Source organism: Acinetobacter sp. NS-4, assembly GCF_037402435.1.
In the GTDB taxonomy this organism is placed as follows: Bacteria; Pseudomonadota; Gammaproteobacteria; order Pseudomonadales; family Moraxellaceae; genus Acinetobacter.
Window position 1 is genome coordinate 57672 of record NZ_JBBEUE010000012.1, and the last position, 51216, is coordinate 108887.

45 protein-coding genes, 4 tRNA genes and 1 riboswitch (1 of these 50 cut by a window edge) are annotated in these 51216 nt (G+C 43.0%); of the genes, 26 read left to right on the forward strand and 23 right to left on the reverse strand.

Annotation, left to right across the window (positions count from 1 at the left end; genetic code table 11):
- The 4 genes from cpdA to WAE57_RS10715 form a co-directional block, all read right to left on the reverse strand.
- On the reverse strand, positions 1-293 hold the start of the coding sequence (gene cpdA, locus WAE57_RS10700) for a 3',5'-cyclic-AMP phosphodiesterase (protein ID WP_237787470.1). It extends 517 nt beyond the left edge of the window; only the first 293 of its 810 coding nucleotides appear in the window; it begins with the start codon at positions 291-293; its stop codon lies beyond the left edge, outside the window.
- A gap of 10 nt (positions 294-303) precedes the next feature.
- Complete coding sequence (locus WAE57_RS10705) at positions 304-924, reverse strand: NUDIX domain-containing protein (RefSeq protein ID WP_237787471.1); 621 nt, start codon at positions 922-924, stop codon at positions 304-306.
- A 77-nt stretch (positions 925-1001) separates the two neighbouring features.
- Complete coding sequence (gene thiC, locus WAE57_RS10710; protein ID WP_337710614.1) at positions 1002-2897, reverse strand: phosphomethylpyrimidine synthase ThiC; 1896 nt, start codon at positions 2895-2897, stop codon at positions 1002-1004.
- Positions 2898-3007: 110 nt separating this feature from the next.
- Positions 3008-3140, reverse strand: a riboswitch (TPP riboswitch).
- Positions 3141-3229: 89 nt separating this feature from the next.
- Positions 3230-4117, reverse strand: a complete 888-nt coding sequence (locus WAE57_RS10715) for a hypothetical protein (RefSeq protein WP_337710615.1) — start codon at positions 4115-4117, stop codon at positions 3230-3232.
- Between the two features lie 457 nt (positions 4118-4574).
- Between WAE57_RS10715 and WAE57_RS10720 the strand changes: the two genes are divergently transcribed.
- The 4 genes from WAE57_RS10720 to WAE57_RS10735 all read left to right on the forward strand — a co-directional run bounded on the left by WAE57_RS10720 (position 4575) and on the right by WAE57_RS10735 (position 9418).
- Positions 4575-5927, forward strand: coding sequence for a TolC family outer membrane protein (locus WAE57_RS10720; protein WP_337710616.1), 1353 nt, complete (start codon positions 4575-4577; stop codon positions 5925-5927).
- Between the two features lie 94 nt (positions 5928-6021).
- Positions 6022-6738, forward strand: a complete 717-nt coding sequence (gene phoU / locus WAE57_RS10725) for a phosphate signaling complex protein PhoU (RefSeq protein WP_237787475.1) — start codon at positions 6022-6024, stop codon at positions 6736-6738.
- 389 nt (positions 6739-7127) lie between these two features.
- Positions 7128-8465, forward strand: a complete 1338-nt coding sequence (locus WAE57_RS10730) for a glycosyltransferase (protein ID WP_337710617.1) — start codon at positions 7128-7130, stop codon at positions 8463-8465.
- A complete protein-coding gene (locus WAE57_RS10735) occupies positions 8462-9418 on the forward strand; it encodes a hypothetical protein (protein WP_337710618.1) in 957 nt (318 codons plus the stop codon). The genes WAE57_RS10730 and WAE57_RS10735 overlap by 4 nt, the downstream gene beginning before the upstream one ends.
- A gap of 129 nt (positions 9419-9547) precedes the next feature.
- Here the strand turns inward: WAE57_RS10735 and WAE57_RS10740 are convergent, their stop codons facing one another.
- Positions 9548-11350, reverse strand: coding sequence for an ABC transporter ATP-binding protein (locus tag WAE57_RS10740; protein WP_337710619.1), 1803 nt, complete (start codon positions 11348-11350; stop codon positions 9548-9550).
- A gap of 149 nt (positions 11351-11499) precedes the next feature.
- Between WAE57_RS10740 and WAE57_RS10745 the strand changes: the two genes are divergently transcribed.
- The gene (locus tag WAE57_RS10745) at positions 11500-12126 is read left to right on the forward strand and encodes an alpha-ketoglutarate-dependent dioxygenase AlkB (RefSeq protein WP_337710620.1); all 627 of its coding nucleotides are present in this window, start codon (positions 11500-11502) and stop codon (positions 12124-12126) included.
- A gap of 188 nt (positions 12127-12314) precedes the next feature.
- Here the strand turns inward: WAE57_RS10745 and WAE57_RS10750 are convergent, their stop codons facing one another.
- A complete protein-coding gene (locus WAE57_RS10750) occupies positions 12315-13091 on the reverse strand; it encodes an IclR family transcriptional regulator C-terminal domain-containing protein (protein WP_337710621.1) in 777 nt (258 codons plus the stop codon).
- A gap of 475 nt (positions 13092-13566) precedes the next feature.
- Here WAE57_RS10750 and WAE57_RS10755 point away from each other — a divergent pair, with 475 nt between their 5' ends.
- Genes WAE57_RS10755 through WAE57_RS10765 form a run of 3 tightly spaced genes read left to right on the forward strand, consistent with a single transcriptional unit; the run spans position 13567 to position 16903 of the window.
- A complete protein-coding gene (locus WAE57_RS10755; protein WP_337710622.1) occupies positions 13567-15663 on the forward strand; it encodes an FUSC family protein in 2097 nt (698 codons plus the stop codon).
- Positions 15656-15862: a DUF1656 domain-containing protein gene (locus WAE57_RS10760; RefSeq protein ID WP_337710623.1), complete on the forward strand. Its 207-nt coding sequence runs from the start codon at positions 15656-15658 to the stop codon at positions 15860-15862. The genes WAE57_RS10755 and WAE57_RS10760 overlap by 8 nt, the downstream gene beginning before the upstream one ends.
- A 33-nt stretch (positions 15863-15895) precedes the next feature.
- On the forward strand, positions 15896-16903 hold the full coding sequence (locus tag WAE57_RS10765; protein WP_337710624.1) for an HlyD family secretion protein: 1008 nt from the start codon (positions 15896-15898) through the stop codon (positions 16901-16903).
- 427 nt (positions 16904-17330) lie between these two features.
- Here the strand turns inward: WAE57_RS10765 and ruvX are convergent, their stop codons facing one another.
- On the reverse strand, positions 17331-17774 hold the full coding sequence (gene ruvX, locus WAE57_RS10770) for a Holliday junction resolvase RuvX (protein WP_337710625.1): 444 nt from the start codon (positions 17772-17774) through the stop codon (positions 17331-17333).
- Positions 17767-18321, reverse strand: coding sequence for a YqgE/AlgH family protein (locus tag WAE57_RS10775; RefSeq protein ID WP_237787484.1), 555 nt, complete (start codon positions 18319-18321; stop codon positions 17767-17769). The genes ruvX and WAE57_RS10775 overlap by 8 nt, the downstream gene beginning before the upstream one ends.
- A gap of 383 nt (positions 18322-18704) precedes the next feature.
- Between WAE57_RS10775 and WAE57_RS10780 the strand changes: the two genes are divergently transcribed.
- The 4 genes from WAE57_RS10780 to WAE57_RS10795 are packed head-to-tail and all read left to right on the forward strand — an operon-like array spanning position 18705 to position 22133.
- The gene (locus WAE57_RS10780; protein ID WP_337710626.1) at positions 18705-20063 is read left to right on the forward strand and encodes a hypothetical protein; all 1359 of its coding nucleotides are present in this window, start codon (positions 18705-18707) and stop codon (positions 20061-20063) included.
- A gap of 18 nt (positions 20064-20081) precedes the next feature.
- On the forward strand, positions 20082-20486 hold the full coding sequence (locus tag WAE57_RS10785) for a YcfL family protein (RefSeq protein ID WP_330848196.1): 405 nt from the start codon (positions 20082-20084) through the stop codon (positions 20484-20486).
- 13 nt (positions 20487-20499) lie between these two features.
- Positions 20500-21099: a penicillin-binding protein activator LpoB gene (gene lpoB / locus WAE57_RS10790; protein WP_337710627.1), complete on the forward strand. Its 600-nt coding sequence runs from the start codon at positions 20500-20502 to the stop codon at positions 21097-21099.
- A 47-nt stretch (positions 21100-21146) separates the two neighbouring features.
- The gene (locus tag WAE57_RS10795) at positions 21147-22133 is read left to right on the forward strand and encodes a CsgG/HfaB family protein (RefSeq protein WP_337710628.1); all 987 of its coding nucleotides are present in this window, start codon (positions 21147-21149) and stop codon (positions 22131-22133) included.
- 64 nt (positions 22134-22197) lie between these two features.
- Here WAE57_RS10795 and recN read toward each other — a convergent pair whose 3' ends face one another.
- Positions 22198-23859: a DNA repair protein RecN gene (recN, locus tag WAE57_RS10800; protein WP_337710629.1), complete on the reverse strand. Its 1662-nt coding sequence runs from the start codon at positions 23857-23859 to the stop codon at positions 22198-22200.
- Positions 23860-24379: 520 nt separating this feature from the next.
- Here recN and WAE57_RS10805 point away from each other — a divergent pair.
- From WAE57_RS10805 to WAE57_RS10815, 3 genes are all read left to right on the forward strand, one after another.
- On the forward strand, positions 24380-24703 hold the full coding sequence (locus WAE57_RS10805; protein ID WP_086174114.1) for a pyrimidine/purine nucleoside phosphorylase: 324 nt from the start codon (positions 24380-24382) through the stop codon (positions 24701-24703).
- 131 nt (positions 24704-24834) lie between these two features.
- Positions 24835-25584: a 23S rRNA (guanosine(2251)-2'-O)-methyltransferase RlmB gene (rlmB, locus tag WAE57_RS10810; protein WP_337710630.1), complete on the forward strand. Its 750-nt coding sequence runs from the start codon at positions 24835-24837 to the stop codon at positions 25582-25584.
- Positions 25585-25617: 33 nt separating this feature from the next.
- A complete protein-coding gene (locus tag WAE57_RS10815) occupies positions 25618-26535 on the forward strand; it encodes a DMT family transporter (protein WP_337710631.1) in 918 nt (305 codons plus the stop codon).
- 18 nt (positions 26536-26553) lie between these two features.
- Here WAE57_RS10815 and coaE read toward each other — a convergent pair whose 3' ends face one another.
- Genes coaE through pilB form a run of 4 tightly spaced genes read right to left on the reverse strand, consistent with a single transcriptional unit; the run spans position 26554 to position 30983 of the window.
- Positions 26554-27144, reverse strand: coding sequence for a dephospho-CoA kinase (gene coaE / locus WAE57_RS10820; RefSeq protein ID WP_337710632.1), 591 nt, complete (start codon positions 27142-27144; stop codon positions 26554-26556).
- 15 nt (positions 27145-27159) lie between these two features.
- The gene (locus WAE57_RS10825; protein WP_337710633.1) at positions 27160-28020 is read right to left on the reverse strand and encodes an A24 family peptidase; all 861 of its coding nucleotides are present in this window, start codon (positions 28018-28020) and stop codon (positions 27160-27162) included.
- Entirely contained in the window at positions 28020-29246 is a 1227-nt protein-coding gene (locus WAE57_RS10830) for a type II secretion system F family protein (protein WP_337710634.1), read from the reverse strand. The genes WAE57_RS10825 and WAE57_RS10830 overlap by 1 nt, the downstream gene beginning before the upstream one ends.
- Before the next feature lie 27 nt (positions 29247-29273).
- Positions 29274-30983: a type IV-A pilus assembly ATPase PilB gene (gene pilB, locus WAE57_RS10835; RefSeq protein ID WP_337710635.1), complete on the reverse strand. Its 1710-nt coding sequence runs from the start codon at positions 30981-30983 to the stop codon at positions 29274-29276.
- A 270-nt stretch (positions 30984-31253) separates the two neighbouring features.
- Here pilB and tpiA point away from each other — a divergent pair, with 270 nt between their 5' ends.
- The 11 genes from tpiA to WAE57_RS10890 all read left to right on the forward strand — a co-directional run bounded on the left by tpiA (position 31254) and on the right by WAE57_RS10890 (position 39004).
- The gene (gene tpiA, locus WAE57_RS10840) at positions 31254-32045 is read left to right on the forward strand and encodes a triose-phosphate isomerase (protein WP_337710636.1); all 792 of its coding nucleotides are present in this window, start codon (positions 31254-31256) and stop codon (positions 32043-32045) included.
- 13 nt (positions 32046-32058) lie between these two features.
- Entirely contained in the window at positions 32059-32388 is a 330-nt protein-coding gene (gene secG / locus WAE57_RS10845; RefSeq protein WP_086174106.1) for a preprotein translocase subunit SecG, read from the forward strand.
- A gap of 53 nt (positions 32389-32441) precedes the next feature.
- A tRNA-Leu gene (locus WAE57_RS10850) sits at positions 32442-32526 on the forward strand.
- A gap of 47 nt (positions 32527-32573) precedes the next feature.
- Positions 32574-32650: transfer RNA gene (locus WAE57_RS10855), tRNA-Met, on the forward strand.
- A gap of 75 nt (positions 32651-32725) precedes the next feature.
- Positions 32726-32802: transfer RNA gene (locus WAE57_RS10860), tRNA-Met, on the forward strand.
- Between the two features lie 91 nt (positions 32803-32893).
- A tRNA-Met gene (locus WAE57_RS10865) sits at positions 32894-32970 on the forward strand.
- 211 nt (positions 32971-33181) lie between these two features.
- Entirely contained in the window at positions 33182-33706 is a 525-nt protein-coding gene (gene rimP, locus WAE57_RS10870; RefSeq protein ID WP_237787497.1) for a ribosome maturation factor RimP, read from the forward strand.
- A 39-nt stretch (positions 33707-33745) separates the two neighbouring features.
- On the forward strand, positions 33746-35230 hold the full coding sequence (gene nusA, locus WAE57_RS10875; protein WP_086174104.1) for a transcription termination factor NusA: 1485 nt from the start codon (positions 33746-33748) through the stop codon (positions 35228-35230).
- Positions 35231-35240: 10 nt separating this feature from the next.
- Positions 35241-37946, forward strand: coding sequence for a translation initiation factor IF-2 (gene infB / locus WAE57_RS10880; RefSeq protein WP_237787498.1), 2706 nt, complete (start codon positions 35241-35243; stop codon positions 37944-37946).
- Positions 37946-38350 carry a ribosome-binding factor A gene (locus WAE57_RS10885; RefSeq protein WP_237787499.1) on the forward strand — a complete coding sequence of 135 codons (405 nt, stop codon included), beginning with the start codon at positions 37946-37948 and terminating at the stop codon, positions 38348-38350. The genes infB and WAE57_RS10885 overlap by 1 nt, the downstream gene beginning before the upstream one ends.
- Positions 38351-38512: 162 nt before the next feature.
- Positions 38513-39004, forward strand: coding sequence for an SHOCT domain-containing protein (locus WAE57_RS10890; RefSeq protein ID WP_337710637.1), 492 nt, complete (start codon positions 38513-38515; stop codon positions 39002-39004).
- Between the two features lie 83 nt (positions 39005-39087).
- On the opposite strand, the gene WAE57_RS10895 is transcribed toward WAE57_RS10890, so the two are convergent.
- From WAE57_RS10895 to WAE57_RS10940, 10 genes are all read right to left on the reverse strand, one after another.
- Positions 39088-39486, reverse strand: coding sequence for a Na+/H+ antiporter subunit G (locus tag WAE57_RS10895; protein WP_337710638.1), 399 nt, complete (start codon positions 39484-39486; stop codon positions 39088-39090).
- A gap of 11 nt (positions 39487-39497) precedes the next feature.
- A complete protein-coding gene (locus tag WAE57_RS10900) occupies positions 39498-39773 on the reverse strand; it encodes a monovalent cation/H+ antiporter subunit F (RefSeq protein ID WP_086174100.1) in 276 nt (91 codons plus the stop codon).
- Positions 39770-40291, reverse strand: a complete 522-nt coding sequence (locus WAE57_RS10905; RefSeq protein ID WP_337710639.1) for a Na+/H+ antiporter subunit E — start codon at positions 40289-40291, stop codon at positions 39770-39772. The genes WAE57_RS10900 and WAE57_RS10905 overlap by 4 nt, the downstream gene beginning before the upstream one ends.
- A 2-nt stretch (positions 40292-40293) precedes the next feature.
- Positions 40294-42102 (reverse strand): monovalent cation/H+ antiporter subunit D, encoded by a 1809-nt coding sequence (locus WAE57_RS10910; protein ID WP_337710640.1) that lies wholly within the window; start codon positions 42100-42102, stop codon positions 40294-40296.
- Positions 42102-42467: a Na+/H+ antiporter subunit C gene (locus tag WAE57_RS10915; RefSeq protein WP_337710641.1), complete on the reverse strand. Its 366-nt coding sequence runs from the start codon at positions 42465-42467 to the stop codon at positions 42102-42104. The genes WAE57_RS10910 and WAE57_RS10915 overlap by 1 nt, the downstream gene beginning before the upstream one ends.
- Before the next feature lies 1 nt (position 42468).
- Entirely contained in the window at positions 42469-45306 is a 2838-nt protein-coding gene (locus WAE57_RS10920; protein WP_337710642.1) for a monovalent cation/H+ antiporter subunit A, read from the reverse strand.
- A 451-nt stretch (positions 45307-45757) separates the two neighbouring features.
- The gene (locus tag WAE57_RS10925) at positions 45758-47125 is read right to left on the reverse strand and encodes an AAA family ATPase (RefSeq protein WP_337710643.1); all 1368 of its coding nucleotides are present in this window, start codon (positions 47123-47125) and stop codon (positions 45758-45760) included.
- A 30-nt stretch (positions 47126-47155) separates the two neighbouring features.
- Entirely contained in the window at positions 47156-48661 is a 1506-nt protein-coding gene (locus WAE57_RS10930) for a UvrD-helicase domain-containing protein (protein ID WP_337710649.1), read from the reverse strand.
- A gap of 10 nt (positions 48662-48671) precedes the next feature.
- Entirely contained in the window at positions 48672-49454 is a 783-nt protein-coding gene (gene hisIE, locus WAE57_RS10935) for a bifunctional phosphoribosyl-AMP cyclohydrolase/phosphoribosyl-ATP diphosphatase HisIE (RefSeq protein WP_337710644.1), read from the reverse strand.
- A 254-nt stretch (positions 49455-49708) separates the two neighbouring features.
- On the reverse strand, positions 49709-50791 hold the full coding sequence (locus WAE57_RS10940; RefSeq protein WP_337710645.1) for a patatin-like phospholipase family protein: 1083 nt from the start codon (positions 50789-50791) through the stop codon (positions 49709-49711).
- Positions 50792-51216 lie beyond the last annotated feature (425 nt).

The window sequence follows — 51216 nt, forward strand, 5'->3', positions numbered from 1 at the left end:
AGATCCAGGTCGTCATGATTACCCGGAATCTGATAAAACGGGATTCCCAGCGCCTGCATAAAAGATAAGTAACGGCTATAGGTCTCTGCGACCGGGACTTGAGCCAAGTCACCGGTATGAATAATGGCATCGGTATTCGGATAGTGCTGCTGAATTTGCTTGATGATTGCATGAAAACTGTGCTCAGGATTCATATGCACAAATTCTAAATCTTCCTGATTCATGAGGTGTGTGTCTGAAATCTGAATAATGGTCCAGTCTTGCTGGTCTTGATTATTGTTGGATAAAGTCATGTCTGACTCCTTAGACATTCCTTGTTGTTTTAATATGTTGTTGCAACCATTGCAATGCCATAATGACCGGCGCATTCTTTAAGCGACCATTGCTCATTAAAGTAGCTATTTCCCTATAGTCAATAATGTGCAGTTGAATATTTTCCCCTTCATCCGGCATGCCAAAGACTCCGCCTTGTTCAGGAAGATGTGCTTCAGCACTGTATAAATGGAACAGTTCGGAACAGGCGCCTGCCGATGGATAAAAGCTGAATAAATGCTGTAACTGATCAATCTCACAGCCGGATTCCTCTAGACTTTCACGGCGTATACAGCTTTCCGCTGACTCATTGCCATCAAGTACTCCGGCAATCACTTCCAGTTGCCACGGAGAATCTGCATCGTCCATCGCACCGACACGGAATTGTTCAATAAGTGCAAATTTTTGCTGCGCATCATTATAAATCAGCACACCCGCAGCTTCAGGCCGGTGAATCAGTTCACGTTGCATGACTGGGGTGAATTCGCGCTGGTTAAATAAACGATGGCTGAGATTTACTTTTTCAACCTGAATGAAGCCACGAAAAAGATATTCACGGGACTGAATTTTGACTTGGTCGCTGTTATATGTGGCTTGTCTAATAATATTCATATAGCTCAGTCAGGATGAAAAGCATACATTCATCCTAACTGAGAATTTCATGAAAATAAAAGATTTTTTTTTCAGAATTACAGCTTATGGTACAATTTTTGACCATGTTCATGATAGCTGGTTTTCATGGCACTCAAACCTGCTTCAATCTCTGTATCCTGTTCTTGACTTTGCTCCACATTGCTTTGATTTTTCGCATAATCCCTCACATTTTGGGTGATTTTCATGGAACAGAATTTAGGACCACACATAGAACAGAAATGCGCGGACTTATGTGCTTCCTTCGGCATGGTTTCATCATGCATGCTGCGTGCAGTATCCGGATCCAGACTCAAATTGAACTGATCTTCCCAACGGAATTCGAAACGCGCTTTGGATAAGGCATTATCACGTACTTGTGAACCTGGATGTCCCTTGGCCAAATCGGCTGCATGCGCGGCAATTTTATAGGTGATAATGCCGTCTTTGACATCTTTCTTATTCGGCAAGCCTAAATGCTCTTTTGGTGTGACATAGCACAACATGGCGGTACCGTACCAGCCAATCATGGCAGCACCAATCGCTGAAGTAATATGGTCATAGCCCGGAGCAATGTCGGTGGTTAAAGGCCCCAGAGTATAAAAAGGTGCTTCCTTACAGACTTCTAGTTGCAGATCCATATTTTCCTTGATCATGTGCATCGGCACATGGCCCGGACCTTCAATCATCACCTGTACATCATGCTCCCAGGCACGATGGGTCAGCTCGCCCAAAGTACGCAGTTCACTAAATTGGGCTTCATCATTGGCATCCTGAATAGAGCCCGGACGCAAACCATCGCCCAAACTGAAGGACACGTCATAGGCTTTCATGATTTCGCAGATCTCATCGAAATGAGTATAGAGGAAATTCTCTTGATGATGTGCCAGACACCACTGCGCCATAATGGAACCGCCACGTGACACAATTCCGGTAAGTCGATTTGCGGTCAGCGGCACGTATCGTAAAAGCACGCCGGCATGAATGGTGAAATAATCCACGCCTTGTTCGGCCTGTTCAATCAGGGTGTCTTTAAAGATTTCCCAGGTCAGGTCCTCGGCAACACCATCGACTTTTTCCAGCGCCTGATAGATTGGAACGGTACCAATTGGAACAGGGGAGTTACGGATAATCCATTCGCGGGTTTCATGAATATTCTTGCCGGTCGATAAATCCATGATGGTGTCTGCACCCCAGCGAGTCGCCCAGGTCATTTTCGCCACTTCTTCATCGATGCTGGAACCGAGTGCGGAGTTGCCGATATTGGCATTGATCTTGACCAGGAAATTACGTCCGATAATCATCGGCTCAATTTCAGGATGGTTAATATTGGCCGGAATAATGGCACGGCCTTCCGCTACTTCCTGACGCACAAATTCAGGGGTAATTTCAGTCAGATTTTTGGCCCCGAAGTTTTGACCTGCATGCTGGCGTGCATCCACACCTTCCTGCTGGCGCTGGTTTTCACGAATGGCGATATATTCCATTTCCGGGGTAATGATACCCTGACGTGCATAGTGCATCTGAGTGACATTTTTACCTGCTTTGGCACGACGCGGCTTTTGAATATGGGCAAAACGGATGTCCGCGGTGCGAATATCTTTCAGGCGTTCCTGTCCAAAAGCAGAGCTCAGGGTCTCTAAACGTTCAGTATCCTGACGTTCCTCAATCCATGTTTCACGAACATTGGGCAAACCTTTATTCAGGTCAATGGCAACGTTCGGGTCGGTATATACCCCTGAAGTGTCATAGACCATAATGGCAGGATTGTGTTCGCCACCCAGACCGGTTGGGGTTTCGGTCAGGGAAATTTCACGCATAGGCACCTGAATGTCGCTACGTGAACCTTGGACATAGACTTTTTGGGAAGCGGGTAAAATTCGGGTGAGATCTTTAGCATCTTGCTCATGTTGAGCAGAAATATCAGTTGCAGAGAGATTCGTTAATTGGTGCATTGCGGTGATCCTTGTGAATGACATCAACGAATCAAGCACGACCAAAAACGTGGCTGCTTTATCCAGGTAAATTCATTGAAAGAATTAACATGGATAAATTGAGGGCTTAGGTTTTTTGATGGCTTGATTCCTACGCAGGTCTTAACCTGATCAGGTTCAACGGTACTCACCCTCAAATGCCATATCTGCATATAGAATTTAGGTGATCTCAGCGAGTTGTTACTCGCGCTCCGTCAAGCTATGAATCAATACTACCATGTCCATGTACTAAAAAACATTCACATAAAACATCGCTTTTCGGCTGGCGTCCAGATCGGAGACAGACAGGCAGCTTAAAGACAAACGGCATCACTAAAACAGTCACGCGGGTTGGAAAGGCTCAGATTTTGTAAACCCAAATATTCATCTAACTGTCTGAGTGTGAGCTGTTTTTCAGGCATCGACTGTTGTTCTTTGAGGCTAAGCTGAACAGGAATTTCTTGTAAACGCTGCTGTTCGGGTAACTGTAGAAATTGCAGAAATTTGTTCGCTTGAACCGCTAAATGCGAGTTTTTGACCTCGGCCAGTTTTTCAATTTCATCCAGCGAACTGCTTTGTACCGCATACTTGTCAATATAACTGTCCGAAACCGGAGAGTCTTTCATGCCTTTAAATAAAAACAGGGTATACATCTGCAACAGATATTCGGCATCTTTACGATAGCTGCTTTTAGGATATTGATGTAAATAGTCTTCCCAAAATAAGGCCCGAGACGCAATCTCATGCGGTTCGACAATTAAGATATGCTCTGACAATACCGGCAGCATATTCTGTGTGGCTAGGTTTTCAATAAAGACCTGTTCAGCTGGTGGCATATAAGGGGCAAAAATTCGGGCTAAATATTCGGGACTGCGGCGATAATTGACCCGGCCCTTACCGCGATCAAACAGTTCAATATAAGCTTGTCCTTTATGTTTTAATAAATACTGGTCACGTAACGTCAGTTGTTCAAAAAGGTTTTGTTGAATGGTTGGATGCTGGGACAAATCAAAAGCATACTCTTCGAAAGCAGCTTGCTGAGCAGCTGTTCTATCCACGCTAAGGAAGTTATTGTACATTTGATTGGACAGTTTTAATAAATGTTGTTGTTCTGCTAAGGTAGACAGCGGCAAGCATAACTTGAGATCCTGATTAATTTGTTCTAGGGCAAAAGTGGTGCGTTCTGCATTAATAGCCAGCATGTTTTTTTCAAGATTTTTGCATAATAACGATAAATCTACCGTTTCATCTTGTTGTGATTGTTTTTGTACCTGTTCTGGGATAGGTTGAGGCTCGGGTTTTTGGCACCCGGACAGAAGGATAAAAATAAAAAAGGGAAAGCATTGCTTAACAGAAAAATTTGTTTTTAAAGGCACAGTCATTCTATATCGGGGTACATGCGGCAATGATTTGTAGGGTGTCTGGATATTTTATAACTGAAAAAGTTTTTGTCTGTGTAGTATTGTGCAGGGTTTTGGTTACGCGCTGTGATCATTGACGAGTATGATGGAGATGGATCGAAATCGCATGTGCAGATTGTAAAAATTAATAAAAATCATACGGAAAGTTGAGAAGATCGTTTTAATATTACATAGCTTTTATTATAAATATGCGTGTCTATGGATGGTCGCTAGTCTAGTAGGGATTTACTATAAAAAAATGAATATTAAAGTAGTCATTGGTGCATGTGGATTGTTGTTTAGCACATGGGGTCATGCTCTGGATTTGGTGGAAGCCTATCAACGGGCAAAAAACAGCGATCCAAATTGGCAAGCCAATCTTTTACAATATGAAGCAGATCAACTCAATTTAGGCATTGCCAAAGGGAATTTGCTGCCAACAGTCACTATTTCTGGAAATGTGGCACGTAAAAGTCAGCAGACCAGTGACAGCAGTATTCCGGGTTTTCCCTCAGATGCATTTGCAGCTTCATCTTCCACAACTCGACAAATTGCCATCACAGCACGCCAGCCGATCTTCCGTTGGGATGCCTGGGAAGGTTTAAAGCAGGTCAAGACTTCGGTCAGTTTGAGTGAAATCACTTTACAGTTACAGCGCCAAGAACATATTTTAAATGTCTCTGAAAGTTATTTTAATGTATTGCGTCAGCAGAGTTTAACTGTGGCCAATCTGCAAGAAGAAAAAACCCTGTTTGAACAGCTCAATGTCATGAATGCCAAACTGAAAGAAGGTCTGGTGGCAAAAAGCGATGTCAGTGAAGCCAATGCACAATATGAAAGTGCCCGGGCTAACCGGATAGCCACGCATGTGCAATTGGTTTTGGCACAGGAACAGCTGGCCCAGTTAATTGGACCCTATCAAGAGAATCTGGCCGTACTCAGAGATGACTTTCAATTTCAGAAACCCTATCCTACGGATTTGGATGCCTGGACAGCTTTGGCACTGAGCCAGAATCTATCCGTTCAGCAGGCGCGTATACAACAGCATTATGCAGAAGACCAGAAACGGGTAGAAAAAGCGGCCTTATATCCTCAAATTGAGGCGGTCGGTACCTATGGTTATGCCAAACAATCACCGCAAAATGTGGTTTCCAGTGATGGCCAGTTTGACCAGATTGGCGTAGAGATGAACTGGAAGGTCTATACTGGTGGAAGAACGCAAAAGTCCATTCAAAAAGCAGCGGTAAATGTGAAAAAAAGTGAATCTCAGCTGGAGGCTGCAATTCGCAAGGCCAATACCGATGTGAAAAAATCTTATATGCAGGTAGAAACTGATCAAGCCAAATTACAGGCACGAAAAGCCGCAATGGATTCTTCAGAAGTGGTTTCTCGGGCCTCTCAAGCACAGTATCGGGAAGGCTTAAAAACCATGGTCGATGTGCTGTTAGCCCAACGTAATGCTTTTTCTGCCAAACAGGATTATTTAAATGCAAAATATGATTATTTAATTAATGTCCTGCGTTTAAAAGCATCGGTCGGTAAATTGACCGAAAAAGACCTGGAAGAAATGAATGCCTGGTTGATTGACAAGTCGTTCAAGCCAGCCAGCTAATCTTGCGGTTTTTGTCATGAAAGTTTCATATTAGATATGTTTTAATATTGAACAAGATCATTCATTTTAAAATCGCTGTTGTGGAGTATGCCCCTTGCCAAATAATCCGGTGTTAAATCACCATATTTCTTCGCAATTTAATGAAGATTTGCAAGATGTAAATACCAAGTTCATGACCATGGGGGGCTTAGTGGAACAGCAAGTGGCCAATGGTATTCATGCCTTGCTGGATACCGATGCCACTTTAGCGATGGATGTGCAGTTTCAGGATAATGTGGTCAATCGTCTGGAAACTGAAATTGATGAAGCCTTGACTCTGATTCTGGCACGCCGTCATCCTGCCGCGATTGATTTGCGTATGGTGATTGCCATGTCTAAAGCCAATACCGACCTGGAGCGTATTGGTGATGAGGCGGCTAAAATTGCCCGAATTGCCCAGAATTTATGTGAAGAGGGCAGTTCACCGCGCGGCTATATGGAAACCCGTCATATTGGCAATCAGGTGCGGGTCATGATTCATGATGCGCTGGATGCCTTTGCCCGCCTGGATGTCGATCAGGCTTTACGTGTTTTGCTAGCCGATGCCGACATTGACCGTGAATATCAGTCTGCGACCCGTACCTTAATGACTTATATGATTGAAGATCCGCGTCATATTTCACGGGTCATCAATGTCATGTGGGTACTGCGTTCTTTGGAGCGGATTGGTGACCATGCGCGCAATATTTCCGAACAGGTCATCTATATGGTCAAAGGTTTGGATGTACGCCATACCAGTGTGGAAGAGATTGAACAAAAAGTTCAGCGTTAATTACTAAATTAATCACAATAAAAAGCCTGCGATTTGCAGGCTTTTTGTTTCAAAAATTTCTTTATCAGTGGGTTGGCTTAATAGCCCCATTCATTTAAAAACTTCTATGACTAGAATGCATAAAAACAACAACTTGAAATAAGCAATACAAATTATCTCAAAAAAGTGTGACTTATTTATCAAAAAATATACAAAATGATATATTATTATACAAAATGCAGATTGTTTTTAACAAAAAGTAAAGTTTGCTCTTGGCGAAATAATGATTTTCATGGGTTTATAAAAATCTATTTATGTAAATAAAGTCATGATCTGTTGCAACACTCCCAGACTTTACGAAAAATAATTCTGCACAAATTTTTATTATGTGAAATATTTAGAGAACATTCATGATCATTGATGACAGTAAAAGAGAAGTCTCTCAAATTTACTTTTCTGTGCATTTAAAGTTTATTGTCGCTCTCATCGGTGCCTGTTTCTGGACAGTATTTTCCATATGGATTGCCCAGAACTGGATGCATGATCTCAGCAGCTATATCGGTTATTTTTGGGCTGTTTTCCTGATTTATGGGATTGCCATTATTCCGGGATTTATGAATTCATTTGCGGCATTAAGCCTAATGATGGACAGAAGGCCTAAGCGCCAACCATTGCCTTCTTATCCTGGCATTACCATGCTGGTGGCTGCCTATAATGAAGCTGCCTCAATACGAGACACTTTGGTCAGTATCGGTCTGCAAAAATATCCAGGTCCCCTACAAGTCATTGTGATTAATGACGGTTCTCAGGATGAAACTGCAGATATTGTTCGAAAAGCACAAGCAAAATTTCCTTGGCTGACTTTACTGGATTTAAAACAAAATGCAGGTAAGGCGCACGCATTAAATGAAGGGCTGAAACTTGCTCAGCATGATTTGGTGATTACAGTCGATGCAGACTCTTATTTACATCGTGTTGCATTAATCAATATTGTGGAACGCTATGTAGCGGATCCACCCAACACACGTGCGGTTGCGGGTAAGATTCTGGTGCGTAACTCCCGTACCAATTTGCTGACCAAAACTCAGGAATGGGACTATTTTCTGGGGATTTCAGCGACCAAACGTATGCAGTCCCTATATCAGGGAACCTTGGTGGCCCAAGGTGCTTTCTCTATTTATGACCGCAATGCCTTGATTGAGGTAGGTGGATGGCCTGAATGCGTTGGTGAAGATATTGTACTCACTTGGGCATTGTTGAAAGCAGGCTATCGTGTGGGACATTGTGAGGATGCTTGTCTGTTTACCAATGCGCCCACAACGCTTAAAGTGTTTGTTAAACAGCGTCAGCGTTGGGCACGCGGTATGATCGAAGCATTTATCAAACATCCCACTATTTTAATTAAACCGAGATTATCCACGTTTTTTATTTACTGGAACCTGGTTTTCCCTTGGTTAGACATCGCATTCACCTTTGGCTTTATACCAGGAATCATTCTGGCATGTTTTGGACACTACTGGATTGTCGGTATTATGACCCTGGCATTGTTACCTATGGCATTTTTGCTCGGTCTATTAAATTACTCGATTGAACGTAGAATGTTTGATGATCTGGAACTTAAAGTACGAAAAAACTTCAGCGGCTTTTTATTGTATGTTCTTGCGTACAGTTTCTTATTACAGCCTGCCAGTATTTTAGGGTACTTGGATGAATTATTGAGAACACGAAAAACATGGGGAACAAAATGAAAAACAAGAAAACCAGTATGTATGTTGTTGTTCCTTTGCTCATCGGCATGAGTACCAGCAGTTTGGCAAATGCATTACCGGATGATCAAGTTCAAAATGAACGTGCAGCTGGAACGGAATTCTTTTTTAGTGATGATAGCGAAGGCTTCCAAACCCGTAAGTTATCGGCAGAATTTTTGCCTCAATATGAAAATGCTGATCATTACTTAGGGGTACGTGCCAGTGCTTATCAGTATAAAGCTGAAGATTGGCGTCGAGATGGTCAAAAAATTTCATTTATTGGACGCGAGATTGATTCTGCTACAGCGAATGGTTGGTTTGTAGATGCAGGCATTTTCACGCAAGATGATCATAGCTTATTTACCTTTGATGGTAGTTATCGAACTGCATTAGCCAAAAAGACAGCTATAGAGCTGTTTGCCAATCGGGATTGGGTGGAAACCCAACCTGCACTGGATGCAGGAACAAATTTTACCTTTGTTGGTGCGGCAGTGGATCAGGGCTTAGGTGAGCATGTCACCGTGGTAGGGCTTGCAGGATCACAATTTTTTTCAGATGATAATCGCCGTGACCATGGACGCGTTAAAGTGATCTACCAGCCTTCACTAGACTTGGGGCTTACCCTTCAGGCTCGATACAGAACTTATCAAAGTAGCAAAGCTGATGTGGCCGGTTATTATTTTAATCCTCATGACTATGAAGAGGGGATGTTGGCCATGGGTTGGCGTCAGCGTTTTGCGGGCTGGACCACCGGTTTAACCGCAGGCTTTGGGCGTGAAACGATTAACGATGACCCGAGTCAAGGAACTCGACTGTTTGAACTGAATCTGCAAAGTCCCGTTCACGGATCGCAATTTATTCGTATGAATGCTGGCTATAATCGTAGCGCGTCCTACTCTGGTCCAGATTACAATTATCGCTATATCAGGGGTGAATGGATTATCAGTTTTTAATCTATGCCCAATATGTGAAGGTCATCAATCGATCTTCTTCAAATTTTTTGACTAGAGGAAAATTGTTTTGGGATAAGACCTTTCTATATGGATCATGCTTAGGATGAAAATGCTGTTCATTCTAGGCATTTAGCTATGGGTTTCTTCTTCGGCATCTTCTTCAAAGGTCTTGGCAATCTTTTCAATATTCAGGCTTTTGGCCATGGCATCAAAAATTTCCTTATACACTCCGCCCTGATGATAAAGCGCATCGTGTTCGCCATGCTCGGCAATGCGACCTTCTTTCATCACATAGGTGTAATCGGCATCAATAATCTGCGACAAACTGTGTGAAATAATAATCACGGTACGGCCTTGCTTGATTTGGTCCAGACTATGCTTGATTTGCTCCGAGGCAATCGCATCCAGACTGGCGGTCGGTTCATCCAGAAAAATAATCGGTGGATTTTTCAGGAACATTCGGGCAATGGCAATCCGTTGTTGCTGGCCGCCAGAAAGTTGCAGGGCATCGGCATCATAGCCTTGCGGAAGCTGCAAAATTTGCTCGTGAATAGAAGCTTTTTGAGCCGCTTCTATGACTTCTTTCAGGCTGGCATCGGTTTTTCCATAACGGATATTGTCAAAAATTGAACCCTGAAAAATGTGGTTTTTTTGCAATACCAGACCAATGTGATCGCGCAGATATTGGGTATCAATATCTTCAAGATTGATGTCATCGAGTTGCACCTGTCCGGACGCCGGTTGATAGAATTTATCGAGTAAGCTAATCAATGTCGATTTTCCTGCACCTGATAACCCAACCAAGGCAGTGATTTTATTCGGCTGAATCAGCATATTGATATTCTTTAAGGCATGATGACCATTCGGATAATAGAATTCGACATTTTTCAGTTCAAAGCTGCCGCTAATCACCGGTTTTTGGCTGCCACTAGGCTCGATTTCATGATCGGCTTCCAGGATTCTAAAAAAACTTTCCGAATAAATCATGGCATCATTCACTTCATCATAAATGCGGTGCAAGGAACGGATCGGGGCAGAGACGTTATTGAATAACAGCACGTGATACATGATCATGCCGATACTCATCTGCCCATCCAGCACAAAATAAGCGGTCAGGATGATGATCAGTACGATGCCAATCTGTTCAATAAAGGTCTTTAAGCCGTCGAACAAAAAACTGGTTTGCCGGGTCTGCATCTGGTTGTCGGTCAGTTCTTTTTGCAGTTTGAGCTGTTTGTCCGATTCGATCGACTCGCGGTTAAAGGATTTAATCACGGTAATTGAGTTAATAATACTAAGAATACCCTGGCTTTTTTTCTCCCGGCCATCACGTAACTTACGCCGCCATCCTCCCAGTTTTTGTGCCTGGATATAGGTCAGCCAGAAATAGATCGGCACAATACACAGCGCGACCAGACCCACATAGACATTGGCATAGAACATCAGTCCCAGTGCCACAATAGCACTGGTAAATAGCGGCAAAATATCAATAAAAAAGATTTGCACTAGCCGGGTAAGTGAGCCAATGCCACGGTCGATTCGGGTTTGTAATTTACCGGCCTGATTATTGTCTTCATTAAAGAAAGCTAGCCTGTAGGTCAGGAATTTTTCAATGATGCCTTGAGCCAAGTCCTGTGATACAAAAATACGTAACTTTTCACCATAAAATTTTTGTCCAAACTGAACCACGGCATTCAAAACTTCTTTACCCAATAAAATGGCAGAGATGGTGAGCAGAATATGCCAGCCTTGAGCCAGTCCGAGACCAGATTCAATCAACCGGTTAATGCTGTCGACTGCATAGCGCAAGGTCAGTGCATTGACCTGAGCCGTGAGGGAACCAATCAGGGTTAAAATTAGGGTGGCGATGACCAGCAAGCGATATGGCCGTACAAAAGGGCGCAGTTTTTGGAATAAATGCCATAAATTCATATGCAATTTTTTTATTTTCAAGTCTGATTTGAGTCTAAGCCCGATCAGGCCATGTCACAAGCGCATACAATGTTTTCTATTGTGAACAGAAATCATCCGCTAAAATAAAAGTGAATTTTACATTTATTTTAGACGATGCATTTTTGCCGATGAACTTTGAATTGTTTGAGCCGGAAGCCCGAGCCAATCTGTTGCCCTGTGATGGGATAGTAGAAGACTATGGCCTGATTTTAACGCCTCAGCAGAGCGAGCAATATTTGCAGTATTTTTTGGCTCATCTGGCCTGGCAACATGATGAAGTGCTGTTGTATGGAAAACACTATAAAACGGCACGCAAAGTGGCCTGGTATGGCGATGAACATTACCCATATCATTATTCTGGTACATTCAAGCAAGCCCATGTGTGGACACCAGGATTATTTCGTTTAAAACAACATGTTGAAAATTTGGTCGGGCATTCGTTTAATTCTTGCTTAGCCAATTTATATGAAGATGGTCTTCAGGGTGTGGGCTGGCATAGTGATGATGAGCCTGCATTATACTCTGAGGCAGGCCAGGAAACCGTTATTGCCTCTTTAAGCTTTGGCGCTACCCGAAAATTCAGTTTTAAGCATAAATACAAAACAGATAAAGTTGACTTGCTGTTACATAGCGGGCAACTGATTGTGATGCGTGGCAAGACCCAGCAGTACTGGAAGCATACTTTAAGGAAATCGGTGAAAATTATTGAGCCACGGGTGAATCTGACTTTCCGTTATTTTTATCCGCATGAGTAACATTAAAGGTCAATAATGAACGCATAAAAAAGCCCATCCTGTGATGAGCTTTTTTAATTTGAGGAGAGTTTTTAACATGGCATCACGTTATCATGGAACAATGGATGCTGAAGAACAATAATCATATTATGAGAATATATTGTTAAATTCAATATAATTTACATTAAAATAAATCACATTTCCTTAAATTATAATGTGTCTTCCTGATGGGTCAAGGCCATAAATTTCTTTTCAATCAAGCTGGCATTGTCTTGTAAAATTTCAATCAACTTCTGGAAGTTGGTAAATTCAAAGCGGTTTCTAGAACCCAATAAGGTCAAGGCCAAAGGCGGTTCCTTGCTGGAGAATTTCACCGGAATAGAAAGACTGGCCAGATTTGGATCAACTTCTCCACTCGAGAAATAATAGCCCTGCTTTTTAATCTGCTTCATCTGCAACAGAAACTCTTCTTCGTTATGCGCAAATCCAACTTCAGACAGCTCGGTGGCAAAGCGCTGGTAGTAATCCAAAATACGCTGTTTGGGTAAATGTGCCAGAATCACCTTGGCAGAAGAGCCTTTATAGATCGGGCGAGGGCAACCACGGCCATAAATCAGTGTGGTCAGATCTTTATACAGTTCGTGATGAATATCGATACATGAATCGTAATTTAAATGTGTGAGCAGACAGCCGAATTCAGTACGCTTTACAATTTGCTGCATAAATGGACTACTGATTTGCACCAAGGGATCGGTAGTGCGGGAAATATAATCCAAGACTGCAATCTTAGAACCCAGGGTGTAGTCACCTGAGGTACCACTTAAGCGCTGCAATAATTCTGCTGAAACCAATTCTTTTAAATAACGGTAGCTTGTGGGTTTAGAGAGTCCTAATTCCTCACTAATGATATCGACATTAATGATAGGACGAGACACCGAAAAAAGATCTAAAACGGTGAGAATCTTACCAAAACTAGAAAGTGCCATAAGTACCTGCTTGGTCAAAGCATATAAAAAAGAAATCAATGAGTATTACTTTATAACAAATAAATAGGCAAAGCAGGGCTTTTGTTAAGCTAATGCTGGATTTGTTGGCAGCTAAAAATATTTTTCATTTAAGCTGAGAAAATAAGGCAATATCTATTTAATAGATCTTGTTAATTTAAGTCTTATTATCATAATAAGATATTATTATTGACTTAAAATGTTTTATTTGAAAAAATACTCAAGTTAAATATCTAATGATGAATTTTTAATCTTTCTGGTTTGGCTGTTTTCCTGTTTTATTCCACATCAACAGGATGATGTGGAATCTTCTCCATTCATTTTGAATGACACTCATCTCTGATGACATGTTGAAACATGCCTATTTTTACACGATCCATCTTCCAGATAGATCGTGCCTTGTAGTCGTCATTTAAAAATTAGGAAGAAGGTATAAACCCTAATTTGAGATCAATCCATGTTGCTTACCAAACAAGTACTCGCATTTCGTCCCAGCAAGATGGACTGGATTTTTGCGACTAAAACGTTTCTGGCAGGCATGCTCGCCTTATATGTGGCTTTTGCATTGAACTTGGCTTATCCCATTTGGGCGATTGGGACAGTCTTTGTCATCGCCAATCCTTTTTCAGGCATGACTTCTTCCAAAAGTGTGTATCGTGCACTGGGTACCTTATTGGGTGCTGTGGTTTCGGTGGCGGTGACTCCGCTACTCATTAACACGCCGTGGCTGTTTACTTTCTTTTTGGCCGCTTGGGTAGGTGGCTGCTTATATATCTCGATGCTCGACCGAACTCCACGTAGCTATGTATTTATGCTTGCGGGCTATACCACCGTGATTATCAGCTACAACATTATTTATAACATCGGCACGGCATCGATGTTTGATATGGCCGTGGGGCGTTTTTTAGAGATTATGGTCGGGGTGGTCTGTAGTGCCATCGTGACCACGACGATCTTTCCGGTGCACATTGGACCAGCCGTGGCCGCAAAGGTATCTAAAACATTTAAAGACACCAAAGACTTGTTTGACCAGATTTTGCTGAACCCATCCAAACTGGAAAATTACAGTAGCGCACTCAGTCAGATTGCTCGTGATATTGCCGAAATTTATGTCATGGCGGTGCATTTGGCTTATGAAAAATCCACCTTGCAGGGCATGACCAAGCCGTTACAGGAAATGTTGCATCAACTGAGCATGCTGGTGGCAAATCTGGTGGCAATGGCGGAACGGGTCAAACAGCTAGATCAAATGGATCGCCAATATCGTGCTCAGCTTCAGGTGATTCATGATCATAGCGCGGCATTTTTAAAAGATGATCAGGATATTCAGGAACAGACTTTAAATCTGTTACCTGACAATTTTGAGCAAGATTTTGCTGACTTGATGGCTGCTGCACCAGCTAAACAGCAGGTGATTTTGGCCAGCCTGAAAATGGATATTCGTCATTTCATTCAAAATATCAGAGCCATCAAACTGATTTGGCGACGCATTCAGCAAGGCGATGCTTCACTGCCTGAAAGCGTGACGCCACTGACCACGACTTATCCCAATTTACACCGTGACCATGGGGTTGCGGTACGGGGCGGGATTTCCGCTTTTATGGTCGTGATCATTGCTACAGGATTTTGGATTTTAAGTGGCTGGAAAGCCGGATTTATGATGGCTGAAATGGCGGCCATCAGTGCCTGTATTTTGACGGCCATGGATAATCCGGTACCGGCATTGAAGATGTTTGTGCGCGGCAATATTTATGCAGGAGTGCTGGTGTTTATTTATGCTTACGGCATTTTTCCGCATGTGAGCTCATTCTGGGAATTGGCACTGGTACTGGCACCTTTTGTGATTTATTGCCTGATGATGTTTCCGCATCCACCACTGACCGGAATTGCCTTGCCGGCATTGATGGGAACCATCATGGGCTTGAACTTGCAGAACCGTTATACGCTGGATCAGGTGTTTTTCTTTGATGCCACCATCGGTTCTGTGCTGGGGCCGATTATTTCAATTTATATCATTCATCTGGTTCGGGCGATGTCCCCTGAAATCACGGTACAGCGGATTTTGTCACTGCATTACAAGGCAATTCGTCAGGCTTTATATATTCCTTACGGTGTGCAGTTCCGGATTCATCTGCGCAGTATGCTAGACCGGATTGGGGTATTAAATACCAAGATGGTGCAGTCAGAAAAATTAAAGACCCAGATTAATTTGGCGCTGGTGGAAACCAGTGCAGTGATTGATCTGACCCGTCTGCAAGAATTGATGCATCGACTTGATTCGGATCAAGCCATTTTGGCCAGTCTGGAAGATCTGCAACAAGGTCTGGATGATTATTTTCGTGCCAAAGAAAATGTACAAACGCAGCTGATTCCAGATCTTCATCAGCAAGTGATTTTAAAAATCAGCCAATTAAAAAACCAGACACAGCAACTGGAGCATGCTGAAACTGCTCAAAGGATTCAGATGTCTTTAAACAATATTCGCAGCAGTTTGTGTCATGAACCGGCACAGTCTAAGCAACACACAGAACTTGGAGAGGTAGGCCATGGGTGAGTTAAATATCTATGGAGTATATGTCCCGATTCTGCTGATTCAGGCAGTACTGGCCTACGCTTTACTGCGTGTATTGATGCGCTTGCTCGACCGTTTTGTGGAACAGGGCTGGATTCCGCTGCCTCATATTTTTTATCTCTGCATTTATCTGGTACTGCTGTGGTTAGTGCATTGGGGTTTTATTGTCTGCTTGGGCTAAGCAGCTATCTTTTGAAGTGAATGAGGTTTTTCCATGACATCTTTAGACTTGCGTAAAGTCGTCCGACCGGTACTCTTTGCTGTGGTCGCTGTCGTTGCAATTTTGGCAGTAAAACATATTTGGGATTATTACAATTCTGAACCCTGGACCCGTGATGGACGGGTACGTGGCGATGTGATTCAAGTCTCTTCAGATGTTTCCGGTTTGGTCACTAAGGTTTTGGTGCAGGATAACCAGACGGTCAAAAAAGGTCAGGTGCTGTTTAAAATTGATGTTGCCCGTCAAGCTCTGGATGTCGAGCAAGCCCGATCAGACTTGTCTAAAGCTAAAGCCGGTTTGGCTGCTGCAGAAGCAGAATTGGCACAGGCCAAAGCCAATCTGGTGAAGTCTCAAGCCAATAGCAATCTGGCGGATAAAAATGCCAGTCGCTATTCCAATTTAATGGACGGTGCAATTTCAAAACAAGAACAGGATCAGATGTTTGCAACGCGTGATCAGTCGCATGCCGAACATGCGCAAATGCAGGCTGCGATTGAACAGGCCAAAGCCAATATTGTGCAGCAAAAGGCCTTGATTGAAGTCGCGACCAGTAATCTGCACCTGTCCGAACTGAACTTAAACCGTTCCGAAGTCGTGGCACCGGCGGATGGTACCTTGTCTAACTTTGAATTGCAGGAAGGTAATTATGTCAAAGTGGGGCAGGCGGTGGCTGCACTGTTAAACCGTCAGCAGCTGTATGTGGTGGGTTATTTTGAAGAAACCAAACTGGACAAAATTTATGTCGGTGCTCCGGCAACCATCCAGCTCATGGGAGATTCGCAAAAACTAAAAGGTCATGTTCAGGGCATTGCTTCCGGGATTGAAGATCGGGAACGTACTACAACTACCGGCCTGCTTGCAAATGTAAATCCAACCTTTAGCTGGGTGCGTCTGGCACAGCGTGTTCCGGTGAAAATCATGATTGATGAATTGCCGAAAAACCAGTTGGCCTTTGTGGCTGGACGTACTGCAACAGTGCATATTGAGAAAAAAACCCAATAACATCCATTAATAACTTCGAATAGATTCGACTTGGTTCATTTCAATAAAAAAGCATCCGAAAGGGTTAATACCAGTCAGTTAAGCAATTGACTGGTATTTTCTTTTTTAAATTCATGATTGTATTTGATATGTGGAAAAGTCATCCGCAACTGTTTGAGGCCGGACTACATTTAAAAATGATTGTTTCTGCGACAAATTTGCTAGTTGATAGTGGCTGACGAGTTTTGCGGATGACAAATGCCTTTGGTCTTACGAAGCAATGCTTCTCAGGGCGAAACCAAAGTAACAAATGAGCTGCAAAGGGTTTGATTTAAAATGGTAAGATTCCGCCATGAATTACTAAAAAGTTAAAGAGTCTATTTCGAAACCCCTTAACTGATCAGCATTAATCCGAAAGGATGCTTTTTTATTGTTTGTTCATTCGATTTTAAGGGGTTAAGCCTACCGGATTGCGATACCAGCTTTCTATAAACAGCGCTGCTGCAATACTGTCTGCAGCCAGTTTTTTGGCTCGACCTTGAGACTGATATTGGTCCAGTTCATCACGTGCTTCACGGGTGGTCAGGCGTTCATCCACCATCAAGGTTTCAATATTGGTCTGGTGGCGCAAGCGACGGGCAAATTTGCGTGAACGTGTTGAAAGTTCCGATTCGCTATCATCCATATTCAGCGGTAAACCGACGAGAAATAAGGTGGGTTGATACTGTTTGACGATTTTCAGCAAAGCATTCCAATTTGGAATGCCATCTTTCATGGGAAACAGGGTAAGCGGATTGGCACTTTCAATCATGGATTGACCCACCGCCATGCCCATTTTTTTGGTACCAAAATCAAATGCCATAATCATTTGTGGTTGTGATAAATCAGGCATGTCCAATCTCTGATGACAACCAGGTCCGGTCGACGCCCATTTTTTTATAGGCGGCATCCCAGCGGTCGTCATAAGGTAAGTTAAAAATCAAATCCATATCTGAATCGCAGATCAGCCAGTCGCCACGTGCCAATTCTGCTTCCAGTTGATTTTTGCCCCAGCTGGCATAGCCCAAGGCAATCTGATAACGGCCCACACCTTCATTATGTGCAATAGCATCCAGAATGTCTTTGGATGTGGTGATACAGACATTTTCACCCACAGCAATGGATGAATGCCAGGTCGGCTGACCGGTATGCAGCACAAAGCCGGCTTCAGGGCGCAGCGGTCCACCTTGCAAGACTGCATGGGGATTGACATTATCTGCTTCAATTTCCAGGTCATTCAATAATTCTTTGATTGAAAGACCCGACGGACGGTTAATGATAATGCCTTGAGCACCGTCTTCATCATGGCGTGCCAAATAAATCACCGTATTGGCAAAAAAATCATTGGCTAAATCAGGAGGTGCAATGAGACAGCGATGTGTCAGATATTGTTTAGTCATCTAAGCATCTCCGAGTTTTAGTCTATCATTTGAAAAAATATTTTTAAATTTGGTGTAGCTGTCACTCTATCTAGAGCTTTCTTGACTATAACATTGACCTTACAAATTTCTATAAAGAATTATAAGCTGAATATATAAATTTATGTTTTTCTCACGCTTAAGATTTTATTTTGAGATTAAAGTCACATTAAAATAGTTGTCTTGATTTATTAAAACTTAAATATTTTTTTGATTTATTGTGTATTTTTACTTTTTTTGTGACCAATATTTAAAATATCTTAATTTAGTCAAAATAATTATATGTTTTATAGAAAAATATTGATTTGATCCATATTGTTTTGATTTGTATGATGTATGTAATAAAAAGTAAGTTGAATATTATTATGTCGGTTCAAATAAACAAGAAAGTTATCATTTTATGCTTTACTTCATTGTTTGCTGTACAAACACATGCAGCGGTATTTGAAACTTATGAAGAAGAGGGATCACTTTTTAGAAGTTCTTTAAATGCGGAACTCAATTCATCCGTGGCGGCAAAGTTTGACAGCAAGAAAAATTCTAAAGATGCAGTTTTATATTATTTAGAACAGGCACGAATTTTACAGGTCAATCAACAGTATCAAGAAAGCCTGGATATTTATAAAAAGGCATTTGAGCTGATCGATCAGCAAAACAACAGAAGTAAAGTGAGTGTAACCCGGATGGGGTTCAAAGCCCTTTCGATGGTTAGCAATGAGTCCGTTGTACCTTATTTGGTTCCTCCCTATGAGCAGGTTTTAGCGCATATTTCTCAGGCAAAAAATTATATTCTGCTGAATAATGCTGAAGCCGCAGCGGTGGAAATGCGTGTTGCACAGCAAATTCAGCGAGAAATTGAACTGGCTCATGAGAAAGAGTTTGCTAAGAAAAAAGATAAGCAGAAGAATGCAGATAAACAAATTGATTATTCAACTTTAGATGAAGCTTTTGCCGGTTTGGATCCAATTGCAGGCCGAATTAAAAATACCTATCAAAATGGTTATGCTTTTTACATGGCGGCTAATTTGTGGGAAGCCACAGGTGACTATAACAATGCTTTGGTAGACTTTAAAAAAGCTTATGAATTGCAAGGTGATTCCAATGTTGCCCAAGATGTAACCCGGGTTGATAAAGTATCAAGTAACAATGCGAAAACAGTACCTGTCATTGTATTTATTGAACAGGGCACAGTACCGAAAAAGATTGAAAATAAACTTGCTTTTCCCATGCCCAATGGACTGATTAATATTGCATTTGCCACCTATGAGCCGAGTACTTACGTGCCACCGAAAAGCTTGAAAATTAAGCTAGGTGATCGCCAAGTACAGCAAAGTGCTCTGGTCAGTGATATTGGTGCACTGGCAGTAAAAAACCTGAAAGAACAAACCATCAGTAACGTTACCAGTCAGATTGTACGGGCAACGACAAAATACGTGATGCAACAGCAATTGGGCCAGCAATTGGGATCCTTAGGGCAGCTGGCTGGAAACTTAATGAATGTTGCCACTGAACGTGCCGATTTAAGAGCATGGTCGACACTGCCAAGTAATACACAGGTGGCACGTTTTGAGGTGAGTCCAGGAAAACATAATTTGAAAATTATTGGACCACAATCCTCTAGCCCAACACTTAATGTTGAAGCAAATCCAAACCAAACCGTTTTTGTTTATGTCAGTGATATAAATAATAAAATTTCAGCCAGTGTAAGTGCTGTAACTCGTTAATTTTAAAAGAGTGTAATGATGAAAATATTTTTAAAGCTGGGGATGGCAGGCCTTTTGGCTACTGCACTTATTGGTTGCACCGCACCCAACTCACTCTCTACCCAAACTGCAGCCGATGGCAACTATAGCGTAAAAACCGTTAGCAATAACCCAAAACTGGTCACGCAAATTGCTGTTGATCGGATCAGTATGGGATACGCTGGCGATTTGAAAAAAGCTTCGATTGCAATTAAGGACCGCTGGTTTGTGAGCCGTAATTTTGAATACAAAATTGTTTGGGTAGATGCAAATGGCTTTGAAGTGAATCCAGAAGGTTCACGCTGGAAGCCTATTCAGTTAACAGGCCGCGAAATAAAGACCGTTCAATCCATTGCGCCTAACCCATCTGCTGTTGATGTTGTTGTCTATTTGAGAAAAGATTAAGGATAAGTTTTCCATGAAATTGAAATTAACTTTGGCTACTACTATTTTGGCTACTTTGGTCTTGGGCGGCTGTGCGTCGAATAACGTGAGTTATGGAGATGCCCAGTCAGTTGAAACCCTGACTAAAGATTTCGGTTCTACCGATTTGCAGATGATTGCGGACAAAATGGTGGATGACATGTTGACCTTTCCGGTGATTGTTCAATTGACCCAAAACCGCCGCCCAGTGCTGTTTGTAGACCGCATCCGCAATAAAACGCAAGAACATATTGATACCGAGTCAATCACTGACACCATTCAAAACAAACTCATCAATTCAGGCAAATTCCGTTTTGTAGATATGACTTCTGCCAACGCATTAGCTCAACAGTTGGCATACCAAAAGCAAAGTGGATTGGTGAACCAGGCGACTTCGGTAAAAGCCGGTGGTCATATTGGTGCTGAATATATGTTAAACGGTAACCTGTCGAGCATTGTTAAAAATGCAGGGGGTAAAAGTGATGTGTATTACAAGTTCACTTTAAAACTTCAAAATGTACAAACCGGCATTGTGGAATGGACCAGCGAGAAAGAAATTCGTAAATCGTCGAAACGTTCGACCTTCGGTTTATAATTCAAATATGCAACTGTGCGATTGCACAGTTGCTTAAGAAGATAATAATGATGAATAAAATATTTTTAGCTTTATTGCTTGCTGGTTGTGCGACCACCTCTGCATTTGCAGCATTAAAGGAAATGGTTAAAGAAGCGTCGGGTAGTGGAGCTACCCAGCATCAAGCTATTTCAGAAGCCTTGTTGGTTGCGGTTCAATCGGTGAATGGTGCGACTGTTTCCTCACGTGTAGATTATGAAACAACTGTCAATATGTCAGTTTCGAATAATAAATGGAGTTATTCTGGTAAAGTTTCTCCAGTATTTAGCGTAGATAATACTGGCTCAGGATCTGTCACTAAATTCCAGGTGCTCAGCGTGACCGGATCAAAAAACAACTATCGTGCGAAAGTGCGTGCGTATGTTGTGCAGTACCAGTCATCTGTTCAGGATCAGCATTTACGCCGCATTGCTGTGCTGCCATTTCAGTTTTATGAAAAAAATAACCGTTCTGCCAAAGTGGATTCTGCGGAAGATTTTGCATCAGAATTGTCTGATCAATTAGGTATCTATTTGGCTCAAACGGGTCAATTGAGTTTGGTGGATCGTCATTATTTAAGCGAAATGCAGTCTGAAAATGAGTTTTTATACTGGGATGGTGCGCCGCAAGAATTGGCACGTATAGGTCAGAAAGTGGGTGCAGACTATTTGTTGGTGGGCCGTATCAATAATGTCTCGGTTGCCAATGGTCAACAGATGTATGGTCTGAATCAAGGTTCAGATCAAGTACGTTTAACCTGGCGTGTGATTGAGGCGAATACCAGCAAAGTTGTTGCAGCAGGCACCTTCAACCGTGTCATTGCAGATAATGCAATTCAAAACATGCTGAATAATTCATTGAATGATTCAAGCACAGATAAAATTGCGCAAAGTTTGAGTCGAGAAGTGTTGGTAGGGATGAAACTACAACCCGCCTCCTATCAGAATCAAGAGACAGGTTTTACTCCAACCTATGACATGACCCCAGGATCGAGTGAAAAACCGATCAAATGGTAAGTCGTCCTCAAAGCAACGTTATTTGCATTGAAGTTCAAAACCAGTACATGCTGTACTGGTTTTTTTATACCTGTTGAAACTTAAGTTGACGTAATTGCTTGGCATGTTGCAGGGTCGTATCATTAATCTCGACTCCACCGGTCATACGCGCCAGTTCATCAATACGCTGTTCTTCGGAAAGATTGAGAATGGTACTGCTGGCTGGATCAGTCTGACGTTTCTTCACCAGCAGATGCTGATCCGATTGGGCTGCAACCTGGGCCTGATGGGTAATACATAAAATCTGTACATGCTGGGCTAGGTCTGCCAGTAAGCGGCCGACCATTTCTGCCGTACCGCCACTAATACCGACGTCAATTTCGTCAAACACCAAAACTTCCGATTCGGTTTTTTCCGCATTCATGACTTGCATCACCAGGGCAATACGTGAGAGTTCGCCACCGGATGCCACGCGGGCCAAAGGCTGCGGTGGAATGCCTTTATTCGCAGTAAACAGCAATTGAATAAAACTGAGACCTTCAGCACCGGCTTGTTCCAGAGGCTCAAATTTGAACTCAAAATAGGCTTCCGGTAAAGCCAGCTGTTTTACCTGTTCAGTCAGATGTTTGGCTAAAGGAACCGCTGCAGTACGACGAATCTCATCTAAATGTTGTGCTTTGGCTAAAAAGTCCTGATGCGACAATTCTACCTGTTCGGCTAAAGTTTCAGGGTCTTCAAGCTGATGCAACTGCTCAAGTTCAGCCTGCCAAGCCTGATATTCTTCTTTCAAGGTTTCTGGCTGGCTGCGATATTTACGGGCCAAACGGTGGAAAACTTCCAGTTGTGTATTCAGTTCTTCCATCCGTTCCGGATCGAAGCTTTGACGATCTATAAATTGACGCAAATTTGCCGTTGCATCCTCAATTTCACTTTGTGCATTGATGAGTGAATTATAGATTTCGGCAAGCTGTTCACTACGTCCAGAATGTGATTCCAGACGGCGAATAATAGAAGACAGTTCCTGGGTAATATTCTGTTCCGCTTCATCCAGTACATTTAAACTGCTGCCACAGTCCAGCATGATATGTTCATGATGGCTTAAGCGGTCAAATTCCTGTTCAATCTCTTTATAGTCAATCTGGGTAATCTCTTCGAGTTCTTCCAGTTGCAACTCTAAAGTTTCAATACGCTGTTTGCGGGTGGCTTGCGCATCTAAAGCTACCTGATGCTGGCGAATATCTTTTTGCCATGTGCTGTAGGCATCACGTACCTCTTGAGCCGGCTGATAAAAATTGCTGTAACGGTCGAGCCAGTGTTTCGGATAAGGCGGTTCGAGCAGTTGTTGCTGGCTATGCTGACTATAAAGCTGCACCAGTAAACGGCCAATTTCTTTTAGTTCAGACAGGCTGCTTGGACGGCCATTAATCCATGCCTTACTGCGACCAGTGGCAAAAATCACCCGACGTAAATGAATTTCACCCGATTCATCATCCAACTCATGTGCTTTTAGCCACTCGGCTTCAGGACTCTGTTCCTGATAGCTAAAAATAGCAGTCACATCGGCTTTATCTGAACCGAAACGTACATAATTGGTGTCGGTACGTTCACCCAAACAGGCCGAAAGTGCATCCAGCAATAGCGATTTACCGGCACCTGTTTCACCGGTCAAGACATTGAAACCTTGTTCAATATCAATGGCTAGATGATCGGCTAAAGCAAAATTGATCAGAGTTAAATGTGTCAGCATAAACGCATCCAAGCTGCGAAAAGTTTTAGTCTAAGATAGTGAAATTTTGTTTTGGTCACAAGACAGCTTTTATTTTAAAAGGACTTAAAACATCAATATCTTACCCTATATTGGCTGTGAACATGAAACTCGCCGTTCAAGATAGCCGATCATTTTTCTGCTCTGCCAATTCATGTTATTAAAAAAGATAGATGTTTGAGTCAACAATTTATCTAAATCAGCAAAACTGGAAACTGTTTGAAACTTCAATCGGGCGACATTTGAAAATTTAAGACAGAATTACAACCACACTATTAGCCTTTGGTCGGGGAAACATTATCCACCATTTGGGCTTATAATTTCATGGTTATCGCTATTCATGCACCAAGCATTCATTTTTCACTGATACAGAAATAAAAATATTTGTAAAAATTTGAAAAATATTAATTTAGCTGGATGAAACAGCGATTGATTAGTTGAATGCTCAGCTTTAAACTAGCTCGAGCAAAAATTATAAATGCGCATTATCTGGAGAATACGCATGTCAAATCAGTTTGATCACGTTTCGGTTGTCAAAAAGTCGAATGTTTATTTCGATGGCTTATGTATCAGTCATACCGTGCAGTTTGAAGATGGCACTAAAAAAACCTTAGGGGTGATTTTGCCAACAGAACAGGCATTGACCTTTCAAACTCATGTGCCTGAACGTATGGAAATTATTTCAGGTGAGTGTCGTGTACAAATTGGCGACAAAATCGAAAGTGAATTGTTCCGTGCCGGTCAATCTTTTTATGTACCAGGCAATAGCCGCTTTAAAATCGAGACTGATGAAGTCCTCGATTATGTCTGTCATTTTGAAGGCTAAGCATTAGCCCCAGATAAGACAAAGAAATTTTAACTTGAATCGGTTAAACTAGATTCAAGCGTCAATCCTGTAAAGCCTGCTTTGCAGGATTTTCTTTTTTGTATTGTTACCATAGATTTTAGAGGCCGTTCATGGCAAAACCAGAATATTATTATGGCGTTCACTCAGTGGAGTCATTATTAGAACTCGAGCCTGAGCGCGTATTGACTCTATTTACGTTAAAAGGTCGTGATGACCAGCGTTTGAAAAACGTCTTGGCTTTGGCTCAACCTTTTGGCATTAGTGTGCAGCAAGCCAGCCGTGACAAACTGGAAAAACTGGCAGGTCAGCCTTTTCATCAGGGCGTGGTTGCCGCAGTACGTCCACATCCAGTGCTGAATGAACAGGACCTGGATGAAGTGCTCAAGCAAAATCCTCAGGCACTTTTGCTGGCACTTGACCAGGTCACCGATCCTCATAATTTGGGCGCATGTATTCGTACAGCCGCTGCCATGGGTGTTGAAGCGGTGGTGGTTTCGCGTGATCGTTCTGCCAGCTTGACGCCAACTGCACGTAAGGTTGCTGCCGGCGGCGCAGAAAAGGTCAAGTTTATTCAGGTGACCAATCTGGCGCGTACTTTGGCTAACATCAAAGATGAATTTAATGTACGTGTAGTCGGAACCATGCTGGATGAAAAAGCCTTACCAGTGGATAAATTTGATTTTACCGGTACAGCAGTTTGTGTGGTGATGGGGGCTGAAGATACAGGTTTACGCCCGATTACCCAGTCGCAATGTGATCAGACGGTATACATTCCAATGGCAGGAAACTTGCAGAGTTTAAATGTCAGTGTTGCCACAGGGATGGCACTGTATGAAGCTTGTCGTCAACGTAACGTGTAATTTTTTCTCTTTCAAATTTAAAAGTTGTTTGCTATGTCTCCCCGGTCTCAAGGTTATCTTTATGTCGCCATTACCATGTGTATTTGGGGGGGATTTACCATTACTTCCCGTCTGAATGCCCAGTGGGGGATTAGTGCCTGGGACATCACCGCCTTACGTTTTGCCTTGGCATTTTGTATTTTGATGCCCATTTTGCTCTATAAAAAAGACACCGCTTTTTTATGGAAAAAACAGCCTTTTATTTTGGCGATGATTGGCGGGGTAGCATATTGCCTGACCTCATATACTGCATTCCATTATGTGCCGGCAGCACATGCAGCCATTTTTCTCAATGGCTGTATTCCGCTGTGCACAGCCATAGCTGCATTTGTGCTATTTAAGCAGCCTTTGGATAAACACATCTGGATCAGCCTGTTGATTATGCTGAGCGCGATCACTGCCATGAGTTTCTTAATGTATCTGGAAACCGGTGTGGCTTTTGGCTTTGGCGACATGCTATTTTTCCTGAGTGCGATCTGGTGGGGTGTGTTTACCGTACTGTTACGGCAATGGAAACTCTCTGCATGGCATTCCATGGCAGGGGTCGCCATCTGGTCGGCGATTGTTTATGTCCCGATTTATCTGCTGTTTTTACCGAAAAATTTAACCGCACCTGAACCTATGCATTTACTGTTACAGGTGGTTTTTCACGGCATCTTTGTGGTGATTGTAGCTACACTGACTTATGTAGAAGCTATTAAACGTTTAGGGGCATTCAAGGCGGGAAGTATCGTGACTTTGGCACCGTTTATGGCTGCAATTTTAGCAGTACCGCTATTGGGTGAACCTTTAAGTCTGGCCATTATTTGTGGCTTGATTGGTATGGCGATTGGTGCTTTGCAGCCATGGCGCTGGATCAGTCATCAAGACAGTTTGCAGCGGCAACTTGATCAGCAAAAAAAGCAGTCCTGATCGACTGCTTTTTTAATTTCAGCGTTTTAAATAAGCTTCATGTAATGGCTTTAAATGACTGTAGAGATGATCAAGATGACCATCATTCAGCACAATATCATCCGCCAAACTACGCTTTTGCTCACGTGACATCTGAGCCTGAATAATCTTTTTAATTTGCTCGATCGACTGATGATCACGCATGGCAGCCCGCTGAATCTGTAAATCAATCGATGCATCGATGAGCAAGGTGTGATCGGTCAGTTCATGCTGGTTAGTTTCAAACAGCAGGGGAGAAACCAATATCACATAGGGACTGGTTGCGGCTTGCAGCTGTTGAATAATGGATTGGCGAATCGCAGGATGGGTAATGCTTTCTAGGACTTTGCGCGCATCTGAATCTTTAAAAATATGTTCGCGTAATGCCCGACGATTCAGTTCGTCATTCGCTAAAAGTACCCAATCTCCAAATGCAGCGTGAATTTGCTGTAAAGCAGGTTGTCCTTTTTCAACGATCTCTCGCGCGACAATATCGGCATCTACTACAATAATGCCCTGGGTTTCAAACCATGTACTTGCGGCAGATTTTCCACTGCCAATTCCTCCAGTTAAACCCAAGATAAAAGTCATATATGTACCTAGAAATTACTGTCCCAAATAGATTTTCATAATCTGCTCACCCCAAATGAACGCAATCCAGCCGGCAATGGCAATATAAGGACCGAATGCAAAAGGTTGGTTCTCTTTGCGTATTTTCAGCAGAATAATACCAATCACTGCACCAACGAAGGAAGAGAGTAATACGATCAGCGGTAGTAGAAATGGACCCATCCAGGCGCCTAAAGCAGCCAGGAGTTTAAAGTCTCCATAGCCCATACCTTCCTTACCGGTAATGATCTTAAACAGATAATACACAATCCAGAGACAGAGAAAGCCAATAATGTAGCCCCAGATTGCAGAACTTGGACTGGTATAGATACTATAACTATTAATGCCTAGACCCAAGGCTCCCAGAGGTAAAGTATAGCGGTCAGGTAACAGTTGGGTATCGAAGTCAATAAAGGTGAGGGCGATCAGTGTCCAGGTGAGCAGCAGGCCAAACAGCATTTGTAGGGTGGGGCCAAATACGGCCACAATGATCAGGGAGCATATTGCAGTCAATAGTTCAATTAAGGGATAACGACTACTAATCGGATTTTTACAAGAACCGCATTTACCGCCTAAGGCCAGCCAGCTGATGACGGGAATATTTTGATACCAGCGAATTTCAGTACGGCATTTAGGACAGGTAGATGCCGGTTGACTTAGGGTCAGTTTGGATTCATCAATAATGGCTTGTTCAGGATGCAGCAATATTTGACAATCCTGTCGCCACTCTTGCTCCATCATCTTGGGAGTTCGATAGATGACGACATTTAAAAAACTGCCGATACACAGACTAAAAAGCCCAACTGCAATATATAAAGCAGCTGGGTTAATCATAAAATAAGAAATGAAATCTTGCATTAAATGACAGAACCCATTTGGAAAATTGGAAGATACATGGCAATCACCAGACCACCGACCAGTACCCCGAGTATAGCCATAATTAAGGGTTCCATCATAGAGGTTAAGCCATCTACCGCATTATCAACTTCATTTTCAAAATGCGTTGCCACTTTGTCCAGCATGGCATCCAGTGCACCTGACTCTTCACCAATGGCGACCATCTGCACAGCCATAGATGGAAATTTATTGGTGACTCGCATGGCAAATTGTAATTGTTGTCCAGTGGCAACATCATCACGAATTTTCATTACAGCAGCTTCATAGACACAGTTATTGGTTGCCCCTGCTGTAGATTCTAATGCATCAATCAAGGGAACACCGGCAGCAAAGGTAGTCGCTAAAGTTCGACTATAACGCGCAATAATAGCTTTATATACCAAGTCACCAAAAATAGGGGCTTTAAGAGCCGCTTTATCCAGGAAGTCACGAAATTTTTTACTACGTTTTTTGGCTTCCAAAAAGCCCGCTATGATGGCACCCACTACAATGATTAGAATAAACCAGTATTTTTGCATCCAATTAGACATATTCACCACCATTTGGGTAAAGGCAGGTAAATCTGCACCAAAACCTTCAAAAAGTTCCTGAAATACAGGAACGACTTTCACCATCAAAATAATGGTCACCACAACCGCAACAACAAGGACGGTAGCTGGATATTTCATGGCTTTTTTGATTTTTTGCTTTAAAAGTTCGCTTTTCTCTTTATAAATCGCGACGCGATCCAGCATGGTTTCCAGGGCACCTGACTGTTCGCCGGATTCAACCAGTGAGCAAAATAAATTATCAAAATATTGAGGATATTTTTTAAGGGCACCGGCAAAGGTATTACCGCCCTCGACTTCACCTTTAATCCCTAATACCACTTCACGCATGGATGGATTCTCAAGGCCTTCTGCTACAATTTCGAAGCTTTGAACCAAAGGAACACCGGCTTTCATCATGGTAGCTAGCTGGCGGGTAAAAATAGTAATATCCAGCGTGGTTACTTTCTTTTTCATCAAGCCTTCGAGAATATTTTTACGTTTTTCCCGAATGTGTTTAATGGTAATGCCTTGCTTACGTAAGGTCACTTTAGCAAGTGCCATATTACGTGCAGGTAATTCCCCTTTAAGTTTTTCCCCTTTACGATCAATGCCTTCATAACTGAAGGTGGGCATCATCTGTGCTTTTTTGACAGCCATGCGTTTATCCTTATTTTAAATTTTCATTTATTCACTGGTTACACGATTGACTTCCTGAAGCGAAGTCACCCCCTGCATAACCTTAATTAATCCTGAACGTCTTAAATTATTAAACCCCAATCTTTCAGAAGCTGCTGCAATTTCCAGTGCATTACCCTCTTCCATAATAATTTTTGAAATTTCAGGTGTTACTTTCATGACCTCATAAATACCGACACGACCTTTATAACCTTCACGACATTCGGGACAGCCTACAGGCTGATATACTTGAAAATCTGGATGCTTAAGATCTTCTTCTGTAAAGCCCATTTCTAATAAGCTAGGTTCAGGAATATCTGCCGCAACTTTACATTGTGAGCATAAACGACGTGCTAAACGTTGTGCAATCACCAAGTTTACAGAGGTCGCGATATTGAAAGACGGAACACCCATATTCCTTAAGCGGGTTAAGGTTTCAGGTGCACTGTTGGTATGCAGTGTAGACATGACCATATGACCCGTCTGCGCTGCTTTTACGGCAATTTCGGCGGTTTCCAGATCTCGAATCTCACCCACCATGACAATATCTGGATCTTGACGTAGAAAAGACTTCAGCGCTGCAGAGAAGGTCAAGCCTACTTTGGCGTTGACGTTGACCTGATTAATCCCTTCCAGGTTGATTTCCACAGGATCTTCGGCAGTTGAAATATTGGTGTCTTCACGATTTAGAATATTCAAGCCAGTATAAAGTGATACGGTTTTACCTGAACCAGTGGGGCCGGTAATCAGCAGCATACCCTGAGGTTTATCTAAGGCCTGCATAAACAGCTCTTTCTGCTCTGGTTCATAACCCAATGCATCAATACCTAGCATGGCACTCGATGGATCTAGAATACGCAGTACCAGTTTTTCACCAAACAGGGTCGGTAGCGAGTTGACACGAAAGTCGATGGCTTTGCTTTTTGAAAGCTTAAGTTTAATCCGTCCATCCTGAGGTAAGCGTTTTTCAGAGATATCCATTTGCGACATGACTTTTAAACGCGATGCCAAACGTGTAGCCAGTTGCAAAGGGGGATTGGCAATTTGACGTAATACACCGTCAATACGGTAACGTACCCGATAAGATTTTTCATAAGGTTCAAAATGCAAATCTGAAGCGCCCATGCGAATGGCATCAATCAGTAATTTATTAATATATTTAACAATCGGTGCTTCATCTTCTTTTTGATCATCATCATCATCTTTTTGACTTAAGTCTTCTTGCTCGAGATTTAAGTCGATATCATCATCGGAGAATTCAAAGCTATCTGCTTGAGTAAAATTTTGTTCGATCAGTTTGTGTAATTTTGGATATTCTACAATAACTGCTTCAATATTCATTTTACTGCTGAAGCGGATTGCATCCATAGCATCTATATTAGTCGGATTGCTGGTTGCAACGTAGAGCAAATTCCCGCGTTTAAAAATCGGTAGAATGCAATGTTTGCTGATGAGTTTTTCATCCACACCTTCGCGGATAATTTGAGCTGAATCATATGCACTCAAGTCAAAAAGAGGTTCGCCAAATTCTTGAGAAATTTTTACTGCAATTTCTAAAGATGAAATTTTCAACTGATCAATTAAAAAAGGGACAATATCCTGATTGGCTTTTTTTGCATTCAATATTGCACTCTGCATATTTTCAGCAGAAACTAAGCCATCTTCGACTAAACGCCGAATAAAACCTGTAAATCTTGGTGAACCTTGTAATGCTGCCATGCGTTAATATGCCTGCTTAATCAATCTGTTTATAATTGGTATCATTAAATTATACTTTTGTTATATAAAAATACCATATCTGAAAGTGTTGTCATCTACTTAATATCAGATAAAACTTTGAACCAGTCGTAATTACAAGACCAAGTTTTTTTTGTAGCAATTTTGAAAAACAACAAACTTATAAAAAAGGCTGGTGAAAATTATCTAAAAAATGCTGAATTCCGTGTAGAATGTGCGCGGTTTAATGAATTGTTTTTAATAGGTTACTGTATGTCGGGTTCGACTATTACTCCTTGGGTTGTCGGCAATTGGAAAATGAACCCAATGCAAGCAGATGCCAAACTATGGGTAAATGATTTTAAAAAATTATTGCAAAATAATGAAATTAAAGAACAAGATTGTTATTTAGGTGTTGCACCTACCATGCTTGCTTTGGCTGGAGTGAAGAGTGAATTAGCAGATTCAATTCGCCCCATCTATAGCGTTGCCCAAGATGTTTCCCGTATTTCTGGAACAGGGGCATATACCGGTGAGGTAAGTGCTGAGTTGCTAAAAGATCAGCAAATTGATTTTGTACTGATTGGTCATTCAGAACGTCGGGAAATTTTTGCTGAAACTGCACAGATTCTGAATGAAAAAGTTAAAAATGCTTTAAATGCCGGATTAACCATTCTTTACTGTGTGGGTGAAAGCCTGGAACAGCGTGAAAATGGTCAGGCAGAGCAGGTGGTCTTGCAACAAATTTGTGATATTGCGACTGTTGTAACAGCAGAGCAATGGAAGAATATTGTGGTGGCTTATGAACCCATTTGGGCGATTGGTACCGGCAAAACAGCTTCACCTGAAGATGCACAGGCAATGCACGCTAAAATTCGTGAAGGTTTAACTCAAATTACACCTTTAGGTGCAAGCATGGCTATTCTGTATGGTGGTAGTGTTAAGCCAGAAAATGCAGTAGAGTTGGCTGCCTGTCCAGATATTAATGGTGCGCTGGTTGGTGGCGCATCTTTAAATGCAGAGTCTTTCTATAAAATTGCTCAGGCTTTTGCAAATACAAAATAATTAGGAGTTCAGCATGCATGCATTTGTGCTGGTAGTACATATTATCTTAGCCCTTTTAATGATTGTATTGATTCTGGTACAACATGGTAAGGGTGCCGATGCGGGTGCATCATTTGGTGGTGGTGGTGCAGCAACTGTATTTGGTGCTTCAGGTTCCGGTAATTTTTTAACCCGTGTAACCGCGATTTTGACCGCTTTATTTTTTGTAACAAGCTTAAGTTTAGCGGTGTTTGCCAAAAAACAAACCACCGATGCTTACAGCTTAAAATCGGTACAAACCCCAGTTCCTGCACAAACTCAATCGCCTGAAACTTCGCCAGTTGCACCAAAAACTGGTGAATAATCTGATTTAGTTCTTTCTTTTTGGGTTTGATCCGACTAGAATGCGACACAGCTGCGGTGGTGGTGGAATTGGTAGACACGCTACCTTGAGGTGGTAGTGCCTTCGGGCGTGGGGGTTCAAGTCCCCCCTTCCGCACCAACTTGTAATCCAGAACATAAGTTGGTGTTGTGCAGCAAATCTGTTGATGCGGGATGGAGCAGTCTGGTAGCTCGTCGGGCTCATAACCCGAAGGTCGTTGGTTCAAATCCAGCTCCCGCTACCAATCAATCTTATTTTAGATGCAAACTGAAGTAGGCACCTTGAGTATTGAGGTGAGATAAAATTTTTGCAATGTTGTTGCGGGATGGAGCAGTCTGGTAGCTCGTCGGGCTCATAACCCGAAGGTCGTTGGTTCAAATCCAGCTCCCGCTACCACTTTTGATTAAGGTGCAACTTAATCAAGCAATCACTGAATAGTTTTTGATTGAAAATGTTCGGTAGATTGTATATAATTTTTGCACGTTGATGCGGGATGGAGCAGTCTGGTAGCTCGTCGGGCTCATAACCCGAAGGTCGTTGGTTCAAATCCAGCTCCCGCTACCAAGTTTCTAAAAGGCTCACAAAAAGGTGGGCCTTTTTGCACAGTGGACTTTGGTTTTTCTGTGTAAATAGGGGCGATTACGCCCTTTTTTATTGGCTATCGTGTAGTGTCCGACATTTATTGGTCAAATCGTCATGTTTCACTACTAATATAGTTGAGTTAGTCTGAACCGGTCACCGCGACCATTAAATCGCACCATAATGACGAGAGTAAATGAAGCTATCAAATAAAACTCAAGCACTCCAAGACCTAATCGCTCCTGCAGTGCAAGCATGCAATGTAGATCTTTGGGGAATCGAATTTCTTCCTCAGGGAAAGCGTTCTTTATTGCGTATCTATATTGATAAAGCAAATGAAACCGATGCCCAGCCTGTTTTGAATGAAGAAGGCGAGCTAGAGCAGGGTCGAGGCATAGGCGTACAAGATTGTGTTCGCGTAACACAGCAAGTCGGTGCCATGCTTGACGTGCATGATCCAATTTCTGGCGAATATTCCCTTGAAGTATCTTCGCCAGGTTGGGATCGTCCATTTTTTCAACTTGAACAAATGCCAGCCTATATTGGACATCAAATTGCGTTACGTCTGATTAGTGCTGTCGATAACCGTCGTAAATTTCAAGCAAAACTGGTTGCTGTTGATCTTGAAAATGAACTCATTCAAGTGGAAGTTGAAAAACAACAAGTTCTTGAAATTGATAGTCATAATATCGACAAAGCAAATTTGATTTACCAAGATTAATTTATCTAATAAATAAGAATCTGAACGAATAGGTGACTTATGGCACGTGAAATTCTTACCGTAGTAGAAACGGTTAGTAACGAAAAAGGTGTACCTCGTGAAGCGATCTTTGAAGCGCTAGAACAAGCGCTTGTAGCTGCGACTAAAAAGAAATTTTATGAAGGCACACACTCGGAAGAAGCACGTTTACGTGTGGAAATCGATCGTAAAACAGGTGATTACCGTACTTTCCGTCAATGGGAAGTAGTAGCTGATGAAGATCACGAGATGCCTGCATGTCAGGATGCCATTTCTGATGTTGATCCTGCTCAATGGTCAATTGGTGACATTCGTGAACTCGAAGTGGAATCGATTGACTTCGGTCGAATTGCTGCACAAATTGCCAAACAGGTAATTGTACAAAAAATTCGTGAAGCTGAACGTGCTTTAGTCGCTGATGCCTATGAATCTAAAGTTGGTGAACTCATCTACGGTGAAGTGAAAAAGCAAACCAAAGATGGCTTTATTATTGACTTGGGTGACAATGCGGAAGCTTATCTTGCGCGTGAAGAAATGATTCCTAAGGAAATTCTTCGTCCCAAACAACGTGTAAACGCGATTTTATATAGCGTGAACCGTGAAGGCCGTGGTGCACAATTATTATTGTCACGTGCACGTCCTGAAATGCTGATTGCGTTGATGAAGAAAGAAATTCCTGAAATTTCTGAAGAAATTATCGAAATTAAAGCAGCTGCACGTCAACCGGGCGTTCGTGCTAAAATTGCTGTGAAAACCAACGATCACCGTATTGATCCTGTAGGTGCTTGTATTGGTATGCGTGGTACACGTATTCAGGCAGTACAATCAGAGCTCAATGGCGAACGTATTGATGTCGTTGTATGGTCTGACGATCCAGCACAGTACATCGCAAGCGCTTTAGAGCCTGCAGATGTATCGAGTATTGTGATTGATGAAGATGTTCACAGCGCAGACATCATTTTTGCAGCAAGCGATCAGTTGGCACGTGCCATTGGTTCACAAGGTCAAAATGTCCGTTTAGCCTCTGAATTGACAGGCTACAAACTGGATATGATGCTCGAAGATGAATTCTACGCACGTCAACAAAATGAAGCTCAACAATATCTAGACATGTTTGTCACCCGTCTGGATATTGAAGAAGACTTGGCAATGGCTTTGGTTGATATGGGCTTTACTTCGCTAGAAGAAATTGCTTATGTTCCAGCTGAAACATTTGATGAAATTGAGTTGGATGCTGAAACTGTTGAATTATTGCAAAGCCGTGCGAAAGAAATTACATTGGCAGACGCGTTAAAACAACAAGAAAACATTCAAGATCCAAGTGCAGAACTTGTTGCAATGCAAGGAATGACACAGGAAATCGCATATGCCCTTGCGGCCCGCGGTGTGGTGACTGTAGATGATTTAGCTGACCAAGCCACTGACGATATTGAAGATATTGAAGGTTTAGGTGCGGAAAAAGCGGGTCAACTTATTATGAAAGCGCGCGAATCATGGTTTAACTAGGAGGAAATATATGACGGACAAGTCGATTAAAGAGTTGGCTCTCAGCGTGGATCGCCCCGTTGAGAAGCTCCTAGAGCAGGTTCGTGACGCAGGTTTACCGCAACGTAAAGCTGAAGATATTATTTCCACTGAACAACAAAATACCCTCGTTAACCATTTGAAGAAAGTTCATGGTCAAGACGATGGGCATGCAGGAAAAATCACGTTGAAACGTAAAACAACCAGTACTGCTAAAGTGGCAAGTACATCAGGTAAGGCGAAAACGATTAATGTAGAAGTTCGTAAGAAACATACATTTGTTAAGCCAGATCCTGAACAAATCAAAGCTGAAGCACTTGCTAAAGCACAGGCAGACAAGAATGCGACTGCATCTGCTGCTAATACTGAACAAAAAGCTGAAGCACCTCAACCAGGCGCATCTAAGGCGAAACAAGCTTTAGAAGCAATGCGTGCTGCTGCTAAGCAAGAAACGGCTAAGCAAGAAGTACCAAAAGCTGCTGTTGTTGTGAAGCGTAAGTCGAACAACAAACCAATTGTAAAACAAACGGTTAAACAGGTTGAGACGGCTGAACAGAAAAAAGCACGTGAAGCACAAGCTGCGCAATTAAAAGCAGTTGAAGAAGCAGCACGTCGTAAATCGGCTGAAGAAGCTCAACAACGTACGCTTGAACAAATGCGTCAAATGGCTTCTAAGTACACCTCTGAAGATACTACGGCAACGATTCGTGTTGTCGATGATTCTCCATTGGCGGCTGGCCTTGTTGGTCAGGCTTATGAAGATTCATTCGCGAAAGAAGACCGTGAAATTAAACGTGGTGGTAACACTACAAGTACACGTGCACCGAAAAAAGGCGGACGTCGTGGTCAGGAAGAGCAATCTTTCAGCCATAACCAGCATAAACGTGGTTTGAAAACCAGCCAAGGCAACAAGCATGGCTTTGAAAAACCTGTTAAAAAACAAATTTATGATGTTGAAATTGGTGAAACCATTGTTGTTGCTGACTTAGCGGCGAAAATGGCGATTAAAGTTCGCGAAGTCATCAAATCACTCATGAAAATGGGTGAGCTTGTTACTCAGAACCAGGCGATTGAGCAAGAAATTGCGGCACTTGTGGTTGAGGAAATGGGTCATAACCCAGTTCTAGTATCTGATACTCAAGCTGAAGATAACTTACTTGAAGCAGCTGAAGAAGCACGTGGTGTTCAAACCACTCGTGCTCCTGTAGTAACTATTATGGGTCACGTTGACCATGGTAAAACATCGCTTCTTGACCGTATCCGTCGTACCAAAGTAGCTGCGGGCGAAGCGGGCGGCATTACCCAGCATATCGGTGCATATCACGTTAAAACCGATAAAGGCATTATCACTTTCTTAGACACACCGGGACACGCAGCGTTTACTTCAATGCGTTCACGTGGTGCCAAAGCGACTGATATCGTGGTTCTGGTTGTTGCGGCTGATGATGGTGTAATGCCACAAACTGCAGAAGCAATTGATCATGCACGTGCTGCAGGTACGCCAATCATTGTTGCAATCAACAAGATGGATAAAGAATCTGCCGATCCAGATCGCGTATTGAACGAATTGACCACCAAAGAAATCGTGCCTGAACAATGGGGCGGTGACGTACCTGTAGCAATGGTTTCTGCACATTCTGGTCAAGGTATCGATGAACTTCTAGACTTGATTTTGATTCAGTCAGAATTGCTTGAATTGAAAGCATCTGAAGAAGGTGCTGCGCAAGGTGTGGTCATTGAAGCACGTGTAGATAAAGACCGTGGTGCTGTTGCTTCTATTCTTGTACAAAACGGTACATTGAATGTGGGTGATTTAGTGCTTGCTGGTGCATCTTATGGTCGCGTTCGTGCGATGGTAGATGAAAACGGTAAACGTATTAAATCGGCAGGTCCTTCGATTCCAGTAGAAATCTTGGGTCTTCCTGAAGCGCCAATGGCGGGTGACGAAGTTCTTGTTGTTAACGATGAGAAGAAAGCACGTGAAGTTGCTGATGCACGTATGTCTCGTGAACGTGAAAAACGTCTTGAGCGTCAAAGTGCAATGCGTCTTGAAAACATCATGGCATCTATGGGCAAAAAAGATGTTCCTTATGTGAACGTTGTGCTTAAAACTGATGTACGCGGTACATTGGAAGCATTGACGGTAGCATTACAAGCATTGGCCACTGATGAAGTTCGTGTACGTGTGATCGGTTCAGGTGTAGGTGCAATTACCGAGTCTGACGTTACCCTTGCTGAATCTTCTGAAGCTGTTCTTCTTGGCTTTAACGTACGTGCTGATAATACTGCACGTCAAAAAGCAGATGCAGATGGTATCGACATTCGTTATTACAGCATCATCTATGAATTGATTGATGACGTAAAAGCAGCGATGAGCGGTAAATTGGCTCCTGAGCATCGTGAAACGATTCTTGGTGTGGCTCAAGTACGTGAAGTATTCCACTCAAGCAAATTCGGTGCGGCTGCGGGCTGTATGGTTCTTGAAGGCATGTTACACCGTAATAAACCGATTCGCGTATTACGCGATGACGTGGTGGTATTCCAAGGTGAGCTTGAATCTCTTCGTCGCTATAAAGAAGTGGTTGAAGAAGTTCGTGCCGGTATGGAATGTGGTCTTGCCGTGAAAGGTTATAAAGACATTAAAGTACTCGATAAAATCGAAGTCTATGATGTTCAATTGATTAAACGGAGTCTTTAATGGCGGGTAGTCAACGTCTGAAGCGTATGGGAGACTCAGTTCAGCGTGAATTGTCTGAACTGATTCGCCAAGAGCTGAAAGATCCACGCTTAGGTGGTCTGGTGACCATCTCTGCGGTGAAAGTTAGCCCAGATTTAGGATATGCCGAAGTTTATGTAACCGTGATGGGTCGTGAGCTGGGCGATGAGCAAAGTGAAGTAGCAAACAAAGATACCTTAGAAGTTTTAAATAAGGCTTCTGGTTTCTTGCGTCACGAACTCAGTCGTCGTATCAAGACACGTGTAACGCCTCGCTTGCGTTTCCATTACGACAAAACCAACGCATATGGTAACTATATGTTTGGTCTGATTGCTGAAGCAGTGAAGGATTTACCGCCTGCTGAAGCAAAGCAAGATGATGAATAATTGATGTAATAAAAAAGCCACCTTCGGGTGGCTTTTTTTATTTTGAGTTATTTTAAGAATTTGGTAGTTTTATTAATTATTTAAATAACTTATATATAAATGATGTACTGATCAGCGATCAGGATTAATAAAGAAAATATTCTATTTTTGAGATTCAAACTTATGAATAAACTAAGTTTTATCCTTGCAGCATTTCTTCTTTCCAGCTGTGCAAGTGTGCCGCCTATTCAGTTGGCTTCAGAAAGTAAATCACCATTTGCGAATGCTGTGTTTGGTGGGGAAACGGTGATATTGGATCAGCCAATGAAAAATAGTGAAGCCTCATATCGTATTTTTAGGCAAGCAGCTACAGGTTTTGTATCATTATCAACAGTGCGAGCAAATGCAGAGCAAGCATCAATTGCTTTTTGTGAACGTAAAAATGAAACAATGCATGGTCTTAGCGAAACTGCCGCAAAGCCACCATATATTTTGGGAAATTTTCCAAGAATAGAGCTGGTGTTTGAGTGTGTTGAGAAAACTGAAAATAGAAATCATCATCTTGCGGCAACTAAGTATGAGAAACTTACAGTCTTAAAAAAATTATTAGATGATGGAGTTCTTACAAAACAAGAATTTGAACAAGAAAAGGCTAAAGTTCTGGCTGAAAATTAATTCAATTTACTGAACTTAAATTGAGTAAAAAATTAAAGTAAAAAACAGATTTTTAATTCAAACTTAGCAAAATGCACCTGGTATCAGGCCAGATCATCATGTGAGTCTTTTTCTGCTTTGGGATTACGGCGTCGGGTACGTTGCCAAGGTAAGGGGCGTTCTAGTGCTTCAGGCACTTCACCACTGGTTGAACGTAAACGTAAATGCAGTGCGGCCTGTGCCATTAGGTTTGCAGACACGGGTGCAGTAATGAATGCCAGTAAAGTCAGCAACAGTTCGGCAAAACCAAAATGTCCCTGAAAAGCTGAAAAAATCATGGCGGCAATTAAGAAGCTGCCGAGTCCCAAAGTGCTGGATTTGGTCGGTGCATGCAGGCGCATGAATAAATCGGGCAGGCGCACCATACCAATACCACCCACCAGCATGAAGAAGGAGCCAATCAATAAAAAAATCGAGACCAGAATTTCCATGACAAGTTGCATTGCTGTAGCTCCTAATCGATCACATGACCAGTGGTAAAGTAGCGTGCCAGGGCTGCGGTAGAAACGAATCCCAGCATGGCCACCAGAAGCGCGCCTTCAAATAAGGAGGTACTGGCCCAATAGAGGCCCAGGATGACCACCAGACAGGTTGCATTCAGAAACAGGGTATCCAGTGCTAAAAGCCGATCTACGATGGATGGCCCCATCACCATACGAACCAGGCAAAGAAACATGGAAACAGTGATTGCGACCATACACAGACCAAGTGCATAAGGCAAAATACTCATGAATCTTCTCCTAATTCCACATCAAAGATTTCGATCAGTGCTTTTTCATAACGGGTTTTAATTTCGAGAATATCAATTTCGGCATTATCGGTACTTAAAGCATGCACCAGAATATCGCCACGATCATCATCAATCCCTGCAGTTACCGTACCCGGGGTGGTGGTAATAATCAGGGCAAGTAGAACATTAACCTGTTCATGCTGAGTTTCCAAAGGCACACGAAACCATTTGGGATGTAGTTTATGTGTCGGTCCAAGTACCAATTTGGCCACTTTAATATTACAGACAATAATGTCCCATAGCACCACAAAGAATAATTTTACGGCCAAAATCCAGTGAATATTGGGGGTATGGCCAATAAAAGGTTTGACTAAACGTGGAATGGCAATGCCTAGTAATAAAGCCATGAGCAAGGTTGCCGGATCAAGGCTATGCGCAAGCATGACCCAGCTTAAGGCCACAATCACGGAAACAAAGGGATGAGGCAGCCAGCTTTCCCAAAACGATGTTTTTTGCATGCTTAAGGCTCCATAGGCTTGAGTTTGACATCATCCGGATAAGTGGACAGCTGTTGTTGCTGCTGCCTGATCTGACGCTGCTTATATTCTGAAATATGCTCACCTTCGAGCGTATCTTCAGAGATGATGTAAGGAATCAGATGGGCATTTGGATCAACCGTTTCACCCCCATATTTGGTTTCGGGTAAATTTTCAGAATTATAAGGCTGCACGCTAATCACTTGATGCAGATTATCTTTATGCAAAATAACCTGTTCATATAAGCCATTGTTCTGGATTTGTTCAGCCGTTTTGAACATATATTGCTGAATCGGATTTGCGCCAACCATATACAGCACCAAGCCTGACAACAACAGATAAATGGTTTTGTCATTGCGTGCAGGGGCTCGATCGGGTAAAGCCCGATAAGCTTTAAATTCTTCAGTTTCCGGGTGATCTTCAGGTTTGCTGGCACGCCAGAACAGAATGAAGCCGACCCGGGTAAAGGCAATGATACTGAGCAAACTCACCAATAACACGACTGCAATAATAACCCCCTGATAAGGGGAATGCGAAGTCGCCTGCAAGATAAAAACCTTGCCTAAAAATCCACTAAAAGGCGGTAAACCAGCCATCATTAAAGCAATCAAAAAGAAGGTCAATGACACCGCTTTTTGCTGTTTTATTTTCGGGGCAATATTGAAATGATCTTTGAATTCACCGCGTTGTGAAGTAATCCAGCCAGAAAGCAGATAAAATGCAGCGCCAATAATGGTGCTATGAACCAGATAGTACAGTCCTGCAGCCCAAGCCAAAGTATTAAACAGTGAAATGGCAATCAGCAGGGTACCGATGGAGGATAAAATCATAAAACCGACAAAACGGCGTAAACGCTCGGCTCCAATGGCGCCAATCACGCCATAGACTGAGGTGGCTAAACCGATTGGAAGTAACCAGTTTGCCAGAATACCCTGACTTAATTGGTCATCAAAAATCGTGCCATTGACTCGAAGAATGGCATAAATGCCCACTTTGGTCATGATGGTGAAAATGGCAGCCACGGGAGTGGTGGCAACGGCATAGGTTTTTGGGAGCCAGAAGCCAACCGGCAACATGGCAGCCTTGATGCCAAAGACCACAAAGAGCAGCAAGCCACCTGCAACCGCCAGGGTATGCTGATCTGGTTCTAACAATGGGATTAAACGTGCGACATCGGCCATGTTTAAACTGCCGACACTGCCGTAGATCATGCCCAGACCAATCAGGAATAGTGCAGAGGCCAGCAGGTTGATGGTGACGTAATGAATGCCGAGCTGAAAACGTGCCTTGCCTTGTCCATGGAGCAGCAGGACATAAGAGGCCATCAACAAGATTTCAAAGAATACAAATAAGTTAAATAAATCGCCTGTCAGAAATGCGCCACATAAGCCCATGAGTAAAAAATGGAACATGGCATGGAAATAACGCCCTTTTGCATCCCATGCGTGACTGGCAAACCATAAGATCGGTGTTGCCAAGGCATAGGTCAGCACCAGCATCAGGGCAGAAAGCTGATCCAGAACCAGCACAATTCCGAACGGTGCAGACCATTCACTAAGGTTGTAAGTACTAATTTGCCCGCTGCTAGCGAATATTAAATACACTATCGCAGTGCTTAATCCCAGTATTGACGAGACATAACTAATGCCACGACGCCAAGGCTGTCGCCAATCACGTGATAATGAACCTGGCCCGGGATTGCCTAAAAGCACCAGCAAAAAGCCGGTAAATGCCGGAATTAAAATGCTAAAGATCGGGGTATGTTCAGTCCAGAACTGGAGGATCGCATTCATTAAGGCTCATCCTCACGCGAGTCAATCGGGTTGATTTCTTCTTTTGCATCGACGTGATCGGTTCCGGTTTCATAACGGCTGCGCAAAGCCAGTTGTACAATAAAGGCGGTGGTAGCAAAGCCAATCACAATGGCGGTCAATACCAGAGCTTGAGGTAGAGGATCGGTAGCTTTGCTGGTTTCAGTCAGGACAGCCGGTGCATTGACCTGAATGCGTCCCATGGCAAACAGGAATGAATTGACCGCATAGCCAATCATCGCCAGCCCTAAGACCACAGGAAAAGTACGGGCACGCAAGATCAGGTAAATGCCTGTTGCAGTGAGTAAGCCAATGGCAGAGGCAAGTAAAAATTCTAGACTGATCATTTTATTCCCCTTTCAATACTGGACCAGACATGCTGGAGTGGCGCGAGTCACCCAAGACTGAAATCATCAACATGGTGGCACCGACCACTGTGACATAGACACCGACATCAAATAATGCCGCAGAGGCTAAGTGAATATCACCCAACAGGGGCGGAGCGATATGGATATGGGCGCTGGTCAGGAACGGACGTCCCCAGAACCAGGCACCCAGCCCAGTAAGGCCGGCAATAAGCAAACCTGAACCAATCCAGATCTCATACAAGCGGCCTGATTTGGCTTTTAGCATCTGTTCAGCCTGGTCCTGGCCTAAGGCAATGTATTGAATCACCAGTGCCAAAGCGGTAATGAGACCGGCAATAAATCCGCCACCTGGCAGATTATGGCCACGTAGGAAGATATAAAGGCTGACCACCAGTGCCAAAGGCAATACCCAGGATGCGGTAATGCGGAACATCAACGGAGAAGGGTTGAAACGGTAGGTTAAGCCTTGGGTAATGGTGGTACCGTGTGCACGCATGCCATCCATGAGACAGAGTGTTCCTACAGCAGCAATGCCGAGTACGGTAATCTCGCCGAAGGTATCGAAACCACGGAAGTCGACCAGAATCACGTTGACCACATTGGAGCCGCCACCGAGTGGAAGCGACTGTTGCATAAAGAACCATGAAATCGAGTTGTGGTCACGGGTCAAGATCAGCCAGCTAATCCAGCCGATGCCCAGACCACCGCCGATGGCAATCAGAGCATCGCGCCAGCGCCGCGAAACGGTGGATTCATAAGGTGTAAGCTGTGGCAGCAAGGAAAGGCTCATCAGTAGCAGTACTGTAGTGACGACATCGACCGTGATTTGAGTTAAGGCCAGATCAGGGGCAGAAAGTGTCACAAAAACCAGTGTAACGACAAGACCAACTGCACCGCTAATCAGTACCGCCTTGATCCGTTCATGATGGAACCACAACATCATCCAGCAGGCCGAGAACAGCAATAGCCACAGTACAATCGCAATCGCAGGTGCATGGGTAAGTTCACGTGTGCCAGTGGTCAGGCCTTGATGGATAAATGGCATGGTCAGAAAAGCGGCACTAAATAGCACAATCCACATCAAATAGCTTTGCAGTGAGCCATTTTCAGTTTGACGTTTGAACTTACGCGAACTGAGTAACAGGTGCTTGAGAAATAAATCAAATAGCACTCTGCCCTGGAATTTGCCCAAGATAGGATCAAGATCAATTTCCCGAATGCGACCGCCTTTGGCCAAAGAAAAATAGAAAATGATTCCGCCGAATAACGCAATCGCACTCATCAGCAAAGGCAGGTTAAAACCATGCCAGATGGCTAAATGGGTACCGGCAAAGTCAGGCATTTGAGTGCTGGCACGTGCGGTTGAATTAACAATATTTTCCACCAGCAGGGCAGGTGCAAGACCGACTAAAATACATAAAACCGCCAGCAGTATTGCAGGCAAGCGCATGCCGAAAGGGGGTTCATGAACTTTGTGGTTGGGTACCTGCGAGCCTACTGGTCCATCAAAAAATACCCCATGTACCAAACGTACTGAATAGGTCACTGCGAAAATTCCGGCCAGCGTTGCGGCAATGGCAGAAAAAATCAGTACTGGGCCGGACAGGTTGGCCAAAAGTTCAGTAAAGAACATTTCCTTGGACAGGAAGCCATTGGTCAAGGGTACACCGGCCATAGAGGCAGCCGTGATCATGGTCAGGGTCGCAGTAAAGGGGAGCAACTGCCAGATACCGCTGAGTTTACGCAAATCACGGGTTCCGGTTTCATGGTCAATGATCCCGGCAATCATGAACAGGGCAGCTTTAAAGGTGGCATGGTTAATAATATGGAAAATGGCTGCCGTGACGGCCAATGGTGAGCCAATCCCCAACAAGCACACAATCAGCCCCAAATGACTGATGGTGGAATAAGCCAGTAAGCCTTTTAAGTCTTCCTTGAAAATGGCAAAAAAGGCAGCCATACATAAGGTGAACAAGCCCACGAAAGTCACAATATTGTGATACAGCGCTGCACCGACAAAAATCGGGGTAAAACGGGCCAGCAGGAAAATTCCTGCTTTGACCATGGTGGCAGAGTGTAAATAGGCAGAAACCGGGGTCGGTGCTGCCATGGCATTCGGTAGCCAGAAATGGAACGGAAACTGGGCACTTTTGGTAAAGGCTCCAGTTAAAATCAGCAATAAAGCTGGAACAAATAATGAATGATGCTGAATTTGATCCTTCATCGTAAGGATCTGGTCAATCTGATAGGTTCCGGTCATTTGACCGAGCAGAATGAAACCGCCCAGCATGGCCAAGCCACCCATTCCGGTAATGGTGAGCGCCATACGTGAACCACGTTGTGCCGCTTCATAATTATTCCAGTAACCTACCAGCAGGAAGGAGGAAATACTGGTGAGCTCCCAGAAAATAAGCAGTAAAATTAAATTGTTAGAAAGTGATATGCCGAGCATGGAGGCCATGAACAGCATCAGCAAAAGATACAGTTTGCTCAGGGAGTTTCTGGGATTTAAATAATAATAGGCATAAATATAAATCAGCGTTCCGATACCGCTAATCAGCAAGCAAAATAACAGGCCTAAGGCATCCAGACGAAAGCTTAAATTGATACCGAGTTGGGGAATCCAGCTCCAGCTTTGCGTGATAGGGGTACCGTTAAAGACATCTTTGGCTTGTGTCAATAACAGGGCCAGGCTGCTGAGACTAACCGTAATGGCGGCTAAAGCCGTTAGCCCGCGTGAAAATTTCAACCACGAGACAAGGGTTGTGCCTAGTATTAACGGTAACAAGATAATAATCGGTAGCACACTCATATCCAAAGTCGTGATTTAGGCGATAAAAACCTAAGCGTGAATCTTATCTTTCAAGGATTACAGGACTGCAAAGAGCCATCCAAACTTCTCAATCTTGAAAGCCGGTTTGAGTTAAAAAATGAAAAACAAGCTGTGTTGCGCAACCTGTAAAAAGTCATAGTAAAATCGGATTTTACTATTAAACTTTAAATATACATGATCTTTTGACATGAGTAAAACAACATCAATTATTTTTGCGCACACACAAGGGTTGGTCGACATTTCATAAATGGCTTGTGCTGCAGGCTAAAATTGAGCATGAGACGTATATGTTGCAAACATAGACGAAGTGTCAACAAACCCTGTTTATTATACGCCTGTCCATACAAAAGGGGCGCAGCGTGTTTAGCCAGATCACGCCCCAGAATGGAGTATTTTTAAGATTGAAACTTTTTTGAATTAAATTCAATCTTTTCAGTCAAGGCAAAGGATGGGGGGAAGATGTATCATCCTGTTGTTGAATTAAACGCAGCAATTCGGTTTGCTGTTCACCATTTAAATGCTGTTGAATCTGTTCTAACAGGCTTTGTGGAGTGATGCTTTCCAATTCAGGTTCAGTTAAAGTGTCGGTTTCAATCACTTCTTCATTAAACACCAGGTTCTCATAAATGGTGTCAAACTTTTCCTGCAAAGGCTGTAGCTGCATATCAAACAGCTGTTTATTTTCCAGTTTTAAGCATTGATATTCAGTGGCATGTTCCAGTAATTCGGTACGATTACCCGTGGCAATAATTTGCAGACGCGGAAAAGCCTGATGCAGGCGCTGTAAAATCACTTGAGAAGTATTTTGATCCAGCTGGTGATCAATCGCATCAATCAGCAAAATGCCATCGCCTTCCAGACAGGGATATAAACTGTTGGGATTGAGCAGGCACAAGCGCCGTACGATATCTCCCACCAAGGCGATCCAGTTTTTGACACTGTTGGAAAGCTGCTGATAGAGCATGGTTTTTTCTGCATAACTCACCATCAGTTGTAATTTGGGCTGATATTGCAAATAAATATCTTCAAAATCGGGAAGAACGGTGCTTAAGGCCTGTTTTAAAGCATCCAGACTGGGCGCGTTCATTTGTTTTTGTGCATTCACCAGATGTTGCAAAAAGTCATTTTCTTTATTTTTCTGAATGGAAGGATGCGACACCAGCTGTTGAAACAGCTGCGCAATCTGGGCATTTTCAATATCACTAATTTCACGAAACCATTCAAAGAAACGGATGAAGGTGGTATAGGGAATGGTGGAAATTTCATAGGCATGTGAAGTTTGAAAAACCACCGGATTATTTTTGTTCTGAATGTTTATTTCATTCACAAAGCGTTCTGCCGGGTAATAGGCAATTAAGGGCAAGCCTTGCAGCTGATCGTGTTTGAGCGCGTTATGATAGAGCTCCACCAGATTGTCTAATTGTTGGGTTTCGGCCTTGCTGGTGCCAATGCCATGATTATTTAAGGTTTTATAAATTTGCCAGTCACACACAGTGAGTGTTTTGTCTCCAGCTTCACTAGACGCATTTAAAGTACCAATATCAGGCGGAATATGAACCCGAATATCAATTTTGGATTGCAGACGGGTAAACATGATGTCCTGATCCAGCATCATCACACCGGTCGCACGCAAATCTTTATAGCGCGCAGCAAACCAGGTCAGTGCCTGATAGGTAAATTTTAAAATGCCGGTTTTTCCCGAGCTTTGATCGCCTAGAATCAGGGTGATGGGCTTGTCGTTAAATTTCAGCTTGAGATCGGCAAAATGAAGCGCGTGTTTGAGTTGAATAGAATCGATTTTCATAAAACACCTGCCTTGCAGCTGAAGCTAAAATTATTCTCCCACAGCTTTACGCAGTGATACCGGCATTTGCTTTTTCAGTTGTTGCAGCAAATCGTAAATGTGGTGAATATTTAAACTTACTTTAGCACGTGTGCAGGCCACGTAAAGCAATCTTAACTCTTCGTCACTAATTTTATAGTCTTTTTCATTGACCTTGAATTGATAGTCATCTTCGATATGCACACGATCCCATTCCAGACCTTTGGCTTTATGTGCGGTCGAAATAATGTAGTCAGCCTGTTCAATCGGGGTGATTTTGGCTAAGGCTCTTTTGAGGGGATCTGTACCATGATCATCCACCAGTTTCACCAAAGGCTTAATGTCACTGCCATCATTGGTTTCACAGTATTCATGCACATCATGCCATGAATTAAACCAGGCCAGTTCCGGCACATCAGTGACACGGCGGCCTTGTTTCAGCATGCTGGCGGCATCGACAAAACGGTTCAGTTTGGCATGATCGGCCTGCAAGCTGACTTTGTCGCCATGCACCAGTCCGGAAAGCAGTAATTCCATGGCTCGTGCATTGGTGCGGCATAAAATCGCATCACGCTGTTTGGTATGCGGTTTATTCACCACTTTGGAGTTAAGATGAGGATTACCCAGTAAAGGCACGGTTTCATTTAAGGCACCCAGAATGGCATTGGCATTCAAGGCAATTTCTTCACCAAAACGGAATGATGTGGTCAAGCGCGATTCAGGCAGCGGTAGCTGTTGCATGGCATTAACCGCACCACGCCAGGCGTAAATCTGTTGATGGGCATCGCCGACATAAATCACCTGGGTATTTCTCTGACGCAGCAGAATTCCCAACATCAGTGGATCGGCATCTTGTGCTTCATCAAATAACACATAATCTGTTGGGATATTCGGTTCAGACAGCGCCCAAAGTTTCAGATAAATATCATGTCCAATACCGGCCTGATGATTGGGATCAATCGACTCGAGCCAGCGCCGTTCAATGGCCGGATATAAATGTTTCTGCAATTCGTCAATATCGTCTGGATGTAACCAGCTCGGCGCTTGCAGATGGCGCGGTGCCGGATATTGTGAACTGGTCGAGCAGAAATAACTGACCGCATTGGCCACCAGACTAGCGAGACGCGATGGCATCATCACATATTTTTCATAACGCCCGCCCATCATCCGGCGCAGGGTAATCGGTTGTAATCGATATTCCTTGGCAATAAAACTTGGACTTAAACGCGGTAAACGCAGCTTGTCAGTTACGCCACGCGGCACACTACGAAAAGCCAGCGAGTGAAAGGTGCGACAGTCGACATTGCGATGAAATTTACTTTGTGCTTCTGAGGCAATGGCTTTGTTAAACGCTAGATACATACCACGCCGCTCGGGCATGGCATCACTGATCATTTGTAAAGTCGTGGTTTTACCTGTGCCTGCATAAGCAATCACTTTAAAGGATTTGCCTAAACGCGCATTATCTATGGCAATCGCTTGCTCATAGGTAGCGCTCGGTTTTTTCGGATCAGACACAGTCTTAGGCTTAGTGCTGACGATTGGCTTTTTCAACCAATCCCGATAAACCTTGGCGACGCGCGAGTTCATTTAAAACCAGTTGCGGTTCAAGGTCGAAATAGCCCAACATCACAATAGTATGGAACCATAAATCTGCCACTTCATAAATTAGATCATTTTTATTGTCTTCATTGGCCTCGGCTTTAAAGTCTTTCGCTGCAATGATGGTTTCGATACTTTCTTCACCGACTTTTTCTAAAATTTTGTTTAAGCCTTTGTGATACAGCTTGGCCACATAAGAGGAATCTGGATCGGCTTTTTTACGCTCTGCCATCATCTGACCTAAATAATCTAAAACTTCCACTTGTTCAGATTGCGCAGTCGAAGCATTCATGGCAAGGGTGTGTGGATTGGTCGATTTTTCAGCATAAATTTGCTTTGGATCTTTCAATTGTGCATCAACAATTTCCCAGCCATTTGCAGTCAATTTACGGTAGAAACAAGATTCACGACCGGTATGGCAGGCAATACCGCCGTGTTGTTCGATCTGCAATACAATTACGTCGGCATCACAGTCCAGACGGATTTCATGCACGGTCTGGAAATGACCGGATTCTTCGCCTTTATGCCACAATTTTTGACGCGAACGAGAGAAATATACCGCCTGGTTTTTTTCCGCAGTTAAGGCTAAAGCTTCACGGTTCATCCACGCGACCATCAATACACGGCCGCTTTGGTGATGCTGTGCAATGGCAGGGATTAGACCTTGTTCGTTAAATTTTACTTCATCGAGCCATTGCAAGTTGTTCATGAGAATTTCACCAAAATATATGTTCAAAATTAAAAAGAGCGAATGAAAATCGCCACTGCATAGTGTACGTGATTAGCGCTGCTTTGAGAAAAAAAATATACGCATCACCATTTCGTTTCCTCATCACTTGTAGCGGAGATTAAAGCTTGAAAATAGCATGGTCTATTTTTTATCGATCAAAACAAGTGAAAAAATAGGGGATTTATGTATAAGGTACAGTTCATCTTATAAATGAGCCTGTATTTAAAATGGGTTTATAAATCCTGCATAAACTGTGGGAAGTTTTGCTTTTCGACCATTTCTAAAAATTCATCGCCCAAACGCTGGCTTTCTGCGACCGATTGATTCCACATCTGAATCCGTTTTTTCTGATCCAAGCCTTTTAAAGTAAAATCTTTACGATCAGGCAAACGCCCCAGTGGTAAAGATTGCAAATAATCTTGTGAAGGTGAAAGCAGTAAAGTTCGCGCCTGATTTTCAGGATTGGCCTGGCGTTTCTTTAACAGCATCTTGTCGAACCAACCCGGGGTGATGCTATCGCTAAAGTGCGGATACAACACAATGCCCCGACTCTCAAAGGGTAGGTCAAGGTGGTAATCAATTAAACCACCATCACGGTAGCTGCCTTTGGGCGCATTGGGAATATCGCGGATTGCAGCCATGACGCAGGGAATGGACGCAGATGCCATCAGCCAAGGCGTGACATTGTCCTGGGTTAAGGTTTGATAATGCGTGACAAAATCGTCATCCACTTTAAACTGCTTGCCCGTTTCAGGTTGGCTGATGACCCGTTGCATAAACAGGCGGTTGTGTTTGCGACCCAGTGCATTACTACCGACAATGCCCGCGACAGAAGCCAGCAGTGGCAGGGTTTTATCGCTTTGAAAAATATGCTGGGCTTTGATTGAAATCACTGCAAGATGATAATCCGGATGTTGTACCAACTGTTGCTCTTTACCTTGAATCAGATTAATCAGCATCTCGCGGCAAATATCTCCTACCTGCTGACGCGTCATTTTTTTATGGAAATACAGGTTGGTATAAAGTTCTGAAAGGCGTTCGGTTCCTTCTTTCGCCCCCCAGGCAGCAATACTGGCAAAGCGCCAGCTGCCAATAGATGAGCCAATCAGGGTTCTGCGCTGTGGTGCCTGAGCCAGAAAATCACCGAAAATGGCCTGATCTAAACCTTGAATACCAATCCCTTTGGGACCACCTGCAGCGCCAGGGATAATATCGACTTGCTGGGCAAGTAAACCGTCTTTTTCAATCAATTGACGTGCCAAGTGACCCGCACGGATGTTTAATGCTGGTGGACGTTTCTGCAGGATTTGCGTCATGATCTATTATTAAATATACAAGGATATGCTTATTTTAAGTAGCTAGCTCAGGGCAACAATGGCGAGATGATTCAGTTGGTGACTATGTAGTCACTCTAAGATCACAGGTGATTCATGCTATTAGATTTAACGCATTTGATGATGGATTACTCTACTCCTGATGACATTGAGGTGAAATTTACTATAGAAAAATTATGATCTAAGCAGACTAATGATGACATTACGAGCGAAGATCGTTTTCAATATTTTATAATCGCAACAAGGTCATTTTTTAAAGGGCTTAGATTAGCATTTGAAGTGCAACCCCATGTTCTTGGAATAATACCTGACTCGAACTTTTAAATCCGAGTCTTTTTCTTGGGCGATGATTGAGTCGGTGAGTAATCTCAGTAATATAGTCGTCTGAATAGTCCTTTAAATCACTC

What these genes read in the sequence shown, in the direction of transcription:
- WAE57_RS10750 (WP_337710621.1), bottom strand. Translation starts at nt 13,091, where the DNA reads ATGGCACTTTCTAGTTTTGGTAAGATTCTCACCGTTTTAGATCTTTTT.
- WAE57_RS10885 (WP_237787499.1), top strand. Translation starts at nt 37,946, where the DNA reads ATGGCGGGTAGTCAACGTCTGAAGCGTATGGGAGACTCAGTTCAGCGT.
- lpoB (WP_337710627.1), top strand. Translation starts at nt 20,500, where the DNA reads ATGAAATTGAAATTAACTTTGGCTACTACTATTTTGGCTACTTTGGTC.
- WAE57_RS10780 (WP_337710626.1), top strand. Translation starts at nt 18,705, where the DNA reads ATGTCGGTTCAAATAAACAAGAAAGTTATCATTTTATGCTTTACTTCA.
- WAE57_RS10730 (WP_337710617.1), top strand. Translation starts at nt 7,128, where the DNA reads ATGATCATTGATGACAGTAAAAGAGAAGTCTCTCAAATTTACTTTTCT.
- WAE57_RS10795 (WP_337710628.1), top strand. Translation starts at nt 21,147, where the DNA reads ATGATGAATAAAATATTTTTAGCTTTATTGCTTGCTGGTTGTGCGACC.
- pilB (WP_337710635.1), bottom strand. Translation starts at nt 30,983, where the DNA reads ATGGCAGCATTACAAGGTTCACCAAGATTTACAGGTTTTATTCGGCGT.
- WAE57_RS10785 (WP_330848196.1), top strand. Translation starts at nt 20,082, where the DNA reads ATGAAAATATTTTTAAAGCTGGGGATGGCAGGCCTTTTGGCTACTGCA.
- thiC (WP_337710614.1), bottom strand. Translation starts at nt 2,897, where the DNA reads ATGCACCAATTAACGAATCTCTCTGCAACTGATATTTCTGCTCAACAT.
- WAE57_RS10815 (WP_337710631.1), top strand. Translation starts at nt 25,618, where the DNA reads ATGTCTCCCCGGTCTCAAGGTTATCTTTATGTCGCCATTACCATGTGT.
- infB (WP_237787498.1), top strand. Translation starts at nt 35,241, where the DNA reads ATGACGGACAAGTCGATTAAAGAGTTGGCTCTCAGCGTGGATCGCCCC.
- WAE57_RS10940 (WP_337710645.1), bottom strand. Translation starts at nt 50,791, where the DNA reads ATGACGCAAATCCTGCAGAAACGTCCACCAGCATTAAACATCCGTGCG.
- WAE57_RS10760 (WP_337710623.1), top strand. Translation starts at nt 15,656, where the DNA reads ATGGGTGAGTTAAATATCTATGGAGTATATGTCCCGATTCTGCTGATT.
- WAE57_RS10755 (WP_337710622.1), top strand. Translation starts at nt 13,567, where the DNA reads ATGTTGCTTACCAAACAAGTACTCGCATTTCGTCCCAGCAAGATGGAC.
- WAE57_RS10705 (WP_237787471.1), bottom strand. Translation starts at nt 924, where the DNA reads ATGAATATTATTAGACAAGCCACATATAACAGCGACCAAGTCAAAATT.
- recN (WP_337710629.1), bottom strand. Translation starts at nt 23,859, where the DNA reads ATGCTGACACATTTAACTCTGATCAATTTTGCTTTAGCCGATCATCTA.
- hisIE (WP_337710644.1), bottom strand. Translation starts at nt 49,454, where the DNA reads ATGAACAACTTGCAATGGCTCGATGAAGTAAAATTTAACGAACAAGGT.
- WAE57_RS10715 (WP_337710615.1), bottom strand. Translation starts at nt 4,117, where the DNA reads ATGCTGGCTATTAATGCAGAACGCACCACTTTTGCCCTAGAACAAATT.
- secG (WP_086174106.1), top strand. Translation starts at nt 32,059, where the DNA reads ATGCATGCATTTGTGCTGGTAGTACATATTATCTTAGCCCTTTTAATG.
- coaE (WP_337710632.1), bottom strand. Translation starts at nt 27,144, where the DNA reads ATGACTTTTATCTTGGGTTTAACTGGAGGAATTGGCAGTGGAAAATCT.
- WAE57_RS10910 (WP_337710640.1), bottom strand. Translation starts at nt 42,102, where the DNA reads ATGAATGCGATCCTCCAGTTCTGGACTGAACATACCCCGATCTTTAGC.
- WAE57_RS10740 (WP_337710619.1), bottom strand. Translation starts at nt 11,350, where the DNA reads ATGAATTTATGGCATTTATTCCAAAAACTGCGCCCTTTTGTACGGCCA.
- WAE57_RS10900 (WP_086174100.1), bottom strand. Translation starts at nt 39,773, where the DNA reads ATGAGTATTTTGCCTTATGCACTTGGTCTGTGTATGGTCGCAATCACT.
- rimP (WP_237787497.1), top strand. Translation starts at nt 33,182, where the DNA reads ATGAAGCTATCAAATAAAACTCAAGCACTCCAAGACCTAATCGCTCCT.
- WAE57_RS10825 (WP_337710633.1), bottom strand. Translation starts at nt 28,020, where the DNA reads ATGCAAGATTTCATTTCTTATTTTATGATTAACCCAGCTGCTTTATAT.
- ruvX (WP_337710625.1), bottom strand. Translation starts at nt 17,774, where the DNA reads ATGCCTGATTTATCACAACCACAAATGATTATGGCATTTGATTTTGGT.
- WAE57_RS10735 (WP_337710618.1), top strand. Translation starts at nt 8,462, where the DNA reads ATGAAAAACAAGAAAACCAGTATGTATGTTGTTGTTCCTTTGCTCATC.
- tpiA (WP_337710636.1), top strand. Translation starts at nt 31,254, where the DNA reads ATGTCGGGTTCGACTATTACTCCTTGGGTTGTCGGCAATTGGAAAATG.
- WAE57_RS10765 (WP_337710624.1), top strand. Translation starts at nt 15,896, where the DNA reads ATGACATCTTTAGACTTGCGTAAAGTCGTCCGACCGGTACTCTTTGCT.
- WAE57_RS10895 (WP_337710638.1), bottom strand. Translation starts at nt 39,486, where the DNA reads ATGCAACTTGTCATGGAAATTCTGGTCTCGATTTTTTTATTGATTGGC.
- WAE57_RS10805 (WP_086174114.1), top strand. Translation starts at nt 24,380, where the DNA reads ATGTCAAATCAGTTTGATCACGTTTCGGTTGTCAAAAAGTCGAATGTT.
- WAE57_RS10775 (WP_237787484.1), bottom strand. Translation starts at nt 18,321, where the DNA reads ATGACTAAACAATATCTGACACATCGCTGTCTCATTGCACCTCCTGAT.
- WAE57_RS10720 (WP_337710616.1), top strand. Translation starts at nt 4,575, where the DNA reads ATGAATATTAAAGTAGTCATTGGTGCATGTGGATTGTTGTTTAGCACA.
- WAE57_RS10890 (WP_337710637.1), top strand. Translation starts at nt 38,513, where the DNA reads ATGAATAAACTAAGTTTTATCCTTGCAGCATTTCTTCTTTCCAGCTGT.
- WAE57_RS10830 (WP_337710634.1), bottom strand. Translation starts at nt 29,246, where the DNA reads ATGGCTGTCAAAAAAGCACAGATGATGCCCACCTTCAGTTATGAAGGC.
- rlmB (WP_337710630.1), top strand. Translation starts at nt 24,835, where the DNA reads ATGGCAAAACCAGAATATTATTATGGCGTTCACTCAGTGGAGTCATTA.
- WAE57_RS10905 (WP_337710639.1), bottom strand. Translation starts at nt 40,291, where the DNA reads ATGCAAAAAACATCGTTTTGGGAAAGCTGGCTGCCTCATCCCTTTGTT.
- nusA (WP_086174104.1), top strand. Translation starts at nt 33,746, where the DNA reads ATGGCACGTGAAATTCTTACCGTAGTAGAAACGGTTAGTAACGAAAAA.
- WAE57_RS10925 (WP_337710643.1), bottom strand. Translation starts at nt 47,125, where the DNA reads ATGAAAATCGATTCTATTCAACTCAAACACGCGCTTCATTTTGCCGAT.
- WAE57_RS10745 (WP_337710620.1), top strand. Translation starts at nt 11,500, where the DNA reads ATGAACTTTGAATTGTTTGAGCCGGAAGCCCGAGCCAATCTGTTGCCC.
- WAE57_RS10915 (WP_337710641.1), bottom strand. Translation starts at nt 42,467, where the DNA reads ATGATCAGTCTAGAATTTTTACTTGCCTCTGCCATTGGCTTACTCACT.